Genomic DNA, 55,444 nt, shown 5'->3' with positions numbered 1-55,444 from the left:
GGCTGGTCAAGTGGATCCTGGTGATCCCGCATCTGTTGATACTGGCCCTGTTGTGGATCGCGTTCGCCGTACTGAGCATCGTGGCGTTCTTCGCGATCCTGTTCACCGGGCGCTACCCGCGAGGGATCTTCGACTTCAATGTCGGGGTACTGCGCTGGACGTGGCGGATGGACTTCTATGCGTACGGCGCCCTCGGCACCGACAAGTACCCGCCGTTCACGCTCGCCGAAGTCCCCGAGTATCCGGCGCACCTTGACGTGACCTACCCCGAACGCCTCTCGCGCGGCCTGGTGCTGGTCAAGTGGTGGCTGCTGGCGATTCCGCACTATCTCGTGGTCGGGTTCTTTATCGGCGGCGGCACGTGGTTCGTCGTCAACGCCGACGCGGACGCCTGGACCTGGGGAGCCGGACTGGTCGGACTGCTGGTACTGGTTGCTGCCGTGGCGCTGCTGTTCACCGGGCGCTACCCACGGTCGATCTTCGATCTGGTCCTCGGCATGAACCGGTGGGTGCTGCGCGTAGCGGCGTACGCGGCGCTGATGGTCGACGAGTACCCGCCGTTCCGACTCGACATGGGCGGCGACGACCCGGGCACGACCCGGTTGGGGCCGCCGCCGGCTCCTGCCACGCTCTCGCAAAGGTCCGGTTCCGCCACACCGCCGCCGCAGGGTCCGGCCACGCGCTGGTCGGCGGGGCGAGTGATCACGACGGTGCTCGGCACGGTGGTTGCACTCGCGTCCGCCTTCGGGCTGGTCGTCGGCGGCACGATGCTGTGGCTCGACCAGACCCAGCGCGACGGCGCGGGCTATCTGACATCGGACACCGTTTCGCTCCGGACCACCGGGTACGCGCTGGTCAGCGAGGACCTGACGATCGACACCGGCGCGGCGACCGAAGTTCCCCGGCGCCTGATCGGTGACGCCCGGGTGCGTGTGGAGTCGGCCGGCGACGGGCCGGTGTTCGTCGGCGTCGCACGCTCCAGCGATGTGCGCAACTACCTGTCCGGTGTGGACTACTCGACCGTGCGGTCCTTCGGCCCGGACGGCACCCACTACACCGACCACGCAGGTACCGCGCCATCGGTAGCACCCACCGATGCGACGATCTGGCGGACGCAGGCCTACGGCGACGGGGTCCAGACGATCACGTGGGCAGTCGAGAGCGGAGACTGGACCATCGTGGTGATGTCGCCCGACGGCACCGCCGGGATCGACGTCCAGCTGGACGGCGGCGCTACCGTACCGGCCCTCGACTGGCTGTCGATCGTCGTCCTGGTGAGCGCCGGAGCGTTCTTCGTCCTCGGCGTCCTCGCCGTCGCCCTGGCGGTTCCCCGGGCCCGCACGCTGACAAGGTAAGCGACCTGTGGACTCGGAGCCCGCTGCACAGTCAGCGGGCTCCGACGAGCCGGAGCCAGGCGTCGAGTCCCGCCGGGTCGGCTGAGCCGGACCGGAAACCGACGTAGCCATCCGGACGGACCGCCACGACCCCAGGCCCTGGACCGCCACGAGCCAGGCGATGGACGTGGATGCGCGGACCAGCCGCCTGCGAAGGCTCGGCGTCTGCGGACAGCAGGAGATGTATGCCGGGTGTGGCGGTGAGCTCGTGCAGCCGGGCCGTTCTGCCCTCGCAGACTACTGTTGCGTCCGGCAACCGATCACCCGGCTGGAGCTTCCGGTCGGCCGTCGGCGTCCCCGCGTGCGAGAGGACACTGCCGCGGTAGTTCACCCTCAGCTGGGACAACGTGCGGACCACTTCGGCCAGGAGCCACCGCTGCCGCAGCAGGAGCGGGACGGCTGGTGCTGCGAGTGGGGCGAGCGTCGCCCGCAGGGAAGGCGGGCAGTGGCTGGGTTGACGCCTCGGCGAAGAAGATCAGATGCGTCATCGCGAGCACTCGGCGGGCGACCGGCCGGCGTTCCCGGTCATATGAGTCGAGAAGGTCGGAGTACCGCTGCCCGTCGCCGGCAGCGTAGGCCAGCTTCCAGCCGAGGTTGATCGCGTCCTGGATGCCGGTGTTCATCCCCTGCGCTCCGGCCGGAGAGTGCGTGTGGGCCGCATCCCCGGCGAGGAACAGATGCCGGTGCCGGTACGACGCCGCGAGCCGGTGCTGCAACCGCACCTGAGCCGACCACCGCAACTCCTGTACGGCGACGCCCAGCCCGGACTCGTCGAGCACCAACTGAACAGAGACCCGCCTGCGCCCGAGGTGCAGTTCCGCGCGTGGCGAGATGTCGGCCCTGCCGAGCAGTTCGTCGGTCACGCCGAGAGGCCGCAGACACTCCAGCGTGCGCGGGTGCACGATCATCGCCCGCGACGGCCGGAACGCCTCCGTCCGTCTCTCCACCAAGCGCACTGTGGCGCCGTGGTCGTGAGCCTGAAGAGCCGTGGCCAGTCCGGTCGGCCCAGCACCGACCACCAGCAGATCCACCGGCTCGCTCAGGCCGCGTCGACCAACCGCCACCAGGACGTCTCACCGGCTGGTTCGACCGGATCCAGAACGCGAGCGTCGGCGAGCAGGGTTTCGCGCCGCAACCCCGGAATCACGTGGTAGCGAACACAGCCCTTCTGACTCACCAACTCGAGTACTCGCCACAATGCCCGGGCATACGCCTCTGCCGCCTCAGGCCTGTCCCACTCGTAGACGCCCCGATAGAAGCCGAAGTCGTCGTGCGCCAGCCACAACTTCGAGACGAAGCCCTCGAAGCCGACGAACAGCGGTGTGTTGAACCAGGACTCCCACCGAAACAGCGTGTGCCCTCGGCCGCGGACACCACGCAACCGGAAGGCAACCACGAGAACGCAGGGATCGGTGGCCGGCGGCCGGTCGACCACGGTCTCCCGGTAGACCCGGCCTCGTGTTCCGTCGGCAAACGACAACCGTAGGCCGACGTGCTCGTGCGGCTGACGGATCCGGCGCTTCCCCACCAGCCGCACGGTGGTGACAACGCACCGCGCGACTGCCCCGAACGCCGTGGCTCGGGGCAAGGGGCCTTTCTGGGTCATCAGGGCTCGCTCCCTCCCGTTCGCGGCCAGGCAATCCTGGGCTGGTTCATGGCGGTGACTCCTTCCAGCGCGAGCAGGTCAGAGTGACCGGGCGATGCGCTCGGCCATGTCGACTAGGCGGCTGGTGTAACCCCATTCGTTGTCGTACCAGCCGAAGACCTTGACCAGCCGGCCGTTGGCCTGGGTGAGCTGCGCGTCGAAGATGCAGGAGGACGGATCACCGACGATGTCACGCGAGACGATCGGATCCTCGGTGTAGCGCAGCAACCCCTTCAACGGTCCGTCGGCGGCTTCGGCGAACACCCGGTTCACCTGCTCGACGGTCGCGGGCTCGGTCAGCTCGACGCACAGATCGGTCAGCGACCCGTCCTCGACCGGCACCCGCACCGCGACACCGTCGATCTTGCCCGCCAGTTCCGGAATCACCAGCCCGACCGCGCGGGCGGCACCCGTACTCGTCGGGATCAGGTTGGCCGCGCCGGAGCGGCCCCGGCGCAGATCCTTGTGCGGGGAGTCCAGCAGCACCTGGTCGTTGGTGTAGCTGTGGATCGTGGTCATCAGGCCGCGTTCGATACCGAAGGCCCGATGGAGTACCGACACCATCGGTGCGACGCAGTTCGTCGTACAGGAGGCGTTCGAGACGATGTGGTGCTGGGCCGGGTCGTAGTCGTCGTCGTTGACGCCCAGCACGATGGTGGCGTCGACGTCCTTGCCCGGGACGGACAGCAGCACCTTGCGAGCACCGGCGGCGAGGTGGGCTCCGGCCGCCTCACGGGTGCGGAACTTGCCGGTCGACTCGATCACCAGGTCGACGCCGATATCGCCCCAGCCGAGGGCAGCGGGGTCACGTTCGGCCGTCGCCCGGAACGTCCGGCCGTCGACCGTGATCGTGTCCTCGGTATGACCGACGCTCTGCTTCAACGGTCCGTAGGTGGAGTCGTACTTCAGCAGATGCGCCAGTGTCGCCGGCGAGGCGATGTCGTTGATCGCGACCACCTCGATCGCGTCCGACTCCCGTTCCAGCACACAGCGCAGGAAGTCCCGTCCGATCCGCCCGAACCCGTTGATCCCGACCTTGACACTCATGACGTCCCCTCTCCGTGGATTTCACCACTTCCATTCCACGAGATCGCCGGGGCGGTCTACAGGGCCGAAAGTCCCTGGCCCCGACGCCACAGGCCCCCCGGTCGCCGGTCGTGCTCCCAGCCGCGAGCCCTCCACCCAGGGTGGGTGGAGGGCTGTGCTGGTGCGGGTCAGATGAACAGCTGCGGGCGCCTTCGGTCTTCTCGATGAAGTCGGCGGCGCTGATGATGCCTTCGACCTCGGCCACTTCGAGCCGGATGCCGGGACGGAGCAGCTTGTTCGCCGCCATCGTGCCTGCGGTGCCAGCGCCCAGGATCTCCGGGCGGCTCGCCGTCGTACCGGCGCGGGAGCATGCCGAGGTGCACCGCCGGTTGCCGCTGCAGTCGTGGATGGCGCCCACTCACGCGCAGCTGATCCGGCTTGGCCCGGCGAAGCTCACCGGTCGCCGGCTGCTGCTTCGGGAGCGGCGTCACCCGACCCGCTGACCTGGATCGAAGGCCGGGTCGATCCGGCGCGTGTCATGCCGATCGCGTGCTCGCCCGCTCGATGGTTCCCAGCACCGACCTGAGCTCCTGCCCGAGCTCCTCACCCCACTGCCGCGCCCGCGCCAGTTCCCGCTCGTCGATCGGGCCCGCGGTGTCGTCGACGAAGAAGGTTGCCGGCGGCACCATCGGCCGGAAGTCCCGCCGGCGCAGGATCTTCGCCGCGGACCGGGCAGCCGAACCCGGCAGCCGGCGGACCTTGGTGATGCGGGTGTCGAAGGTCGCGGACATCGTCTTGGTGGTGCAGTCCGGCAGAGCGCCGAGCCATTCCCGGATGCCGGTCTCCACCGGCATCACAACCTGGCCCTGCTTGCCGGCGTCCGCCCGCGTCGACGGCCGGCTCATGCTGAACGCGTGCGTCGGTCCACCGACGACGAGCAACCGTGCGTCCATGGGAATCCGGCCCGACGCCTGGTCGACGCGGACCAGATCGGTGTCGATGACAGTACTCAGTCCGTCACGAATCGCGGCCGCGACCCGTTCGGTGTTGCCGAACATCGATTCGTACACGATGAGGGCGCGTGGTGTCTTGGACATGGTCAGCTCCTTGCTTCGGTGGTGTCCGCCGTACGGTCCCGGAAGGCCTGTACGGCGGTGGGAAGTGTGAAGAACACGTGGTCGCGGCCGAGCCGGTCGAGGAAGCCCGCGGCCTCGAGGTCGTCGGAGAGGTCCTGCTTGACCCGGGCCATCGCCAGGACGATGCCGCGCTCGGCCAGCTCCTGGCGCAGCGCGTCGAGTGCGTCGATCGCGGTGATGTCGATCTCGACGTTCGCCTCGGCGTTGAGCAGCAGCCACAGCACCGGCCCCTCGGCGCTGTCGACAGCCGCCAGCGCACGGCGCCGGAAGTCCTCGGCATTCGCGAAGAACAGTGGCGAGTCGTAGCGGTAGACGACCAGGCCCGGAACCGTCCGCGCGTCCGGGTAGTCATCGACGTCATGCATTCCGGCGATCCCGGGAACGATGCCGAGGATCCCGTCGTGCGGCCGGGCGACCCGGCGCAGTAGGTCGAGGACGGACAACGCGACGGCGACCATCACGCCGTACAGGACGTCCAGTGCGATGACCCCGAGGACGGTGGCCAGTGCGATGGCCAGTTCGGTACGGCGGAAGGCCGCGAACCGGCGGAACTCGGCCACATCGATCAACCGCAAGGCCGCGAAGACGACCAGAGCACCCAGCGCCGCCGACGGGAACGTCGACAGCAACGGTCCGGCGAACAGCAGGGTTATGGCCACAACCGCCGCGGCGACCAGCGAATAGACCTGGCTCTTCGCGCCGGTCAGGTCCGCGATCGCGGTGCGGCTGCCACTGCTGCTGATCGGGAATCCGCGGAGCAGACCGGACGAAAGGTTCCCGACCCCCATGGCCAGTAGTTCACGATTCGGATCGATCCGCTCGTGCCGTCGCAGCCCGAACGCGCGGCCGGTGAGCACAGTGTCGGTGTAACCGACCAAGGCGACCCCGACAGCCGGCAGCAGCAACATCCGCAGATCCGCGGCGGAGGCGTGCGGAAGTTCCGGAATGGGGATCCCGGACGGGACTGTGCCGACCAGCTTGACGTCCAAGCCGGTCGCCCAGACCACGATCGATGCGAGCACCACCATGACGAGTGGTCCAGGCAGACGCGGGAGCCACCGTGCGGCAGTCAGCAGGAGAGCCAGCACCGCCACAGACAGGACAACCGTCGGCGTATGCCACGAGCCGATCTGCCGGGCGGCCGAGGCGACCTCCTCGAGCGAGGAGTCGCCGCTGACCCGTACGCCGGCCAGCCGCCCGAGCTGGCCGGTCATCATGATGACCGCGATACCGGCCATGTAACCGACCAATACCGGCTTGGACAGCAGATCCGCCAGGAAACCCAACCTGGCCAGCCACGCGATCAGGTAGACCCCAGCGACGAGGAGCGCCAGCACTGCCGCGAGCATCGCGTACCGGACCGGATCGCCAGCGGCGAGAGGGCCGATCGCCGCTGCCGTCATCAGCGCTGTCGTCGACTCAGGGCCGAGGGACAGCAACCTCGACGAACCGAGCATGAAGTACACCAGCAGCGGACCGAGCGCCGCCCACAGACCGGTGACCGGCGGAAGACCGGCCACCTGTGCGTAGGCCATCACCTGCGGAACCAGATAGGCGGCCACGGTGACGCCCGCGAGCACGTCGGCTCGCAGCCACCCGGCGTGGTAGTGGCGGAGCGCGGCGATCCCGGTCGTGGCCATCTCAGTACATCGGGGTCACGACATCGGGCCGGTGGAGCCGGAGGAGGCGCTCCCGCTCGGCCAGAGTCAAGTGGTGCGGAACGATCGCCACCGGACATGGCATCGCCGCGACGCAACGCCGCGCGACCGGGTCCGCGGCCGGCACGGAATCGTGGCTTCCGACGACGATCAGCCCGACGTCCGCACTCTCGTGCAGGATCGCCTCAGCCGCGGGGCGGCTGCTGAGGTACCTGGTCACCCGCACCTGTGGGAACTCACGGGTCCAGGCAGCCACCGCCTCGCTGATGGTGTGGTCGGCCCGGGTGATCCACGAGTGTTCGACGTCGTCGTCGTTCCAGGCGTGATCCGGCGGCAGGCCGGCCCGCACGACGATCAGGTCGCCCTCGCGGTCGGCTGCGGCCCGGAACGCGAATTCCACCGCCTCGTTGGACAGGGACGACCCGTCGATGCCGATCGCCACCTTGCGGTCCACCGCGGACGGGCGCCACGACAGGGGTACGACGAGGACCGGGCAGCCGACCCGGGCAGCCAGGTTCAGGTTCTTCTGAGCAGCCAGCGACCGCTGGGGACCGCGCTTCGGGGTCCGGCCGATGATCAGCACTCGCGCGTGGCGCGCGACTTCCGCGAGCACTCTCGCCCGCGAACCTTCCTTCGCCACAGCCTCCACCTGCAGGCCGTAGCCGTACCGATGCCTGACGTGGGCAACGGCCGCCCGCAGCCACGCGTCCGCCACCTCGCCAGGCGGCTTCGGCAGGTCGCTCGGCGGCATCGGGGAGAAGGTGCTGTGCGCCCGGTAGGACGCGGCCAGGACCAGATCGGCACCGGACCGAAGCGCCTCCACGCAGGCATAGTCGATCACCCGCTGCCCCTCGGTCAGAGCGTCGACCTCGACGAGGACCGGTCCGCTTCGCACCCAACTGTTCATCTCACGCCTCCATCCGACTGTGCTCACATCGAGCGTCGCTCGTACGGCTCCCCCGGCGGCAGAGGCGCGGTGCCCCGGCGTTCGGGCCGGACGGCAACAGTTGGAGGGACCTTGGTCCCGCCGGCAGTGATCTCTCCTCCGGGCACAGAGAGGTGCCGTGCGACCTGTCCGCCCACAGGCCGCGCGGCACGTTCCTGGTGTTGCATGCCTCAGCGTGTTCCACCGTCGCCGGTGTGGTCCCGCCGAGCGTGGACGACAGCCATCGGGCAGGTCGCGTGGTGAAGGATGCCCCGGGCAACGGAACCCAGGAGCACGGCGCTCAGCCGGTGGTGCCGGCGGCCGCCCACGACCAGCAACTGGGCATCAGAGTCCTCGGCCGCCGTGACGACGGAGTCGACCGGGTGACCCCGCCGTACGTCGACGTCGATCGTCAGTCCGGGATACTTGCTCCGCAACCGGTCCGCGAGCGCGTCGACCCGATGCCGTGCCTTGGCCGGCAACTCCTCGCTGACACCTGCCATGTTCACCGCATCCCAGCTGTACATGGCGGGCAGGTCCCAGGCATGCACCAGACGGATCGGCAGGTTCCGCTCAGCGGCCGCGGTCACGGCGAAGTCGAGCGCACCCTGGTCGTCGCCGGCGTCCTCCACCGCGACGAACACCGGGCCGGTGTGATCCGACGGCTGCCAATGATCAGGCACGACGACCACCGGAACCGTCGCCGCGGACGCGACCGCCTCCGAGGTCGAGCCGATCAGCAGCCTCTTGAAGGCGCCGAGCCCGCGTCGGCCGACGACCAGCATCCGGCCCTCCGCCGACGCTTCGGTCAGCGTCGCGGCCGGTGGTCCCGCGATCAGTCCCACCTCGTGATCGAGCGATCCCGGACTGCTGTCGAGGTGCTTCTGCACGTCCTTGACGAGTTCCATCACGGCATCGTCGACGACCGTCGGCTGCCAGTACGAACTGCCGCGCAGCTTGTCGTCGATCACGTGCAACGCCTGCAGCGGCTCGTGCCGCAACTGGGACTCCTGCAGCGCCCACTCCAACGCACCGTTGTCACGCCAGGATCCATCGACACCGACGTGAATGATCGGTTTGGTGGTCATCGTGGTCACCGCAGCCAGGGGTAGCGCTGGACCAGGTCGAACTTGCCCCACCAACGGCCGAAGCCCCAGAAGTTGCCAGCAGCAACCAGAGCCAGGACCACCAGGGTGATCGCACCGAGGATGTGGTCGTCCAGCACCGGGTTGTTCTCCGGCGGCAGCGCAGCACTCCACATCAACATGTACAGCAACGCACCCGCGCCGGCCGCAATCCGCATCCCGATCCCCAACGTCAGCGCCAGACCGATCCCGGCCAGACCGACCATGAACAGCGGGGTGACCCACCAGTCACCGACCAGGCCCTGGTAGAAGTCCGCGAACGGACCATTGGTGCCCTTGCCCAGGAACCCAGCTGTCGGGTCGCCACCATCGATCCAGCCCTTACCCTCAGGTGTCGCATAGCCGAACCCGAACACCTTGTCCACGAAGGCCCACAGGAACGTCAGGCCGAACGCGATCCGCAACCCAGCCAGCGCTCGGCCGGCCGCCACAGTGATCACCGGGCGCCGATCACCATCAGGCTCCATCACAGGAGTCACGAGATTCCGCCGGTCCGGGGTGGTGGTCATGGTCTTGTCCTTTCCTAGATCTTTGCCTTGAGCATCAGCCGCCACGCGCATGCGTCGGCAGAGGCCGTGGTCACCCACCCGCAGTGCCGAACGTCCCTGCGGTTCGGGACCGATGCCCGCAGCCCCCATCCATGCCGCACGAAGCCCCGGTCGGCACTCGACGCCCTCGCCAGACAGGCTGTTTCGTCCCGGCCGGGGTCGTGGTCAGCGGCTGTCCTGCTCCACGCCTTCGGTGCTGAAGAGAGCCACCTTGAGCGCACCCGTCTCGCCCGCGCGAGCGAAGACGTCGTACGCGTCCTGCATCTCGTCCAGACCGAAGCGGTGCGTGATGAGCCCCGGCATTTCGAGGCGGCCGGCCGCCAGCATGGCGAGCAACCGCGGCGTCGTCATCGTGTCGACCAGACCGGTCGTGATGGTGACGTTCTTGATCCACAGATCCTCGAGGTGCAGCGTCGCCGGCGCTCCGTGCACGCCGACATTGGCAACCGTCCCGCCCGGACGCACCACCTGGGTGCACAGCTCGAAGGTCGCCGGGATGCCGACGGCCTCGATCGCAACGTGGGCTCCCAGGCCGTCGGTGAGCTCCCGGACCGCCCCGGCGACATCCTCCTCCGGGCTCAGCGCCAGGTCGGCGCCCCGCTCGAGCGCGGCCTTCCGGCGGCTGTCGGCCAGGTCGACGACGATGATCCGTGCCGGGCTGAACAGCTTGCAGGTGGTGATCGCGGCCAGTCCGATCGGTCCGGCGCCCACGATGACCACCGTGTCACCCGGCGACACTCCGCCGTTGAGTACGCCGACCTCGTAGGACGTCGGCAGGATGTCCGCCAGCAGCAGCGCGGCCTCGTCGGTCACGGTGTCCGGCAGCTTGTGCACCGAACGATCCGCGAACGGCACCCGGACCTGCTCGGCCTGTGTCCCGTCGATCAGGTGGCCGAGGATCCAGCCACCGCCGCCGAGGCATTGACCATAGTGGCCTTCGCGGCAGTACGTGCAGCGCCCGCAGGCCGTGATGCACGAGATGAGTACCCGATCGCCCGGGGTCAGACTCCGGACGCCGCTGCCGACCTCCAGGATCGTTCCGACCGCCTCGTGCCCGAGGATCCGGCCGGGCTGGACCGTCGGCACATCGCCTTTCAGGATGTGCAGATCGGTACCGCAGATGGTGACCGCGTCGACGCGGATGATCGCGTCCTCGGGTTCCTCGATCACCGGGTCCGGCACCTCTTGCCAACTGCGGTGCTCCGGACCGTGGTAGACCAACGCCTTCATGTCAATCCTCCTTCTCGATGGGTGTTCAGCGCAGATGCCGCGCGTACCAGTCGGGTGCCGGGCCGGCCGGGGCGATGTGCAGTTTCGCGTCGACCGCGACGGCACCGGACGGGGCGGCGGTCAGTGGGTTGATGTCGAGTTCCGCGATCTCCGGCAGGGTCTCCGACAGCCAGGCGACCCGATGCAGCACGTCGAGAACAGCGGCCTCGTCGGCGGGTTCGGCGCCCCGATAGCCGGCCAGCAGCGGCGCGCAACGCAGTGATCGCACCATCTCGCTGGCGTCCAGATCGGTGAGCGGCAGGCCCCGCCAGCGCCGGTCGGCCATCAGGTCAGTGAGCACCCCGCCGCTTCCGGCCATCACGATCGGACCGAACAACGCGTCCCGGACCATGCCGACGACCATCTCGGTCGAGGCCGGCGCCATCGCCTGCACGACGACGTGCCGATCACCGGTCGCCGCGGCGATCGCGTCGTACCCGGCTTCGACCGCCGGCTCGTCGGTCAGGCCCAGGTGCACTCCCCCGACGTCGGTCTTGTGGACGATTCCCTCGGCGGCCGTCTTGAGGACGACGGGATAGCCGACCAGCCCGGCCGCGGTCAGCGCCTGCTCCCGATCGCTCGCCCGGATCGAATGGACCACAGGGATTCCGGCACACTGCAGCATCTGTTCGGCCTGCTCCGGATCAAGCCAGCCACCGTCCGGCCGACGCTGCAGGAAACGCCGGACGACCGTCCGTGCACCCTCCGCGTCGACATGGTCCAGCTGTGGTACGACGCCCTGCGGCCGCGACCGCCACGCGGCGTACCGCACTGCGTGCGCGAGCGCACGAACGGCGCTCTCCGGGAACGGGAAGACCGGCAGGTACGAGCCGTTGGCCAGCGGAATCCGCGGCTCCGCTTCTGGCGCACCGAGGCAGGTGACCAGGATCGGCACCTCCGAGCCTGCGGCGGCGCCCGCGATCGCGGCGTACGTCTCGGAGACACTTCCGGCCCGGGTCGCGGCGTAGCAGACCAGCACAGAATCGGCTTCGCCGCTGTCGAGTACGACGCGAAGCGCACGCTTCAAGGTCTCCGGAGACGCCGCGGCACCGAGGTCGACCGGGTTCCCCGCACCGACCGCACCGGTCGACTCGGTCAGCTCCTGCTGGGTCGCCGCGCTGAGCTCAGGTACTTCGAGACCGAGCCGCCCGGCCGCGTCTGCCGCGAGCACTCCGGCGCCACCGGCGTTGCCGATCACGGCAAGCCGATTACCCTTCGGCAGCGGCCGCCCGGCCAATACCCGCGCCGTCTCGACGAGCTCCTCGACCGTGTCCATCCGCAGTACGCCGGACTGTTCGAAGAGCGCGTCCACAGCGGTGTCCGGCGTTGCGGCAGCCGCCGTGTGCGAGGCGCCTGCTCGACGTCCGCCCGACGACCGGCCGCCTTTGACCACCAGGACCGGCTTCGTCTGGCCGACCAGGCGGGCGAGCCGCCCGAACTTGACCGGGTTACCGAATGACTCCAGATACAGTGCGATCACGTCGGTGCGCGGGTCGTTCCACCAGTGCAGCAGCAGGTCGTTGCCGCTGACATCGACCTTGTTGCCGAGGGAAACGAATTCCGAGATGCCCAGGCCGATCCGGCTCGCGTGGTCCAGGACCGCGATGCCGACGGCGCCGGACTGCGCGGCGATCGCGAGCGAACCGGGCACCGGCGTCACGTCCGCGAAGGTGGCGTTGAGGGCGATCTCCGGCGCGGTGTTCACGATGCCGAGGCAGTTCGGCCCGATCAGCCGGATACTGTGCCGGCGGGCGATCGCGAGGATCTCCCGCTGCAGCCCGTCCGCCCCGAGCTCGGAGAAGCCGGAGGTGAGGATGACAGCGCCGGCGACACCTTTGCGGCCGCACTCAGCGAGCACGGTCGCCACGTGCCCGGCCGGGACCGCGATGACCGCGAGGTCCACAGGTCCCGGTACCGCCAGGATCGACGGGTACGCCGCTACGTCGCCGATCCGGTCGGCGCGCGGATTCACGGCGTACAACTCGCCGCGATAGCCGCCTGCGGTGAGTGCCCGAAGCACCTCGTGCCCGATCCCGCCAGGGGTCCGGCCGGCGCCGATCACGGCGACTACGGCGGGCGAGAACATCGGTCGCAATGAGCGGTCCTCGGCCTGCCGTTCGCGTTCGGCCATCCGGTCCAAGGTCCGGGGCGAGTACGACGTGTCCAGCAGCAACTCGACCACACCGCTGTCGAAGCGATGAGTCTGCTCGAACCCCGAGTCGGTGAACACGCGCAGCATGGCCGCGTTCTCCGCGAGCGTGTCAGCTCGGAGGCGGTGAACGCCGGCCTCGCGGGCGACAGCAGCCAACTGTTCCAGCAGCAACGTTCCGATGCCCCGACCGTGCACCGCGTCGTCCTGCAGGAACGCCATCTCGGCCTCGCCGGGGCGGAGATGCTCGTAGCTCGCGACACCGACCACACGCCCGGCGCTCTCCGCGACCAGCGCCCGGTGCCCGGGACTGCCGTCGGCGAGGTGGTGCGCGTGCTCGTCGGCGCCGCGGCGATCGAGGGCGAAGAACCGCAGGTACACCGAGCGGTCCGAGAGCCTCTCGTTCATCGCCTTCAGGGCGGCTTCGTCGGCAGCGGTGATCGGCCGGATCCGGACCACCGATCCGTCAGCGGCAAGCGCGTCCCACCCGGCGTCGTGAAGTGCGGGGCCTGGTGCGACGGGGGCTTGGCCCGGTCCGGATGCGCCACCGGCAGGGTCCGTCGTCGATATCGTCATCTCACTCCTTCAGTCGTCAACTCCGGTCCGCGCCGGCTCTGGTTCCGTTCGACCGCGATCGCCCAGACCGCAAGCCGCCGGATCTCGGCCGTGTCGACGACGTAGCCGGCGCAGTCGCCCATGGACGGAGCGAACGCCGTTGCCGGCGCTGCCGCCGGGGGCGACTGCCGCTCGATGCCGATCGACACCACCAGGTCCAGCTGGCTCACACCGCGGTCTTCTCGATCGCTGATCTCCTGATCGGTGAACGGCGCCGCGAAGCATCGTTTACAGGCCGCCAGCACGTCGTACGTCGTCGTCAGGTCGCGGAACACCTCGTGATGCGCACCGCCGAGGCCGCGCACCGTGACCCCGGTTCCGTCTCCGCCCAGGCGCGCATAACCCGCCGCGATCGCCTCGGCCAGTGGGATCGGCCACTCCGCCTCCGCAATGGCTGTCCGGATGGCGGCGCCGACGGCGACCAGGTCCCGGCCCGCGCGCCAGCGGCGTAGCTCGCCGGCGATGTACGGCCGCAGTCGTGCCGACCGGACGAACTCGCGATACCCGGCCGTGGTCACAGCGAATCCGGTGGGCACCGGGTCGCCCAGCGCACGCATCGCGATCGACTCAGCAGTCCGGCTCAGCCTCGGCGCGACCGGCACGGGCTGGTTCAGCCAGGTGGCACTTGACCGCTTCATGGCCACCTCCTTCAAGTCGGCTCTTGTCTCTTCATTCGATCGCTCCGTGCCACCGAGCTCCCAGGGCCGAAAGTCCCAGGGGTTCCCGACTCCGGACCGTCCCGAAGGCCGTTGGTCCCCCGCGGCGATGTTCCACACCCACTACCGGCCGGGGTATGCGGTCCAGGTGCCAGGCCGGGGCTGACTGAAGACCGCGACCGACCGGGACCTTCGCCTCTGGGTGGAAAGTCCCCGCCGAGCGATCGTGAAGTTGAACGACGCAACGATGACTCCCACGAGTTTCGAGCTCTTTGCACAACGAGGTGATGACAATGTTGATCCGGGACCTGATGACGGCACCGGCGGTCACGGTGACCGCCGAGACCTCGATCGGTACGGCGCTCCGACTCCTGGACGACCGCAAGATCACCGCGATGCCGGTCGTCGACAAGAGCGGCGTACTCGCCGGAATCGTCAGCGAGGCGGACCTGGTGCAGGACGCCGCCCTGCTGAACGACCGTGTTCCCGTCGCCGCTGTCCGGACGACCGCGGAGACGCCGCCGCGCCGGGTGGTCGACGTCATGAGCTACCTGGTGGCGACTGTCGACGCCGATGACGACCTGGAGGTCGCGATCGACCTGATGTGGTCCACGATGGTGAAGAGCCTGCCCGTGCTGGACAAGGGGCGCGTTGTCGGCATGATCAGCCGCAGCGACGTCGTCCACCTGCTGGCCGGCCGCGACGACCGGATCCGCGCTGAGGTCCGTGAGTTGATCGCCACCGAGTGCCCGAACTGGCAGGTCGAGGTCCACGATGGGGTCGTCACGGTCTCCGGGCCGGCCGGCCCCCACGAACGCAAGCTCGCCGACGTGCTGGCCGGCACCGTCAGAGGTGTCGTCGCGGTCCGCATCCACTGACCTGACCATCGGGACCGCGGTCTGCAGGCGCTGGCCGAAGGCATTCGCTTGCAGAGCCCGGGACTGGTGGTGGACACGGTCCTGCACTCCGGGAGCCCCGCCCAGGCCTGCTCGACGAGGCCGAGCAAGCGCGGATGCTCGTCCTGGGATCGCGTGGTCTAGGCGGCTGGTCCGGCTTGATCCTCGGCTCGGTCACCGTACAAGTCAGCGCGCACGCGCACTGCCCCGTCGTCGTCATCCCACCTGACCTTCGCCCGCATCCACACACGATGCCCACCGTTGTCGTCGGCGTCGACGGCTGTTCGACGAGGGCGAGGCCAGCGAGGCCAGCGAGGCCTGCCGACTGCTGGTCGCCGAGTCGGTGGCCGGCGCGGTCGCCGATCACCCCGACGTTCCCTGGGAGACCCGGCTGATCAGCGGTCAAGCCACTCGAGCCATCCTGCAGGCGGCCGAGTCGGCCGATCTGGTCGTCGTCGGGTCCCGCGGACACGGCGGTTTCACCGGCCTACTCCTCGGCTCCGTCAGCCAGGCCGTCCTGCACCACACCTGCACCACACCCCGTGCCCCATCGCCATCGTCCGCTGACCCGATCGCGGCTGCGCGATCGCAAACCCGAGCAGGAACAGGGTTTGCAGCATGAAGGCGCCGCCCATCGCGTCATCGACGAGTGATTCGGCCGGTGCGACGGTAGTCCGTCGCACCGGCCGGGTTTGCAGGGTTCGGCTGGATCAGACCGGATGACCGGCGTGATGCCGCCAGCCGGCGTGGTCGATCAGCACGATGGCCAGAACGACCAGGATCGACCCCATGAAGAACGCCAGCAGCAACTCTGCCGCCGCGGTCTCCGCGAAGCCCAGCGCGACGATGCCCAGCACCGCGGACAGCAGCGCCGACCCGATCTGGACCTTGCCGAGACGATCCCGCTGGTTGCCACCGAGCAGTACGACGAATGCCGCGCCACCCAGCAACAGTCCGACTCCGGCCATACCACGGGCGTCCTGCACGAACGGCATCTCGCCGTCGATCAGGAAACCGATGTAGGGCACGGCAATCGCGACGACCAGCAGAGTCGCTCCAAGATCTCTCACCGTCAGCCTCATCAACCTCACCTCCCTTCCCTACACCTCCACCGTTCGCTGCTCGCGACGCAGCGGCCAGGGTCAGAGGTCTCGAGGTCGACCGCCGAGGGTCCTCACGAGCCAACCGGCCCGCTCCGGCTACTGGAACGGGCGGCGCTTCGCACGCTCGACGGCGTACACGGCGGCTTCGGTGCGGCGTTCCATGTCGAGTTTGCGGAGCAGACCGGAGACGTAGTTCTTCACGGTCTTCTCGGCCAGGAACATGCTCTGGGCGATCTGGCGGTTGGTCTTGCCCGCCGCGATCTCGTCGAGGATCTTGCGTTCCTGCTCGGTGAGCGACTTGTACCGCGGGTCGTCGTCCTCGTCAGCGGGGTGCCGGAGCCGTTCCAGCACCGCCGTCGTCATCGCGGGATCGAGCAGCGACTCCCCCGACGCCAGTCGGCGTACGGCGCCGATCAGGTCGGTGCCGCTCACCTGTTTCAGCAGATACCCGGACGCGCCGGCCATGATCGCGGTGAACAACGCCTCGTCGTCGGAGAAGGACGTCAGCATCAAGCAGGCCGGCGGAGATTCCATCGCGGAGCGGATCTCCCGGCACACGGTGATCCCGTCACCGTCCGGCAGCCGGACATCAAGCACCGCCACATCGGGACGTAAGGCAGGCACGCGGGCGACCGCCTGTGCCGCCGTGCCGGCCTCGCCGATGACCTCGATGTCGGGCTCGCTCTCGAGCAACTGCCGCAGGCCGAGGCGAACGACCTCGTGGTCGTCCAGCAAGAACACCTTGATCGTCATGTGGATCGCTCCCGGTCGTACGCCGGCACCGGGCCCGGCGCAATCGTCGACGCGACCCGACCGGCCGCGCAGCTCCATCCTCCTCGACCCGGTCAGCCCCGGGCAGGGACCAAACACACCACCCGCCCGGGACCTTCGTCCCATTCACCGAACGGAGCGGCTCCTCAGGCAGCCGGCCACCACTGACAGAGGACTTGGGGACCGCGGACCGGTGGACCTTCGGCCCTGATCATCCGGGCATTTGAGTCGTAACGTCGAGTTTGCCCACCGGCCCGCGACGGCCGCGACATCGCCAGCGCCCATGAAAGGTGAGGAAACCATGTCATCACATACCGGCCCGGTCGTCGTCGGCTACGACGGTTCACCGCCAGGTCAGGCCGCCCTTCAATGGGCAGCCAACGAAGCTGAGCGGCTCCATGCGCCGCTGCGGATCGTCGAGGCCTTCGAAGTCGTCGTGTACACACGGCCGTCCCCCGGCAAGGTCGTGCCACTGGCGGGCCTGCGCAGCGCACGGGAGCGTGGCCTCAGCGCCCTGGCGGACGGCATCCGTCAACAGCACCCCGCCCTGCAGGTCGAGACGCTACTCGTCGAGGGCGGTGCCGCCGAAGCGCTGATCGAGGAGACCGAGCACGCCCGGCTCCTGGTCCTCGGATCTCGCGGCCTCGGCGGCTGGACGGGGTTGATCGTCGGATCAGTCGCCGTACAGGTGACCACGCACGCGCTGTGCCCGGTTGTCGTGATCCCACCTCACCTGCGTCCACGAGCGCATGAGGTGCCGACGGTCGTGGTCGGTGTGGACGGCTCGAAGGCATCGGGCAAGGCGATCGACTTCGCCTTCGACCAAGCCGAAGCGCTGCACGCGAAGGTGCTCGCGGTCCACGCCTGGTCGAGCCCGTTCCGCACCTACGAGGACGACGGTCGATCGATGCTGCAGTTCGACGAGGACCAGGTGAGGGAGTCGGCCCGGGTGCTGGTGGCCGAAGCAGTCGCCGGGGCCGCCGCCGATCACCCGGACGTCGAGTGGGACACCCGCCTGGACGGCGGACCGCCGGCTCGCGCCATCTTGCGCGCCGCCGAATCCGCTGAACTGGTCGTCGTCGGTTTCCGCGGGCGCGGTGGATTCACCGGCCTCCTGCTCGGCTCGGTCAGCCAGACCGTGCTCCACCACGCCCACTGCCCGACGGCGATCGTGCGCTGACGACCCGAGGAGTGTTCGGATGACGGCCGCGCTGGCGACGGCCGCTAGCGCGCACCGTCGACCTCTTCGGCGCTGGATCCGAGTGGCGTGCCAGGGGCGATGGCGGCTGTGCTGGAACCGCCCATGCCCGCCTGCCGGATCAGGCCGGAGACCAGCTCTTCGGCCTGAACGATCGTCTGTTCGAGGGTCTGTAGCCCGGCGTCCAGCCGGCCCGCCTCCAGGGCCCATCGCGCCGCGGCCATGCCCTGCACCAGCGAGTCGTTGATCTCGATCGCCTCGCGATACAGCAGCGCCGCCGCCTCCAGACGCCGCCTCTCCGTCTCGGCACGGCGAAGTTGGTCCGACGCATCACCGAGCACCAACCCGAGCAGCAGGACGGGCAGGACGCGAGACGCCCATCCCGCGGGGTTGAGGGACACATCCTCGACCGTGACCCACACCAGCGTGAGGCCCACAGCGACCAGACCCGCGGCCAAGCCGGCGCGCAGGCCGAAGGTGACAGCGACCAAGGCGACCGGGAAGACGTACAGCAAGGAGTAGGCGTCCACCGCACCACCAGCGAGCAGGCGCAGTGACAGCACCGAGGCGTAGAGCACAACAGCGACCCCGAGCGCGATGATGGGGCGCTGCCGGAACCACGGCTCTCGCGCTGAATTGACCAACTGGCTGATGGACACCGTCATACAACCAGCCTGCGCCGAACCAACCACCGATCACAGGGGCCAAAGGTCCTGCCGTCACCAGCGAGAGTCACCGCCGGCCACGGCCGCCGGCCGGCGGAATCAGTTGCTGTCGGCCAGCTAGTGTCCGATTCGCACTTGCGCTCAGCGCGCGGCCGTCAATGAAGTGCAACCGTGAGCAGTAAGACAGACGGTTCCAAGGCTTCGACATCGTGACGCTGCGGCGGTACCGCAACCAGATCACCTGGTCCGAGCTCGGCCTCAGCATCACCCGCACGGACCCGGACGCGACCCCGCATGCAGAGCAGCGAGGCATCCCCGGGACTCTGGTGTTCACCCATCACCCGGCCGGCGGCAAGCGCCATCACCGTCTGGCGGAGACGGGCACCGGGCCGGCTGTAGACCGTGACCGAACTGCGCCCACTCTCGGCGGACTCCGCCTTGACAAGCCGCTCAGCCGCCAAATCGTCGATCGACGCGACATCCATCTGTCGATGATCGCACGGCAAGAACCTCAACAGCTTCAATTGCCGCACGCAGAGTACCGAAGCGCAACGGCTGGTCGACGACGGTGCTCCTGATCGCCGCCGGCCCAGCCACAGCGGTTCCGCTCCTGTTCTTCGCCGGTGAGCTGGCCGGATCGTCCCCACCGGATGATGCCTCACGTGAAGATCTGGCGCCTTACTTGATCAACCAGGTTGGTCGTGATCGTGCACGCGAGCCGCGTCACGGTCCGTGATGGAAGGTGATCCGACATGACGAGCGACGCCAATGTCAGTGTGCGAGGCACCGGCGGAGCGATCTTCGCCGCGACCCTGATGATCCTCGGTGGCGCGCTCGGCGCCCTGCAGGGCATCGCCCTGATCGCGAAGGGTACCTACTACGTCCAGCCCGCCAACTACTGGATCAACACCGGCGCGTCCACCTGGGGCTGGTGGCACCTCATCGTCGGGCTGATCGTCCTTGCCGCCGGATTCGGCGTGCTCTCCGGCGCGGCCTGGGCCCGCTGGCTCGGCATCGTCATCGTCAGCTTCCAGGCCATTACCAACTTCCTGTTCATCCCTGCCCAGCCCTGGTGGGCTATCACCCTGATCCTCATCGACGTGTGGATCATCCACGCGCTGTTCGTTCACCGGCGCGTAGAGGTCTGACCAACCAGTCGGGCCTCGCCGGGCGGCTACGCACCCCGGTCCGTCGGTCCCGAGACATGTCGCATCTGAACGGACGTACCGCCGATCAGTGTGCTCAGGTTGTGCAACGCCCGCCGCCCGCCCCAGGAGGACGATGCCGTGGGAGACGAGGGCTCGCCGCAGTGTCCCGTCGACAGAGAAGTACTCCCTGAAGAGGAACGTGGCACCTTCGGCTGCGCTCTGTACACCCACGAACCCGATGTAGTCCCTGATCGGCCACCGGTTTCCTTCGGTGGTGTAGGCGTAGCAGCGCGGTGGGTCCCAGTACACGATCTCTTCCCGCAGGGTGACACCTCCGCGCAGAGCCAGGATGCGGGTGGTTCCGATCGTGCTCTCACCGGGAGGCAGGGGTCTCGGATGCGATACCTGGACCGTCTTGAGCAGCGGGAGCCAGTCGGTCAACGCCGAGTGGTTCGCGATTCGGGCGAAGACGGCATCAGGCGGGCCGGTGAACCGGATGACGCCTTCGGTCTGGAGCGGTGCGGCGGTATAGCGTGCGGGATCGAATCCGCCGGTCATCTGTCCACTCCGAGCTGTCGATGTCGGTGCCTCGATCGATCGGTTCCCGCTCAGCCACCCATGCCGGCTTGCGCCTCCGCGAGGGCGGCCTTCAGTTGCTTGGCACCGCCCCCGTCGACCTGGGCCACCGACTTCTTCACCGCGTTGACGAGCGTCGCATCGACCGTGCCTGATTTTCCGCGGTCGTAGATGGCGACGATGCCGGCCGAGCCGGGCGGCAGCGCGGCGCCCATCTTCTCCCCGAGGCCGCTCTTGACGCGGTGTTCGGCGAACTTGCCGACCGCGGCGCCGGCAGCGCCCGTGACAATCATCGATGCCAGCAGCGGCGGGGAGAACAGCCCGACGACCAGCCCGACCCCGGCGCCGATCTTGGCACCTTTACGGCCCAGGTGGTCGCCGGTCTCCTTGACACTCGCCTTGCCGTCGGTGTCCACGCTGACCAGTGCCACGCCCTCCACCTCGAGCTGCTTGTTCTCGACGAGTTCGACGAGCGCGTCGAAGTCTTGCTGGGCCAGGTCGGGAATCAGATACGCAGCGATGACGACGTCGAAGTCCGTGTCACTCATTGCCTTCTCCTTCGCAGGACTCGATGCTCGGCCTATGCGTTGATCGCGTGTGCGGCGAGCGCCTTGTGGACGTGCTCGTGCAGCTCGCGCTCCTGCTCCTCACTGGCCTGTGGGTTGACGTCGAAGACGACCCGCTTGACAGTGCCGGCGAACACGAACGGTGACTTGTCCGCATAGCTGCGATCGACCGGCATGCCGTTGTCGCGGCCGATGTCCAGGCCGGCGTAGGCAGAGAAGCGGGCCGGGACGGTGTGCTCGATGCGGCCCCCTCCGACCGGCTCGTCGTTGACGAAAAGGGTGACCTCGCCACCCGTGGCGGGCTTGGGCGCGTCGGCGGCGAACTCCATCCGGACGTTGACGCTTCCGGTGGGGAGCCGCGTCTCAGACTCCTGCCTGAACTCCTGCACGCCCACGAACGAGTAGGTGTGCTTCAGCTTGCCGTCCTGCACGAACAGTGAGAAGCCGCCCAGGTGGTCGGCCTCGGCCACGATCACGCCGTCGGCGCCACCCGTCGGGATCTCGAGCTCGGCGCTGATGGTGTAGGAGTGGTTGTAGATCGGCGGGATCATCCCCGGGGCGATGTTCTGCACGTCGCCGTAGTACGTGAAACGCGTCTGGGTGGGCAGCGGTGGGGTCATCCCGAAGAAGGTGGTGAGGCCGCCGAGCAGCGGCAGTACGTGATACTTCTCGGCCTCCTGCCAGAACAGCTCCTGCAACTCCTTCACCTTGCCCGGGTGCTGGTCGGCCACGTTCCTGGCCTGAGTGAAGTCGTCCGGCAGGTAGTAGAGCTCGACCGGGTCGTTCTCCGGATCCCAGACGCCCGGTGCGAACTGCTTGAGTGTTTCGGGATCGAGCTTCCACGGGATGCGTGGCATCATCCACGACAGCCACCAGCCGTCCTGGTACATCGCCCGATTGCCGAGGACCTCGAAGTACTGCTGCGTGTGTTGCTCGGCGGCGCCCGGATCATCGACCGAGTAGAGGAAGCTCGTCCCATGCATCGGCTGCTGGTCGACGCCATCGATCCGCGTCGGCTGCGGCACGGTCGCCGCCTCGAGGATCGTCGGCCCGACGTCGTTGATGTGCGTGAACTGCGAGCGAAGCCCGCCCCCGTCCTTGATGCGCTGGGGCCAGTGGACGACCATCGGGTCACGGGTGCCGCCGAGGTGCGACGCGACCTGCTTGCCCCACTGGAACGGGGTGTTACTTGCCCAGGCCCAGGCGGCGGAGTAGTGCGGGGCCATCAGCTCGGAACCCCAAGCCTCCAGCCCGCCCCACTTGAGCACCAGCTGGACCTGCTGCTCGTCGGTCAGCGGGACCCCGTTCATCGTCGTCAGCTCGTTGAACGTGCCCGACAGGGTTCCTTCCATGCTTGCGCCGTTGTCGCCCCAGATGTAGATGATGAGCGTGTTGTCGAGGTCACCCATCTCCTCGACCGCATCGATCACCCGGCCGATGTTCCAGTCGGCGTTCTCGGAGTAGCCCGCGTACACCTCCATCTGCCGCGCGTAGAGGCGCTTGTGGTTCTCGTCGAGCGAGTCCCAGGCAGGCATGGCGTCGGGCCGCGGCGTCAACTCGGCATCGGCGGGGATCACGCCGAGCCGCTTCTGCCGCTTGCAGGTCTCCTCGCGCAACCGGTCCCAGCCCTGGTCGAACGCACCCTTGTACTTGTCGGACCACTCGCGCGTCACGTGATGCGGTGCGTGGCTGGCCGATGTCGAGTAGTACGCGAACCATCGCTTGTCCGAGCCGTGCGCCCGCACGCCGTGCAGCCATTCGATCGCCTGGTCAGCCATCGCATCCGGCAGGTAGAAGTCGTCCTGCTCGGGCGTGCCGATCGCCTTGTTGTTCTCGATGATCACCGGGTCGAACTGGCCGGACTCGCCGCCGAGGAAGCCCCAGAAGTAGTCGAACCCGACCGCGTTCGGCCACCGGTCGAACGGGCCGGCCGCGCCTTGCATGTGATCAGGTGTCAGATGCCACTTGCCGAAACACGCCGTCGCATAGCCGTTGCCTTGCAGGGTCTTCGCGAACGGCTCGCAATCCTTCGGGAGCATCGCCGAATAGCCGGGGAACGGCCCGGCGAACTCCCCGACCATGCCGAAGCCCACGGCATGGTGGTTGCGCCCGGTCATCAGGGCCGCCCGCGTCGGTGAGCACAGCGCCGTCGTATGGAACCGGTTGTACCGCAGTCCCCCCGCGGCCAGCCGATCGAGCACCGGCGTGCTGATCGGCCCGCCGAACGTACTCGGATTGCCGAAACCCGCATCATCGGTCATCACGAGCAGCACGTTCGGCGCACCCTCCGGCGCGGGGATCGGCGCAACGAAGTTCCAGTCGGGCTCCGAGCCCCCGAGAGTCCGGTTCACCACTCCCTGGAACGGCGGACGCCGGATCGGCAGCACCGTACGGTCAATCTGCTCACTCATGTCAACCTCCCACGATCCGGCATCCACACGGCCACGTGCGTTCGTCGAACTTGATCGTCCCGAGCCGCCCCTCGACACCCGGTCAGGAGTCGAGATCGGCCTCCACGTCCTCAGCCGAACCCCCGCCGCACGCCATCGTTCGTCGCACGAACTCCGCGGCACAGACAACGAACCCGACTCGCCCCGGTACGGCGACGCTACGCGCGACCGGGCTGGGCCGGATCATCCGCCCGGGGTGAGGCCGAGAGCTCCACCGCGCCACCGATGATCTGAGCGCCGTCGAGGGCGAGCGTCCGCGCCGCCCTTCGGAAAGGCCTTGTCGTAGCAGATCATCAGCCCCGCGGCGTATCGAACGCCTCGAACCAAATCACCGGCCGCGTAGTGCTCGTCTTCCCGCAGCGCCTGGTGCACCTTGCGGTGATGCCCGAGCACGCCATCGCCGGTGACGCAGACCGCGCTGTTGTTCCCATCGCGGTCGACGTTCGAGCCGACCGCCGCCATCCGCACCGTCTCTGAGGTGCCTGCCGGCTCCCCGGTCTTCGATCCGTCCTGGATGACATCCAGTGAAGAGAACCGACCGATTGCCGCACCATTGCCACCGGACCAAACCCAGGTTTCCGAACAGCCGCCGCACGTTTCGCGTGGATGACCACGCGATCCAGGCCTACGGTGGCAGGAGTCGGTGGATCAGTTGGAGAAGGCGTGACTGCCGTGGCTGCCAGACGTCTCGGTCGTTGAGAGACCAGGCGTAGGTCAAGGCTCCGTCCTCGATGCAGTCGAGTAGACCTGGTTCTGCGAGTTCGTGTGCTGACCACTCGTAGATCTGTTGCAGCCGCGGGACGATCACCCCATAGTCCAGCAGACGACCGAATCCCAGCTCAGCACGCAGATAGAACCGGACGTCGTCGCGCAGCGGGTACTCGTCCGGCAGCACCCGGGACAACTGGAAGAAGATCCCGGTCATCCCGAGCCTTGGATCACCCAGCAACGGCGCCAACGGACGAAGCCATCCCAACGCCATCCGCGGCGCCGCGACCAGCGCATGGGCGTAGAGAACCCGGCACAGGACGACGTTCATGAAGAAGCGCTCCGCGGCGGTCTCGGCCTCAGCCAGCTCACGGTGCTCCAGGTACGCGGCGACGATGCTTCCGTTGTGCGCACGCCACCACGCCCGAGCGGTCGGGTACTGCGCGAAGGACAGCCAGAAGCCGACCGTCTGCGACGAGGCCACGCCGGACAGATCTCCGCTCAGTGCCACGGCCTCACAGCCGTCCCGCAGTACCCGGTCATTCACCGCCCGCCACCACGGACTCCCTGGCCGGTCGCTGAACGGCGGCTGCAACACACCGCGCCGCAACTCCCACCGCATCGCCGACGTCGCCGCCCGTCGATACGGCAGATGCCGAGGTGCCCTGCCGAATGGCCCGTAGTAGCACCGCTGCATCAGCGCGAGCCGCCCCGACGGATCATCGCGAACCGCGGCAACCTGCTGCTCAGCCCAAGCACCGGCCGTCGTCCCAGGACCCATCCGCCCAGAATCCCACGCATCCCGGGCGTGCCAGAACGTGCCGCCCGACCGCGGTATTCAGTCAGACGACACGTAACAGCCTGCGCCTCTTACTCCTACTTGCCGCGCATCCGGGCAATGAGAGACCCGATCCACCCGGTGCCCGTCCGGGGGCGTGACTCTCGAGTGGGCAGCGGCGTCGACAGAGCGTCGACTGCCGACGGTGGCCGTGTCGCCGACTTCTCGTCGGGCTCGTTGTGCACGTGATTTCGGGCAGACATGACATCTCCTGAAGGAGGGCCGGTTAGGCCGGCACCTCCACGTGGCATGTCGTCAATTCCGGAACTGTTGTCAGTGTACGCCCCTTTGCGTCACGAGAACGGGAAAGCAGGCGCGTCAGGTCATTAAACGACTCTAATCCTCAGAATGCTCTGAATAACCGGCTCCGTTGTTACCGTGCGTTCCATGTCAGACGATGCCGGTCGCCAACGATCCATCGTTGCTGCCTTCGCGCGGGACGAGTTGGGGTCTGCGATCGGACGGCGGTTGTTTCCGATCTGCGCCGCGATCATGGCGCTTCACGTCGCGGCGGTCGCGGTCCGCAGCCTCGTCCGCCCGGGCCCCGGTGCCCTGGCCGATGCGCTGTCTTTGCTGAACGCCGCTCAGGAGCGCTCGCTGGCAAGTTGGTGGACGTCGGCACTGTTGGCAGCATGCTGCCTGCTGACGATCGCCGCCGCCCGACTGGCCGGCCATGGCTCCGGTCGGGCCGCGCGACCCTGGCTTGTGCTGGCCGTCGTTTTCGCGTTGCTCTCTCTCGACGAGGTCGTCTCGCTGCACGAACGCGGCGCCGAGTGGACCTCCGCGGCTTTTGCGACCGGCTCGTTGCTTGGGCGCCTGGGATGGACGATCCCGGCCGCCGCGGCCCTGGCGGTATCGCTCCTTGTCCTGATTCCCGCATTCCGGTCCATCGCGACCCGGCCCCGCATCGTTATCGTCGCCGGCCTCGCCACGTCCATCGCCGGTGCGCTGGGAATGGAGGTCGTCAACGTCCTGCTCACCGACGCCGGCGCCCGCTACTTGTGGCGGCACCTGGCGATGGCCATTGAAGAGACGGCAGAAATGATCGGCGTGGCAATTGTCCTGCTCGGCGTGCTCACCGCGGTACGAGTGCGGTGGGCCGAGCGCGAACTGACCGTGACCTACGCCGCCGACCGCTGACGCCGCAGTCCCTAGTTTCCGTCGGGCGAGGCTGCGTCGAGAGGGTTGGCGGCCATCCTGGCGCTGAGGCCGGATTGGACTGCTCGTGCGGCGGAACTGCCGGTCTTCCGCTCGGCTTGCGCCTGGAAGCAGGCCAGGAACTCGTCAGCCAGCCCGAGCCGAGGGTGCTGGCGGAGTACTTCGGCGCGGAACTCAGGACTGAGGTCATCGAGGTTCCGCCCCACGATGTCCGACGCCGCGGCCCGCGACAGCAGGTGACCTTCGGCATCCTCGGCTACGTCCAGGTCGAGCCACATGTGCCTGACGATGACCTCGGCGAGGCGTTCGCGGCGCGCACTCGGCCAGCCGGCACCGGCGGCGAACACCCGGGCAACATGACCGCTGGCCTCCTCGAAGGGAACGGTGTGACTGTCGAACTCCGGAACCAGGCTGAGGTCATGAAACATCGCAGCCAGGAACACCAGCTCGGCGTCGTACCGGATGTCCTGCTGCCTGCCCAACGCCGCCGCCCAGATGTAGACGCGGTGCGAGTGGCTCAGCAAGGCCGGCGACAAGTACTCGGAGGCCACCTCCAGGGCCGCCGACGAGGCGGCCGTGTCAGGAATCACGAGGTCGTCCAGAACGATCATGGTTCGACAGTACGGCGCGGACGGCCCGCGCCGCTGGTCCACTCCAACCCCACGATCGTGGGCCAATCACCGCACAATCGGCCCATCAACTCCGCCTCCAATTGGCCCACCGACCCCGGGCCACGATTGCGTAGGGTCGAGGTCGTACCTGCACAACGACCACTGCAAGGACCTTCATGCGTGCCATCACTGTCCAGGACCGCGAGGCAGGCGTCGGCGGGGTGTCCCTGACCGAGCTGCCCTACCCCCACGCCGCCGAGAACGACGTCGTCGTGCAAGTCCACGCCGCCGGGTTCACCCGCGGCGAGCTGGACTGGCCCGGGACGTGGACCGATCGCGCCGGCCGCGACCGCACCCCCAGCGTTCCCGGCCACGAACTGTCGGGCGTTGTCGCCGGGCTCGGCTACGGCACCACCGGTCTCACGGTCGGCCAGCGGGTCTTCGGACTGACCGACTGGGCCCGCAACGGCTCGCTCGCGGAGTACGCCGCCGTGGAGGCCCGCAACCTGGCCCCACTCCCCACCGACGTCGACCACGTCACCGCGGCCGCGCTACCGATCTCCGGACTCACGGCTTGGCAGGCCTTCTTCGACCACGCCCATCTGAAGGCGGGCCAAACCGTCCTCATCCACGGAATCGGGGGTGCCGTCGGCTCCGTCGCCGTACAACTGGCCCGCGAGGCGGGAGCCCACATCATCGGCACCGGCCGAGCCTCCGACCGGGACCTGGCCGGCTCCCTGGGTGTCCACAAGTTCCTGGACCTGGACGGCGAGAAACTGGAGGACGCCGGCGAGGTCGACGTGGTGCTCGACGTGATCGGCGGCGAGATCCGCGACCGCTCCACTGCGCTGGTACGCCCCGGCGGCACCCTCGTCACCATCGCCGATCCACCTACCATCCACCCCCGCGCCGGCCGCGCCATCTTCTTCGTCGTCGAGCCCAACCGCGAACAACTGACCCAACTAGCCGTCCGCCTCCACGACGGCCGGCTCACCCCGCTCGTCACCACAGTCCGCCCTTTGACCGACGCCCCCGCCGCCTTCAGCCCCGAAGGCAGCACCCGCGGCAGAACCATCATCAAGGTGACCACGGACTGACGACCTAGGGATCCTCCGGGCAACGCGTTCTCGTCGGGGTCGAGCCGACCGCCGCTCGGACATTCATCACCGCGGCTCAGGAGAACCCGCCGCCCAACATGTCGCGGACGCGGTTCCATCGCTTGTCGTACGTCGCGCCGAACCGGTTCCGGGCTCGTTCCCGCTTCCGCTCGCCGTACCGGCGCAGTGCCCAGGTAGAGCCGGGCTTGGCCAGCCTGACCGCCCCGACGAGCGCCACCACAGGCACGACGATGCCGATCAGCCCAGTGGCCAGCTTGCCCTTGAGGAAGCACAGGATCGCCATCACGAGGTGGAACCCGATCCCGCCGAAGTAGGTCCACTGCGCAAGCGCACCGCCGGCCCGCTCGGGCTCGGCCCCGATCGGGCTGGTCTGTGTCAGGAGCACCACGCCCAACGCCCCGCCCAGCATGATCGCGTCGATGGACTTGCGTCCCTCCGGCCCCCAGTAGACATCGTCCAGATGGAGCCACAGCGCGAACTCGTCCAGCGTCAGGGCTGCACCTGCCCCGAACATCACCGCGAGCACCTCGGCCCAGGGAGTCCCCGGGGCGTAGCGGAACTGCAGGAGCCCGGCCAGCATCACCATCAGGATCCCCCAGACCTGATGGTGGATGTGGATGCCACCGATGAACAGGTCGGACAGGCCGCCCTCGTCCTCCCGCCGGATGGAAGTCTGCGCCTGCCGTTGCTTGGCGCGGATGCGTCGAGTGACCGCCCGCGTGACAGTGAAGGTCACGAAGAAGGCCAGCAGCATCCAGGCGGCCTGCGCCCGGCCGGTGTCGACGAGGTCCCGGTACCAACCCATCACCCACACCGCTCAGACATCGAGGGAGTCCGTCGAGATCAGCACGACGCCGAGCACCGCGGCGATCATCAGCACCACGCACGCCACGGCCTCCGCCGGGTTGAACGCCCGCAGGCCCTGCTCGCGCCGGGCCACGAGATACAACAGGGTCCCCGGCGCGTAGACGATGGCGGCCAGCACGAGGTACTTCGGGCCTGCGGCGTACAGCATGAAGATCGAGTAGACGACCGCGACGGCCGCGACCGCCCGCTGCCTGCGCCGCTCCGGCTCGTCGGCCGGTGTGTAGGTCTGCCTGGTGATCGTCAGCTTGAGCGCGTACGCCGCCGCCAGCAGATAGGGAACCAACGACAGTGCAGTGTCGAGCTTGAGCATGAAGTCCAGCGCGTCGTCGACGACCAGAACGAGGAGCAGGAACAGCTGGACGGCGGCGGTTGTGCTGAGCAGGGCGGCTATCGGGGTCGCATGCACGTTCTCACGGGTCAGGAACCTCGGCATCACGTCACCACGCGCCGGCATGTAGAGAACCTCGGCGTTGATCAGGGTCCACGCGAGATACGCGCCCTGGACCGAGATGATCACGCCGATGCTGACGAACGTCGAGCCCCACGGTCCGACGACGGACTCCAGCACGCTGCCCATCGACGGCTGCTCGGCGTTCGCCAGGTCGGCTTGTGGCAGCACGCCGTACGAGACCAAGGTCACCGACGCGAACACCGCCAGCACGCTCACGAACCCGAGGATCGTCGCCCGCCCGACGTCCTCGCGCCGCCGCGCGAAGCGGGAGTACACGCTCGCCCCCTCGATCCCGAGGAACACGAAGGTGGTGACCAGCATCGTCTCCTTGACCTGGTCGAACACCGAGCGGACCGAGCGCTCGTCGCCACCCCAGAAGTTGTCCGCGAACGTCCCCGCCTCGAAGGACACCGCCACGATCACGATGAAGGTCAGGATCGGTACCAGCTTCGCGATGGTGACGATGCGGTTGACGACGGCCGCCTGACGCACGCCACGCGCGATCAGGACGTGGAACAACCAGACGACCGCCGACGCCAGGACGACAGCCAGGAGCGTGTTGCCCTGCCCGAGCCGCGGGAAGAAGGTGCCGAGGGTGGTCATGGTGAAGACCATGAAGAAGACGTTGCCCGCCACATTGCTGGCCCAGTAACCGAACGCCGAGTTGAACCCCGCATAGTTCCCGAACCCGGCCTTGGCGTAGATGTACACACCGCTGTCCAGGTCCGGTCGGCGGACGGCCAGTGACTGGAAGACCAGGCCCAGCATGAGCATGCCGGTGCCGGCGACGACCCACGCGATGACGGCGCCGAGGACGCCGGTGGCCTCGCCGAACTCCTTGGGCAGGGTGAAGACTCCGCCACCGACCATCGAGCCGACGACCATGCCGGTCAGGGTGAGGCCCGAGACCTTCTGGACCGTGCTTGGCCGGCGCGCGATCACAACACCTCACTCCCTAGCCGCTGGGCCGGACCAACGGGAACAGGATGGTGTCGCGGATCGAGAGCCCGGTCAGGTTCATGACCAGCCGGTCGATGCCCATCCCCATCCCGCCGGTCGGCGGCATGCCGTACTCCAGCGCCTCGAGAAAGTCCTCGTCGACCTGCATGGCTTCCGGATCACCCGCGGCCGCCAGCTGGGACTGGGCGACCAGCCGCGCGCGTTGGTCGACGGGGTCGATCAGCTCGGAGTACGCCGTACCCTGCTCGGCGGCGAAGATGACCAGGTCCCACTTCTCCGCGAGCCGCGGGTCCGACCTGTGCGGCCGGGTCAGCGGCGCGTTCTCCTTCGGGAAATCGGTGTAGAAGACCGGCGTTGTCGTGGTGCGCTCGCACAGTTCTTCGTAGATCTCCTCGAGCAGGACGCCCCAGGAGGCGTCGGCGTCGGGCTCCAGCCCGATCTTCGCCGCATGTCCGCGCAGTGTCTCGATCGGTGTGTCCGCCGTGACTTCCTCGCCGAGTGCCTCCGACACGGCGGCGCAGATGCTCTTGACCGGCCAGGTCCCGGACAGGTCGTACTCGACCGTCTTCCCGTCCGCGTCGGTGCGGCGCGCGAGTGGCGAGCCGTACACCGCGGTCGCGGCCTCCTGGATGATGTCCTGGGTCAGGAGCCGCATCGTGTCGTAGTCGCCGTACGTCTCGTAGACCTCCAGCGACGTGAACTCCGGATTGTGCTTGAAGTCCACGCCTTCGTTGCGGAACTGTCTGCCGAGTTCGAACACCTTCTCCATGCCTCCGACCAGCAGCCGCTTCAGGTGCAGCTCGGTCGCGATCCGCAGATACAGATCGAGGTCGTAGGCGTTGATGTGGGTCTCGAACGGACGCGCGTTCGCGCCGCCGTGGACCAGTTGCAGGACGGGCGTCTCGACCTCGACGAATCCCCGTGCGTGCAGGGAGTCGCGCACACTCCGGACGACGGTCGCCCGCGTGTACGCGACGTCGCGAGCGGCGGGACGAACGATCAGGTCGACGTACCGCGCCCGGATCCGCGCCTCCGGATCGACCAGTCCCTTGACCTTGTCCGGCAACGGACGGATCGCCTTGCTCGTCAACTGCAGCGACTCGACCCGGACCGACAGCTCTCCCCGCCGGGTGGTGATCACCTCGCCCGTGACGCCCACCTGGTCCCCCAGGTCGATCTCATGACGCCAGAAGTCGTACTTCTCCTGGCCGACATCGGCCCGGTCGACCATGAGTTGCAGGTCACCGCTACCGTCGCGCAGCTTCGCGAAGCCGAGTCGGCCGTGGTCGCGTTTGAGGATGACCCGCCCGGCCACCGCTACCCGGCGCCCCGTCGAGGTTCCCGCCGGCAGGGTGCCGGCGTCGGCCTTGACCTGGGCAGTCGTGTGCGTGCGCGGGTACGTCACCGGGTAGGGATCGATGCCCTGGGCCCGGATCCGGTCGAGCTTGGCCCGGCGTACCCGCACCTGCTCGGGCAGCCCTTGGACCGACAACGCCTCGGCCAGCGGATCCGGCGGCGCGGGGATCAGTGCGGTGACTGCGGCAGCGTGGCCGGCACCGGCGGTGTCCAGAGCGGTCTGCCCGGACTTGCGGTGGAGCATCGCGAGGCTGGGACGGGTGAGGAACCCCTCCGCACTGCCCGCGGCCGTCCCCACCCGGGGCAGGTCCGAGGTGTACTCGAAGCACATGAACCGGGGCTGCCAGACCGGCAGGTACTTCGCATTCGAGCGGTACAGCGACTCGAGCTGCCAGTTGCGGCTCGCCACCAGCAGCGCCTGCCGCCACAACCGCGCGACCGGGCCGGCGCCGAGCTCTGCTCCCCGCTCGAACGCCTCGCGGAACATCGCGAAGTTCAGCGAGAGCCGGCCGACGCCGACACCGGCGGCCCTCTCGGCGAGTGCCGCGACCATCAGTTCCACGACGCCGTTGTCGGCGGCCGGGTCGCGACGCATGAGGTCGAGCGAGAGCCCGGTTCTGCCCCACGGCACGAAGCTGAGGAACCCACGCAGCTGCCCGTCGCCGTCGTACGCCCGGACCAGGACGCACTGACCGTCGAGTGGATCCTCCAGGCGGCCGAGCGCCATCGAGAATCCACGCTCGTCGCCACCGTCACCGCGCCACGATCCGGCCGCCACGCCGAGGGCCGCGAACTCGTCGGCGCTCAGGCTCGCGTGGCGGATGACGTCCGTGGTGTAGCCGCGACGCTGAAGCCGGGCAACCGACTGCCTGACCGCCTTCATCCCGGGTCCGTTCAGCGAGAACGTCCGCAGGTCGAGGATCGCCTCGTCGCCGATCTCGTACGCCGTCAGTCCGGCCTCCGCGAACGCGGCCGCGCCCAGCTCGCCCGCACCCATCACCGCCAGCGACAGGCCGTTCGCTCGCGCGTCCTCGCGCCACCGCTCGATCGCCGCCGGCCAGTGCTCGACGTCGCCGACCGGATTCCCGCTGGCCAGACTGACCGATCCGATCGCGCGGTACGACACACCGGCTCGTGCCCTGCCCGGATCGTCGGAGTCCCAGATGATCGACTTGTCCCGGCGCGTCGCGAAGTAGCCGAGGGAGTCGGTGTCGCCGAAGTCGCGCAACAGGGTGCGGATCCTCGCCTCGTCGGCGACGTCCAGGGTCCGGGTCTGCTTGGGCGCCCGGAACAACAACTGCGCCGACACCAGTACGACGGATGCGCCCGCGAGACCGATCAGCCCGCGCACCCACAGCGGTGCCGTCACCGCCTCGTCGGGTGCCAACTCGCCGAGGTCGGTGAGCATCTCGTCCAGGACGTACTGTGCCGCGGCCGCGTAGTCGCCGGCGTCCCCGAACCTGCGCACCAGCCAGGCACCGCCCAGCAGGACCGCGGCGCCGCCGACGAGGAACGAGACGATCGCTTGCCACAGGCTGCCCGGCACACGTCTGGCCGCGAACTGGTGCCGGGCCCGCCACGCGATGACGAGTACTCCGGCGATCAGCACGAGGCCGGCGAGCTGGAGCAACGGCCCGCCGTCGATCAGGGAAGCGATCCTGGCGAGCTCCGGCACGATCAACCACCACAGGACCAGGAGCCACCACGCGGCGCGCAACCGACGCCTCAGTGCCACCCCCATGGCCACCAGGAGTGCGGCGTAGACGAGGCTCGGCACGATGGGAATCGTGAGCATGGAAACGATATCCTGCTCGCGCGCGAAGTAATTCCGCCACGGCGGCACTACCGCGACAATTGTCACCAGTGCGGCGGCCGCGAACATGGCGGCCGCGAAATGGTCCGGCCAGCGATCGTCGAGCGGTTTGAGAACACCAGCCGAGCGAATCCGGTCACGTGATTCCACCGGAAACGCGGCAGTTTTATCCACCGTTGTGTTCATCCGGTCCACCCCTGGACAAGACAGCAATGCGCCGGCGCGCATATCCTCCCCAAGCTCACGACAGTACCGGAGACCGTTGGGGACGTACACGCCCTGAACAACTGCCTACCGTACGTACCGACACGTTCAGTGACGGTACGGCGCCTTTCAACGGGCGTAGCCTCAGCACATGGTCGCCGGTCTGCTTGGAGCCTTCGCAGCAGCCGTCTGCTACGGCGTCGCCTCGATACTGCAGGCCGTCGCCGCCCGCCGTATTCATTCCGCCGAGGGCCTCGACCCGCGGTTGCTCATCCGATTGTTTCGCTCGTGGCCGTACCTGCTGGGAATCGGACTCGACGGCTTTGCATTCCTGCTGTCCATTGCGGCCCTGAGGTCACTACCACTGTTCGTCGTGCAATCGATCGTGGCGAGCTTCCTGGCGATCACCGCGGTTCTGGGTGCGATCTTCCTGCACATGCCGCTGCGCCGGTCCGACTGGATCGCCCTGCTGGTCGTCATCGCCGGACTGGTCCTGGTCGGTCTGTCCGCGGCCGAGGACCGCACGGTCTCGGTCAGCGACGCGGAAAGCTGGGGCGTGCTGGCGGCGGCCGTCGCGCTCGGCGTGCTGGCGGTGCCCGTGGGGCGCATCAACGGGGCCCCGGGCGCCGCCGCCCTCGGCGCGATTGCCGGTCTTGCCTTCGGCACGGTCGCGGTGGCCGCCCGGGTGCTGCCCGGATCGGTCCGCCTCGACACTCTGTTCAGCGAGCTCGGCACCTTGCTGACCGATCCGTCAACCTATGCGCTCATCCTCGCCGGCGGGGTCGCCCTCCTGACCTACTCGACAGCCCTGCAACGCGGCAGCGTGACGCAGGCGACGGCGCCGCTGGTGATCGGCGAGACGGTCGCACCCGCGCTGGTCGGCGTACTCATGCTGGGCGACCGTCCCAGGCCCGGCTGGGGATGGGTCGCGGCCCTGGGTTTCTTTCTCGCGGTCGCCGGCGCCCTGAGCCTGTCGCGGCACGGCGACCTCGCCCAGACCGAGCTCCAACACACGCCGTGAGAATGTCGGGCACCCGCACTTTGTCGGGGCGCCCCGGTAATGTCCTGGCCCGTGGACGTTGGGGAGCGGATTCAGGAACTTGCCGATCAGATCGTCGTACTGCGGGACGCCTACTACCGGGGTTCGCCGACGGTGGCCGACGCGGAGTACGACGGGATCGAGGACGAGCTGCGGGCGCTGATCGAGGCCAACCCGGAGCTGGCGCCCGACCCGAACCCATTGGACCAGGTGGGTGCGCCCGCGGTGCTGCACGCTCCCGTCCGGCACTCGCGGCCGATGCTGTCACTCGAGAAGGCGACCCGCCCCGAGCAGGTCGAGGCCTTCTTCAGCCGCTTTCCCGGCCAGTCGGTGGTCGTCATGCCGAAGCTGGACGGCCTGTCGCTGGCGCTGGTTTACGAGAACGGGCGACTGGCCCAAGCGATCACCCGCGGCGACGGGACCACCGGCGACGACGTCACCCCGCTAGTGCGGGCGCTCACCGACGGGGTCCCGGACCGGCTCGACGTGCAAGACCGCACCGAGGTTCGCGGTGAGGCGGTCATGTTGCGCTCCACCTTCGCCGCCTACAACGCCCTGCACCCCGACAAGCTCCTGATCAACCCGAGGAACGCCGCCGCCGGCACCCTCCGCGCCAAGGACCCGGCCACTGTCGCCGAGCGACGCCTGCAGTTCTTCGCCTTCGACCTGCTCAGCGACGCCAGCACCGCCGACGCCGACCTCGAGCGCGCACTGCAGACGATGGGATTCACCGTCGCCGAGATGCGGCACTGCGACGACGCCGGTGCGGCGCAGGCGGTGATCACCACGATCGAGCAGCAACGCAACGAGTTGGACTACGACCTGGACGGCGCCGTACTGCGGTTGGCCGATCGCGGCGCCTTCGCCGCGGCCGGCACCCGTTCCAGCTCGCCTCGCGGCGCGCTGGCGTACAAGTTCGCCGCCGAGGAGAAGACCACCGTACTGGCCGACGTGGTCTGGGACGTCGGCAAGACCGGCAAGATCGCGCCGGTCGCCTGGCTGGAGCCCGTCTTCGTCGGCGGTACGACGGTCACCCGCGCGACGCTGGCCAACCAGGAAGTGATCCGCGCCCGCGACATCAAGATCGGCGACACGGTCCTGGTACGCCGTGCCGGAGACGTGATCCCGTTCGTCGCCGGCGTACTCGACGCGTCCAAGCGCACGGGAGCGGAGCAAGACATCGTGCCGCCGACCGTGTGCCCGTCGTGCGAGCAGCCCCTGACCGAGCAGGGCAACAGCCGCGAACTGTTCTGCACCAACCTCTCCTGCCCCGCCCAGACCGTACGGCGGCTGATCCACTGGGCGTCCCGGGCGGCCGCCGACATCGACGCGATCGGCGGGGTCTGGATCGAACGGCTGGCCGAAGCCGGGATCCTCGAACACCCGTCGGACTTCTACCAGCTGACCAAGGAGAAACTGCTGGAGTTCGACCGCATCGGCGAGGTCTCGGCCGCCCGCATGATCGACTCGATCGACGCGAGCCGCCAGGTCGGCCTCCGCCGGGCGTTGATCGGCCTCGCGATCCCCGCGGCATCCGAAGGCACCGCGGCCAGGCTGTGCCGAGCGGGGTTCGCCTCCCTGGAAGAGGTCGCCGACGCGGGTGTCGACGGACTCGTCGCGGTAGACGACATCGGCCCGAAGGTTGCCGCCTCACTGATCGAGCACCTCACCCGCTTGCGCCCCGAGCTCGAGCGGCTCCGCGCGGCCGGCGTCTCGCTCGACGTACGCGAGGAAGACCTCCCACCGGTCGTCGCAGCCGGTGCACCCCTGGCCGGCAAGACCGTCGTCGTGACCGGCTCCATCAGCGACCCACGCTCTGGCGAGAAGGTCGCCCGCCCGGCCTTCCAGCGACTCTGCGAACGGGCCGGCGCGACCATCGCCTCGTCGGTCTCGGCAAGCACCGACCTCCTCATCACCGGCGCCGACGTCGGCGCCGCCAAACTCACCAAGGCCGAGAAGCTCGGCGTCACCGTCGTCGACCAGTCCGAGATCTGGCAACAACTCCAGGCCGCCGACCTGCTCTCCCGCTGAACCCACGGTCGCTGTCCAGTTCCTGACGCCACACTGGCGCCCGAGCACCGGACAGGCCAGGGTTGATGGCCATGACTAACAGCGACGTCGGCATCACCGACAAGCACGGCGAGGCGACCGGCTTCCAGGAGCATGCGCCGTACGACGAATCGATCGACCTGCGCACCGATTTCGTCATGGTCTACGGCCTCGACGACACCACGCCGCAGCGCATCGCCCGCTGGCGCGAGGCCGGCTATCGCATCCACCTGATGACCGGCATCTCCTGGGGCAACTATCAGGACTATCTGGATGGACGGTGGGACGGCTCCGATCACTGGGCCGACGCGCAGACCGCGGGCGACGGATCGCCGATCCTGCACGGTCACAGCACCGACATCCCGTACATGGTCCCGACGTTCAGCTTCACCGAATACCTGGTGCAGAAACTCCGCCCGATCATCGAGCTCGGTGTCGAAGGCATCCACCTCGAAGAGCCGGAATTCTGGGCCCGGGCCGGCTACTCGGAATCGTTCAAGCGGGAATGGCTGGCCTTCTTCGGTGAGCCGTGGCAGCCCCCGCACAGCACCGCCGAAGCGCATTTCCGGGCCGGGCAACTCAAGCAGCACCTGCTCTCCCGGAGCCTCGACCGGGTCACCTCCGTGCTGCGCGACGAAGCCCTCCAGCAGGGCCGCCAGGTGCGCTTCTACGTCCCGACGCACAGCCTCCTGAACTACACCCAGTGGCAGATCATCAGCCCCGAATCACGCCTGCGGACGCTGCCCTCGATCGACGGCGCCATCGCGCAGGTGTGGACCGGAACCTCCCGGACGCCCAACGTGTACGCCGGAAAGGTTGCCGAGCGCACCTTCGAGACGGCCTACCTGGAGTACGGCATCGCCCAGGACCTCACCCGCGGCACCGACCGTCGCCTGTGGTTCCTGCACGACCCGATCGAGGACCACCCGGATCGCACCTGGGAGGACTACCTGGCCAACTACCAGCGCACCCTCGTCGCGTCGCTGCTGCACCCGGGCGTATCCCGGTACGAGGTGGCGCCATGGCCCAACCGAATCTTCAACCGCCCCTACCTGCGCGAGGGATCCACCGAACGGCAGCCCATTCCGCCGGAGACAGCCACCAGCTACCTGATCGCCATGAACAGCCTGCGCGACCTGGACCAGCCCGAGGTGCGCTGGGCGAACCAAGGACCGCGGATCGGGATCGTGCTCTCGGACACCGCCATGTTCCAGCGCTGGGTCCCAGGTGGTGAGAGTGGACATTACGACGGTCTGCAAGACGCCCTGGCACTCGAAGGCCGCGAGCAGTTGCACTTCTCCGACTTCTACGGTCTGGCGCTGCCACCGCTGTGCGACGGGCAGCGGGTCTGTCCGGTCCAGCTGGAGAATGTGATCGACACTCCTGATGCACTGGACGATGTCGACGTACTCGTCCTGAGCTATGAATTCCAGAAGCCGCTGGCGCCCGGCATCCATTACGCGCTGGCCGGATGGGTCAGCCGCGGCGGCAGCCTGCTGTACGTTGGCGACGGCGCCGATCCGTACCACGAGATCCGCTCCTGGTGGACGGGCCGCTACGACACCTGCGCCGACCACCTCGCCGAGGCGCTCGGCGCCGACCGCAACTACGACGGCGTCCAGCCGATCGGTCAAGGCCGGGTCCGGTTCGTTCCGTCCCGGCCGGCCGACTTCACCGAATCACCGGAACGCGCCGCCGAGCTGGTCGCGGCGATCCGCGAGTTGGCCGAAGCGGGCGGCCACAGCTGGAAGTCCACCAACTGGCTGTCGGTGCAGCGCGGTCCGTACCTCGTCGGCGCCGTACTGGAGGAGGTCGGCGGCTCGTACGTCGTCGAGGGCACGTACCTCGATCTCCTCGACCCGCAACTGGGCATCGTCCGGCACCGGGAGCTGGGCCCGGGCCAACTGACCTGGCTCCGCGACCTCGCCTACGACGAGGAACCGCTCCTGGCCTCGGCCGGTCGAGTCGTGGACTGGACCCACGACGAATCCACCATCGCCTTCACCTGCGAGGCACCCCGCGGAGTCCAGGTCACCACCGCCCTCCGCGTCCCGACCAAGCCAACGGCCGCCCGCGCCGACGGCACCGACATCGCCGATCTCCGGTACGACGCCGAGGCCGGCGTGCTGTGGCTCCGGCATCCCGGCGTCCCCACCGGAACTCATATCGAGCTCAAGTTCTGACCCGCGACCAGGCGGCGTACCAGAAATCTTCGGAGAAGTTCCGGGAGCGCTGTCGGATCGGGACGGCGGTGTTCGTGGAAGGGGTGAGCGGCCGCCCACGAGAGGGCGGCCACCAACCCGAACGGAACTGTGGCCATGACACTGCCCGACGTGGAACAAGGGACGAAGAGACTCTTTCAGGCCAGGCAGTTGCTGACTGTGCTGTCGGCGCAGTCCGCGTCCACGTATGCCAACCAGGTGATCGCTCTGGTTGTCCCGTGGCTTGTCCTGACCCGTACAGGCAACGCCGCAAGCGCCGGCACCATCGCCTTCGTGATGGGAATTGCCGCGCTGGCCGGGACCTTGGCCGGAGGTCTGGTGACCGACAGGATCGGTGGTCGCCGGGTCTCCATCCTCGCCGACAGCCTGAGCCTGATCACGGCGCTGACGTTGGCGGTGACGTTGTGGCTCGATTCCTTCTCGCTCTGGCTCGTCGCTGTGACCCAGGTGCTCGGTGTCTTCTTCGACGGACCGGGTCATATCGCCAAAGTCAGCACTGTTCCCGCGGCGGCCGAAGAAGAAGGTGTGCCGATGACCCGTGCCATGGGCCTGACGCAGACGCTCCAGGGAGTGGCGACATTCGTCGGGCCGATCACTGCCGGTCTGCTGATCGCGGCATTCGGCGAAGCGAACACGCTGCTGGCCACGACTGTGCTCTTCCTCATCAGCATCGTGCTTGCGTCCCGTCTGCGGAAACGGGTCATGACTCACGAGCAGCCGATGTCACCCCGTCAGGTCTACCGCGACCTGCGCGAAGCGGTGGACTTCCTCGTCAAAGAACCGTTCCTCGGCAAGATGCAGCTGGTCGGGCCGCTCATGGGCGCTGTCATCGTGCCGATCTCGGCACTGATCTTCCCGGCGTGGTTCATCTTCGCGCAGCAGGACTCCCGTGCCCTCGGCATCTTCTTGGCCGCGGGTGCGATCGGCGGCATGGTCGGAGGCGTCACGTTCGCCGCGTTGGCGCAGAAGCTCCCGCAACGGACCTGGCTCGTCGGCGCGATGGGCCTGTACGCCTCGGCTCTGCTGACCCTGTACTTCGTGCAACCCGGCTCAATCCTCGCGGTCGGCGTCAGCTTCCTGGCCGGATCGATGCTGAGCGTGATGTTCGCGGTTCCGTACACCGCCTTCTACAGCCGTACACCGCAAAACCTCCTGGGCCGCGTAGGCAGCCTCGGAGCCGCCTACGGCTCTCTGATCGGCGCGCTGGCCTCACTCGGCTTCGGCTGGCTCATGCACACCGTCTCCGCCCCCCACGCGCTACTGGCCTGCGCCCTGATCATGGGCGCCATCGCGATCGCCTTGGCCTCCATGCCCTTCATGCGACTTCTGGACACGCCAGCCGAACCGACGGCAACGCCCACTCCAGTAGCAAGCCTGTCCTAAGCGGCTCGATCGCTATCAACGTGTTGGAGCTCAGCCAGTCTTCTCGCGGAGCCAGTCTGGGATGTACTGGTCCTCGCGCGGGAACTCGGCCAGGTCCGCGACGTAGATCCCAACGTCGACCGGGATCGACCACGCCGGCTCGGACTCGTAGTCGAAGTCCGTTGAGAAGCGGCCCTCGGGGGTGATCGTGACGCGGGCGGTCAGCCAGGCGCCCTTGCCTGGCTGGTACATCTGGAGCCGCAGCGTTTCGAAGTGACTCTCCAGCCCTTCGGGCAGCGGATCGACCTGCGCCGACTCACCGGACGGCAGAACCACCTCGGCATCGAGCTCCGCGTACGGCGCAGTCGCGCGGTACGTCGCTCCGACCTCACGCCATCCATCGGGCAACTCGGCGGTCAGGGCACGCGCGATCAGGTCGATCGTGCCCATTTCGTTCGGCATCTCGGTCATTCACGGTCCCGGGTCGACTGCGGCTTGGTCTCCTTGAAGATACGCCGCGGCGATCGCCTGCCGTCGTGACGGTCGACCACGGCACGGGCTGACGGCCGACGTGTGATCCCATCGTCGTACCGCACGTCGATGCTGGCGTGGACCTGGATGCCGGCCGCCCGGAGGGCTTGCCAGCTCTCCTCCATCCGCCGCCAGTTGTCGCTGCCCTTCACCGCTTGATTCTGCGACCGCGACTGCGCGGTGAGGTTGATCGCCTCACCAGGGCCGTCGAACGACGTCGCGAACAGATGACCACCATCGTCGTTCCGCTGACGATCGGGCTCGCCCGCCTCACGTTGGGCGCCAAGATTGCGGCGCTCGTCGTTCTCCTTCGACGGCAGCCACCCCAGCCACCCCTCCGCATGAGTCACGCGACCGGCCTTGTCGGTGGCATACAAGTACCGATCGTCGACCACGTAGACCGACGACGGCTCCGGCGCCATCAGGTCGTCGTTCCAGCGAACCGCCCGACCCGACTTCTCCTTGTGCACCGTCAGGTCGGCGTACCGCTCCGGCACCTGCACGACATCGTCGGGGCCATAGCCCACTGCACGCACGTCCGCTGGATCACCAGGCAGCTCAACCCTGCTGGGACGGTCGTTGCTGCGGTCGGCCACGCCCGCCAGCCTAAGTGCTCTCCGGCTCAGCGCAGCGGCCGGAGACGCTGATCTGGTGGTCGAGCGTTCCGAGTTGCTACGTTGCGTTCGTGACCATGTGGGCCGCGAGGCAGGTGTGAAAGCGGTCGTCTACGACCGATACGGTTCTCCCGCTGTACTGCGGGTCGAGGACGTCCCGATGCCCTCCCCCGGCGCAGGTCAGGTGCGAGTCAGGATCGTCGCCACCTCCATCAACCTCAGCGACTGGGAGTGCCTGCGCGGCTCACCGGCGTACGCGCGGATCGGTGGCTTGCGTTCCCCGTCGCGCCGTACGCTCGGATCGGATATCGCCGGCGTGGTCGACGAAGTGGGCGAGGGAGTGACCCGGTTCCGGCCGGGCGACGAGGTGTACGGCGACAATCTCTTGCTGAAGGGCGGTTTCGCGGAGTACACGATCGCTCCGGAATCCGTGCTCGCGCACAAGCCGCCTCAGCTCGGCTTCGCGGAGGCATCGACCATCCCGCAGGCGGGAGCGATCGCGGTGCAGGGCACGCAGTGGGGCGCGGCGGACCGCCGGATCCTGATCAACGGTGCCGGCGGAGGGTCGGGGTCCTTCGCGATCCAGCTCGCCAAACGGCTCGGTGCTCAGGTCACCGGTGTCGACAACAGCTCCAAACTCGACTTCATGAGGTCTGTCGGCGCGGACGACGTGATCGACTACCAGCGAGACGACTTCACCAAGACCGCTCGTCCGTACGACCTGATCCTGGATCTGGTCGCACACCGGTCGGTGTTCGCCTACCGGCGTGCGTTGGCGCGCGGTGGGAGGTACCGGTGCGTGGGTGGGTCGGTGCCGACACTGCTGCGCGTGCTCACGGCCGGCTGGCTGGTCGGCCGCGCCACCGGACGCAGCATCGGGATCCTGGCCGTCAAGGAGGGACCGACGCACTTCGAGCCGCTTGCCGACCTCTGCGCGACCGGGGAGGTCAGGACGCACATCGACCGCACCTTCAGGCTCGACGAGGTGCCCGCCGCGCTCGCGCACGTCGGCGAGGGGCGGGCCCTCGGCAAAGTGGTCGTCAGCCTCGCCTGAAACCGACCTGCGGTCCAGCCGCCAGGCGGATGACTGGGCGTGCCGGAGCTAAGCCGGTGCGTGCTCCTTGAGGATTGTCATGAAGGCGCGCATCCACGCCGGGTGGTCCGGCCAGGCCCGTCCGGACACCACGTTTCCGTCGACGACCGCGTCGCCGTCAACCCACTCCGCTCCCCCGGCCTTGATGTCAAGCGCCAGGGCCGGGTAGGCCGAGGTCTTGCGCCCGTTCAGAACACCAGCCGCCGCGGGGATGAGCGGTCCGTGACAGAGCTGGGCCACGGGCTTCGCTTCGCCGTAGAAGTGCTGCACGATCCGCTGGCAGTCCGCATCGTTGCGGATGTACTCCGGTGCCCGCCCACCAGGAATCACCAAGGCCACGTACTCGGACGGATCCACATCGGCGAACGCGATGTCGGCCTGCCACGTGTGCCCGGGCTTCTCGGTGTACGTGTCGAACCCGTCCACGAAGTCGTGCACCACGAACTGCAACTTCTTCACCGCCGGCGCGGCGATGTGTACGTCGTACCCTTCCTCGAGCAGCCGCTGATAGGGGTAGAACACCTCCAGATCCTCCGCGGCGTCACCAGTGAGAATCAGCACCTTCGCCATCACGCCATCTCCTTCGCAGCAGCCTCCGCCTCCACCGCCAGCCTCCTCCGCCACCCACCACGGGTCAAGGGTGACCCCACGCCGAGAGCAATGCGGACCGGGCTCATCCTGCGGCGGTGGCAGCCCGGCGCGGGTGGCGAGCGGACGCGTTCCATTCGGTGAGCAACTGCTCGGCGAAAAGGTTGTCCACGGCAAGCGAGCAGCGCGCCCCGAACAGTACGTCGCCGAGAGCGTCGGGGTGCTGTTGCACGTAGCCGCCGCAGAGGTCGTGCGCCGCGATCTGCTCGTGCACCGCGTCCGCTTCGACATGCTCCGTGAAGTAGCGGGCCTGTTCTTCCGACGCGCCCAGCCTGGCGGCTCCAGCGGCGTACTGACGATTGGGAAGAGTGGATGTCATCTCGAGTGCTGCCAGGTGACCGACGAGCGCGCCGGTCCAGCGGCGGTGGACAGCGAACAGCGACATCACGTTCGACACCGCCAGCGTGACCGCGGGCACCGCCGGGACGTAGTAGCCGTAGCTGTCGTCGAGCCCGAGCCAGCGCATCGTCGTTCGGAACAGTTCGGAATGCATCCGTTCCGGGCGGCCGCCGCCGTACTCGTCGGCCTCGATCTCGACCAACGCCGCCTTGGCAGCGCCCTCCAGGCGCGGGATGCCGAAGCTGTGCGGGTCGGCCTCCTTGAGCTGGTAGACAGACCGGTGCAGAACGAACTCGCGGAACTGCTCCGTCGTGGCACGCCGACGCAGGTACGGCGCCAGTCGTGGACCGTCATCGGCGTCGATCACTGCTCGCAACTGCGCCGCGACCGGTTCATCGGTCGGGCGGATCCGGCAGTTGGCCTGCAGCCACGCGATCCAGGGCCGCTCCAACTGGGTGCGGAAGGCGATGATGCCCGGATCCCATTGGCGATCGGGGTCTACGTGATCGAAGCCGCGATACTGCAGCTCGTAGGCGACCCAGAGGGCCAGCTGTAGATCGTCGTCGGAAAACGGCCGACCGGACGGCCCGACCTCGATCGTTCGGTCTCCGTCGTCGCTTCCCGTGAGCCGGTCGTTCAGCCAGGCGCTGAGCGGCCCACGTGGCGGTGGTAACTGCATCCATATCTCCTAGTGGCATCGGGCAACGAGCCGGTACCCGCGGGAGAATCCGTCGTGAATCCGGCTAGGGGTGGGTACTGCGTGTTCATGACCTCGAAGGACGACAGCGCGACCCAGATCCGCGCCTACCCGGATGGTCCGATCCTCATCCGGGGCGACTTCGTGCTCCTGGACGAGGACGGCGATCCGGTTGCGGCTCCGCGCCGTACCATCGCGCTGTGTCGCTGCGGCCGCACCGGCATCCCGCCCTTCTGCGACGGCACCCACACCCTGCCACGCCGTACCCCGGCCGCCTGAACCCCAGAAGACGCCTGGAATGGTCAGCCGTTTCATGCGGTGAACACCTCCGCGAGCCACGGGACCACTCGCTCAGGGCCAAGCCCTCGGAGGTGTTCCACCGGTGGGTTCTCGACCATCGCTCGTACGTCGTCCAGGTCGCCGGGCGAGTAGGGCTCGGCGGCGTCGACGAGGTCATGCAGACAGCGTCGGGTGGATCTGGCCACGCCGGTACGGAGGTCGAGGAGCTCTCCCCCGACGCCGTCGCGGAGCGCGGCCCACCGGTTCTCCGCGATCCGCCACGTCGGCGCCGCCGGTTCGAGCTCGCCGAGGTGGTGCAGGTCGGCAAGCCTGGCAGCGAGCGCGTGCACCAGTCGGGCGACCGCACTGGTCTGATCCACGGTCGCTTGTACGTCGAGAACTCGCAGCTCGAGCGTGCCGTAGCGGACATGCGGCCGGAGTTCCCACCACCACTCCGAAGCGTCGGTCACTGCACCCCCGCGGACCGCCCAGGTCAGGTCCTCGGCGTACTGCTCCCAGGAGGTGATGATCGGGGGCACACCCTGGCGGGGCAGCTCGGAGGCGATCACCGGACGAACAGAGCACAAGCCGGTGTCCCGCCCGGCAGCGAAGGGGGCGGCACCGGCCAGCGCAGCCAGTTCCGGGAGGAGGTTCCGCAGCGCGTGGTAGACGCCCAGCGTGCAGTCGGCGTCGCCGAAGGCCAGGTGCACCTGCAACGAGGAGACCAGCTGCCGGCCGATCACCTCGCGGTAACGCGCGCCGAGCCCGGCGGCCCGCTCCGTAGGCGCCAGCGTGGTGGGACCGTCGAGGAGGGGATGAACAGGCGCGGCGATCGCGGCCAGGTCGGGACCGCAGGCGGCGGCGACCAGCGCTCGGCACGAGCGCAGTTCCTCGACGGCGTCCGCCACCTTGTCGTGAACGGAGGTCGCGATCTCGAGCTGGCAGGCCGGCAGCTCCGGCTTCACCCGCGGGTCGCCGACGGCAGCCACCACGGCGGCGGCATCCGTGGGCAGCCAACTCCCCCGGTGCACCAGCAGGAGCTCCTCCTCGAACCCCACGGTCCCGGCGACGGTGCTGGAGAACAGCGACCGGAGCAGCTCCGCGTCGATGGGCGCGCCGGCCCACCGACCGGACGGCGGAGCACCAGGAGAAGCCTGGAGATCGATCCCGGACGCAGACTCGACGTCGCCCACACAAGCCTCCCGCACATGCCGGGCGCAGCGCGCACCGGTGTTCCTGAGGCTCCCGTCTGAACCCGCGAGCCCCCGGTACCCCCGACACGCAAGTCAATCCTCGCGGCGCGGCGACCGAAGCGGTGGCCGGGGACGGGTCGCCTGAGCTGCATTGGTTCTATCGCCAAGGGGTACTGGCGTTACAGATCGAGGAGGACACCATGGACGAACTGCGCCCAGCCGAAGCGATGCATCAAGCCAAGCACCCCAAGACCGTCCTTGCCGGTCCGTACGGTCACCCGTTCCATCCGGTCCTGGTGACGATTCCGATCGGCGCCTGGGTGGCCAGTGTCGTGTTCGACATCATCGCGCTGGCGAGCTCCGCCCGGGAGCAAGTGTTTGCCGAAGGCGCCTACTGGCTGATCGGCATCGGCATCGTCGGCGCTGTCCTCGCCGCAGCGTTCGGACTGATGGATCTGCTCGCCATCCCTCGCGGCACCAAGGCTTTCCGGACAGGTCTGACGCATATGACCCTCAACCTCACCGTGGTCGTCCTGTTCGTCATCGGCTTCGCCCTCCGCTCCGGGCAGGGCAACGACGAAGCGAGCGTCACCGGATTCGTCCTGAGCCTCATCGCAGTGGCCTTGCTCAGCGCCTCCGGCTCGCTCGGAGGCAAACTCGCCTACCACTACGGCGTCCGCGTCGCGAGCGAGGAAACCCAGCAGGAAGGCTTCCGCTGATCGGCTAGCCCCTCAGCCAGTCGGCTGCCCCGGGTGCTCGGCCGTCGAATTCAGCACGACCTTCAGCATCCTGCGCTCACGGTTTCTTCTCTGACTTTTTGGTGTGGGGCTTGTTGCCTTTCCCTCTGTCGGCGGACTTGCCGTCCGCGTCATTGGCAGACTTCTTCGTCTTCGGGCTTACCGTCGCCACGCCGGGTTTGGAGTTGACGCCGAGCGGCTGCTTCGTTGAGGGGCGCTCGCTTGGTGTGGTCGTGGTCGGACGGGCGGTCTGCGGCTTGACAGACGTACCAGGCACCACAGCCGGCGTCGTGGCTGCACCACCGCCCGGGCGCAGATCTTCCGTGAGCTCTACGCCACGAGTGTCCAGCAGAAGGCCGACGCTTGCCGATGCCGTGAGCGCGATCGCCGCGGCAACGCCGGCGAGCACCGGTCTGGAGGTCGTTCGGCGCGCTGTGAGGCTGATCGTCTCGGCCGCCGGGTCCACAATGGTGGGCGGTACTGCGGCGTCGGCGATCTCCGCAGCGGTTGGCCGGCGTACCGGGTCCTTGTCGAGCATCCAGAAGATCAGCGGCTCGAGGTCGGCCAGCTCGGGCCGGAGCTTGCTCGGCGGTACCGGTTCGTTCTGCACGTGCTGGTACATGATCGCCGCCGGCGAATCGGCCATGAACGGCGGCCGACCGGCGACGAGTTGATAGAGAACGCAGCCGAGCGCGTAGATATCGGACGGCGGCTCCGCCGGCTTGCCCAGCACGCGCTCGGGCGACAGATAGTGACTCGTGCCGACGATCTGCCCGGTCGACGTCAGTGTCGTCGTCGCGTCGTCCAGCAACCTGACGATGCCGAAGTCAGCGACCTTCACCGTGCCGTCGTCGGTCAGCAGCAGATTGCTCGCCTTGATGTCGCGATGCACGATGCCTTGCCGGTGGACGGCAGCCAACCCTGCCGCGGCCTGTCTCACCACGTCCTCGGCCCGCTCGGCCGTGAACAAGCCGTTCCGCCTCAGCTCGTCGGCGACGGAACAACCCGTCACCAACTCCATCGCGAGGTAGTAGCCGTCGCCGTACTCACCGAAATCGTAGGCGGCGACCACGTGCGGGCTACGAATCCTCGCCGTCGCCCGCGCCTCCCGGCGGAATCGCTCGGGCGCCGCGAGTGTCCGCGGGACAGGCAGCATCACCTTGACCGCGACCTCTCGCCCCAGCACCTCGTCCGTCGCGCGATGAACCGCCCCCATCCCACCGCGTCCGAGCACCGCGCCAAGCCGATAACGGCCGGCGACCAGTCCCTCGTCTGCTTCCCTCACCGCAGTTCGGTACCCGCACCACAGCAACCCCATGTACGCCGACCAACGTGATCCCAGCGTGTCAGTCGTGATCCTTGGTACCTCGGATCACCAGCACCTGCCCGGCTGCCTGACGCCCCTGGATGCATCAGGATGCTGGTCCGGCGCCTCCAAGCCCGAGCCTGCGGATCCTCGTGTGCACAGGAATCGGGCCGCAGTCCGACTGACCTGCCAGGCGTCGAACCCGTGCATGTCTCTGGGTACTGAAAGGCTGTCGATCACACAGCGCTTCGCGCCGGGCCGCACCGGCCAGGCCGAGTGCAGCCAAGCTCGAAAGCCGGGTCTCGTCCTGGCATCCGGGTTCGGCGCCCGGCGCGAAGCATTTCTCCCCCACTCCCGACCGACGCCGATCGCGACCAGGGCAGGGAGATGCAGCGTCGTGGCGCGAACCAGGCGGCTCAGACGACCAGGTCGGCGAAGACCACGACGTTGGCCTCGTACTTGTCTGATCTGTCGTCCAGCCCGCCACAGGTGATCAGACGCAACCCGGGATGGTCGAGATCGCCGTACACCGCGGCGCTCGGAAAGGTGGACTTGGGATATTGCCTGACCCGGATCACCCGGAAGACGGCGGCCGATCGGTCCTGCCGGGTCACCATGATCGTGTCCCCCGGCTTCAGCCACGCCAGCCGGGCGAAGACGCCCGCCCGTCCGGACCAGCGGACGTGGCCGGCGATGACCGCCGGACCCTTCTCGCCCGGGGTGGGACCGCCGGTGAACCAGCCGGCCGGGAAGCCGTTCGGGGGCACTTGCAGAGTGCCGTTGCGTTTGAGACCGAGGCGCATCAGGCCTGAGTCCACCCCGATCGCCGGGATCGTGACCCGGATCGGGGTCGACTTCCGCATCGGCGCCGACGGCCTGCGTCCCTTGCCAGGGGGTGGCGAGCGGGACGGTTCGGCGGACGGCTCAGCGCGGAGTGTGGGGCTGGACGTGCGCGGCCGACTCTTGGGTGCTGTGAGCGGTCTGGGCGTGATCACGGTGGTGGTTGGCGCAGCGGTTCCGCTCGGTACGGCGTCAGCCGAGATGGGGCCGGGCTGAGTCGGCCCCGTGCCTGACTCAGTGGTACACCCGGTCACGGCCAACGCTGTCGCGATGAGCAGAACCGCTGCGCCGGTCTTCACGGTGCGCCGGCTCCAATCCAGCCGAACCACGAGACGGTCGGCGCCTCGATCAGGCACATCGACTCACCTGAAGCGTCCCCGGTATCCACGGGACCTTCCGGGGTGTCAGTGACCTGCGGAGGCGCAGGCGTCGTCGGCCGCACCGTCGGCGGTGTCGTCGGCGCTGTGGTCGGCGGCGTGGTCGGCGGCGTGGTCGGCGGCGTGGTCGGCGGCGTGGTCGGCGGCGTGGTCGGCGGTGTCGTCGGCGGCGTGGTCGGCGGCGTGGTCGGCGGTGTCGTCGGCGGCGTGGTCGGCGGTGTCGTCGGCGGCGTGGTCGGCGGCGTGGTCGGCGGGGTCGTCGGAGTGCAGGAGGGCTTGGTGAGGGTGTTGGTGTCGAGCGTCACGGACCCGTTGCGGGCCAGCATCCGGCCGACGGCGGTAGCGCCCGTGTCCATGGTGATGGAGGTCAACGCCAGGATGGTCCCGCGGAACTGGGTCGCCGTACCGATCGTCGCCGAGCTGCCCACCTGCCAGAACACGTTGCACGCCTGGGCCCCGTTGGTCAGCACCACGCTGCTGCTGGTCGCCGTGGTGAGCGAGGAGCCCACCTGGAACACGAAGACGGCCCCCGCGTCGCCCTCGGCATCCAGGGTCAGAGCTCCGGTCAACCCCATCGACGAGGCCGAGTTGTAGACCCCTTGGGTCAGCGTCTTGCCGCCCAGATCGTCGGTGATCGGCGACGGCGGCGACTCCCCCGCGGCGACGTTGTAGGCGGTGACCAGATCGTCCTTCGCCCCTTGGGTCACGCTGTCGCCGGCGTGGTTGGTTCCGGTGATCGTCATCGTTCCGGTGCCGCTGATCGCCGGATTCGGAAAACTGCCGATGTCGCCGGTCAGCACGGTGGGCCCGGTGTTGGTGATTCCCGCACCGGCCAGGACCACGAAGCTTTCGGCAGTGCCCAACGGCACCGGCACGGCCGCCGCCGAGGCACTTCCCCCGGTCGACACCAGGCCGGCCGACGAGACAGCGAACGCGGCCGCCACCGCCAGAGCGGTCCAACGTATTCGCACGGCGACCGCTACCGGCCTGGACGGCTTCATGAGTGATTCATCTTCATCCCTGGATCGAGCCGCCTGATCCAAGGATCACCACGACTGGCTGCGCTGTTCGCGCTTTCGCACAGGAGGCTCCGCGGTGACACGTACGACGGACCCGTCAGCAGGGCTCGACAAGGGCCCGGCAAGGATTGACGTCAGCAGATCATCATCGGCAGAGGACGGGTCTGGGCCTACTACCGGCAGACAACGTGTTTCGCACCCCGTTCAATCGACGGCGACTCGAGACCCCGCCGATCACATTTCGTAACTGATCCTGACGCTAAGTTAGGTATCACCGTCTGTCAATGGCCAGATAGGTGCAGTAATCAACAATCCAAACCGGTTGCCGCGGTCAACTACCTGAGAGCGGACTAAGGTGGGCCAATGGACCACGACACCGCGCAGGACTGGCTCGACCGGTACGTCGAGGCGTGGATGTCCTACGATCCGGGCGACATTTCAAGCTTGTTCAGCGAGAACGTCGCCTACCGCTACCACCCCTATGACGAGCCGATCGTCGGCCGGGACGCCGTCGTCGCATCCTGGCTGGGAGAGAGCGGTTCAGCCGACGCCTCCACCCGCGACGCACCCGGCACCTACGACGCCGATTACTCTCCGGTCGCGGTCGACGCCGACACCGTGGTGGCCGCTGGAACATCCCGCTATCGCGATGCGCCTGACGGGCCTATCGTCCGCACGTTCAACAACTGCTTCATCATCCGCTTCGACAGCGAAGGACGCTGTCGCGAGTTCACCGAGTACTACGTCCGCCGCCCATAGACCGCACGCGCATCGAGCGCTCGGCAGGCCGAGGTGCGCCACCAGCGGCGCGATGCCAGTGCGGCCAGCCCGGCGCCAGCGGTGTTGAGCAGTACGTCGTCCACAGAGGACACCCGGTCCAGGCGCAGGACGTACTGCGCGACCTCGACCAGCACCGAGCAGCCCGCCGCGAACGCGAGGATCCGCGGTAGCGAAGCCAGCGCTGCAAACCGCATGGGGGCGAAAAACCCCAGCGCTGCGAACACCAGCAGGTTGCCGACGATCTGGCCCGTCGACATCGTCAGCAGATCCCGCAGCGGTACCAGGTTCACCCGACCAGGGACGGCGCCGGCCCGGCTGCCCGGCAACATGGTCATCCATACCCACGGCACCGTCCCGTAGATGATGCCGACCTCGGCAAGCGAAGTACGCCACGCCCACGCCGCCGTGGTTCCGGTGAGACGCCGTCGGCGAGCCAAAACCCACACCGCCAGCGCGGCCAACGGCAGTACGACCACCGTCATGAGGGCCACGCCGGTGAACGTACCGACCCAGCCGTGCCACCCGCTGATGATGCTGGTCACTGCTGCGTCCTTGGATCGTGCGTAGGGTCGGCGTACCTGGGCGGGCAACCATGGTCGACGGCTCCTGGGCGCCTTTCGAAATGCCAGGGTTCGTTGCGGTAGATCTGGCACAGTCCGTACTCTCCGCCGTGCCTTGACAGCCACGCCACGGCGTCGGAGTGCCCAATGTCAATTGCGTGCCCCGACACGTGAGGAGACAGGTCAGGGGTAGCTACCCATCGGGCGGCTTCCTTTTCTGAGCCGTATTTCGAGACCTCCTCACGGAGCAGTTGTGCCTGGTACTCCGGGGAGCGCCAGCCACTGCTGACGAAAAGCTCGACCCCGTCATCTGCGGCGTCCGTTGCGGCGCGCCGCAGGGCACCGAGCAGCTCGGGGTCGAGGTTGGCCACAGCGGGAATTTCGCTGTCGAAGACCGTTACGCCGTCAGGGACGACGCCATGTACCTCGCCAAGGGCACCGTGGCGATTGTCGCTGGGCGATGCGACTGGGGAGGGTGCCAGCAATTGGTGAATCACCACGCCGATAAGCACCGCGGTGGCGACCACAAGGGCAGCCCGAATGGGCAATCTGGTACGGCGGCCGCATTCACGCCGGCCGTCACCTCTGTCGTCGTACTCTGCTGTCTGTGCCTGTTCGCTGGCGGACATGGCTCCAGTCAAGGCAGCACGGTGTTGCCGGCACGTATCTGGTTCTCGATATGCCGACGATATGCGCCGCCTCGTAGCATCGACGGTGTGCGTGTGTTGATCGTCGAGGACGAACCCGAGATGGCAGACGCCATCCGCGATGGCCTGCGCCTGGAAGCGATCGCGGCCGATATCGCCGGTGACGGCGACACCGCTCTGGAGTTGCTGAGCATCAACGCCTACGACATCGCCGTACTCGACCGCGATGTCCCCGGCCCGTCCGGTGACGAGATCGCCAAACACATCGTTGCCTCCGGCAGCGGTATGCCGATCCTGATGCTCACCGCCGCAGACCGCCTCGACGACAAGGCCTCCGGGTTCGAGCTCGGCGCCGACGACTACCTCACGAAGCCGTTCGTACTCCGAGAACTCGTGCTCAGACTCAGAGCACTCGACCGCAGACGCGCCCACAACAGACCACCCGTGCGAGAGATCGCCGGCCTGCGGCTGGATCCGTTCCGCCGCGAGGTCTATCGCGACGACCGTTACGTCGCGCTCACCCGGAAACAGTTCGCCGTACTCGAGGTCCTCGTCGCTGCCGAAGGCGGTCTCGTCAGCGCCGAAGAACTCCTGGAACGGGCCTGGGACGAGAACGCCGACCCGTTCACCAACGCCGTACGCATCACCGTCTCGGCGCTGCGCAAACGCCTCGGAGAACCGGAGATCATCGCCACCGTGGCCGGCGTCGGCTACCGCATCGACACAGCACCCGGCGCCGGACGTGCGGGAGGGGACCATGGATAGAGCCCCTGGTTTGAGCGTTCGCCTCAAACTCACCCTCAGCTACGCCGGCTTCCTCACGGTCGCCGGTGCCCTGCTGCTTGCCGCCGTGTGGCTGTTCCTCCTGCGTTACGTCCCCGAGCGTGCGCTCCTCGTCCCCAGTGGCACCCCCACTCACTACGACGTCTTTCCCGTCCGGTCCAACCTCCTGCGCGTTTTCGCTCCGAGGGCAGCCACAGTGTTCGCATTGCTGCTGGTGTTCGGCCTCGTGGGAGGGTGGATCCTGGCCGGCCGAATGCTCGCCCCGCTGACGCGCATCACGGACGCCGCCCGCCTGGCCTCGACCGGATCGCTCTCCCACCGGATCCGGCTACCGGGCCGTGCGGATGAGTTCCGCGAACTGGCCGACGTCTTCGACGGCATGCTCGCCCGGCTCGAAGCACACGTCACCGAACAGCGCAGATTCGCAGCCAACGCCTCTCACGAACTACGCACTCCGCTGGCGATCACGCAGACCCTGCTCGACGTTGCCCGCAACGATCTGAACCGTGACACGGGCGACCTCGTCGACCGCCTCCACGCCGTCAACACCCGAGCGATCGACCTCACCGAAGCGTTGCTCCTGCTCAGCCGCGCCGACCAACGGTCCTTCACCCGTGACCACGTCGACCTGTCCCTCATCGCGGAAGAGGCCACGGAAACGCTTCTCCCCTACGCAGAAGAGCGCGGCCTAACCATCGAGACCTCCGGCGACCTCTCCCCCACCATCGGCTCACACACGCTCCTGCTGCAACTGACCACGAACCTCGTACACAACGCGATCGTCCACAATCTGCCGGACCAGGGCACCGTGTGGGTCACAACCAGCGTTAGCCCCGGGACCGTGGTGCTCACCGTCGAGAACACCGGCGAGAAACTCCCCCTTCAGTTCGTTTCCACACTTGTCGAGCCGTTTCGGCGTGGCGCCGAACGCCTACGCACCGACCACGCAGGTGTCGGCCTCGGCCTGGCAATCGTCAGAAGCATCACCCAAGCACACGACGGAACCCTCACCCTCACCCCCCGCCCCACCGGCGGCCTCCACGTCACAGTCCAACTACCCGCCGCACCCCTACCCACCGCCAGATAACGAGGACGCCGTTCTCGAACGTCGCGCCGCCTGCGACCAGCCCGGCTGAGGGTCGGTCCTGCTAACGTGGCCGCCGTGTCGAATGACCGGCCCGACCTGCGGGCATCACACGAGGATCGCGACCGCGTCGTGGAAACGCTGCGGGTCGCCGGCGGTGACGGCAGACTCAGTGCCGAGGAACTCGACCTCCGGCTGGAGAGCGCGCTGTCGGCCCGGACACTCGGCGAGTTGGCCGAGCTCACCGCCGACCTGCCGATCGCGCCCGCAGCCAAAAGCAAAGACGTACTTGTGGTCGAGCAACACGGCGGCAAGTACGTACGGGAGGGGCGCTGGTCGGTGCCTGCGCGCATCGAGCTTCGCACGCAACTGTGCCGAGTCACCTTCGACTTCACCCACGCACTGATCACCTCCGACGTGCTGCGCATCGACGTGGACATGGTGCACGGCAAGCTGTTCTTCGTCGGCTCGCCGGACATCGTGATCGACACCGACGGACTCACCCTGACCTACTCCAAGTTCAAGCTCCGCCCCAAGAACTCCGCCGCCGATCCCCGTCTCCGCATCGAGCTCGCCGGAAAACTCCTGCACGCGAAGGTCATCGAGCGCCGGCGGTGACGATCGTCGTACCTGAACTCGAGTCAGTGAGGATAGAGCCATGTTCACCCTGGAGCAGGTCGACGAGATCCATGACCGCCTCGGCAGTGCGTCCACGCTGGCGGCGTACCTCGAGGCTCTTCGCGGGATCGGGGTCACGACGAGCGATTCGTACCTGACCGACGGGCACACGACCTACTACGGCGACGACGGGCACCAGCTCTCGACTGCCGCCGCGCACGAAGTGTTCCCGATCGCCGCGACCAGCGACACGACGGCCCTGACCGAGGCCCTGAGACTTCACGAGGAGCAGGTGACCTCGTACGTCGAGATGTCCCGGGCACTCGCCGCAGCGGGAGTCGAGAAGTGGACCTTCGACACCCACGCGCTGACGATCACCTACTACGACCGCGCCGGTACGGCGCTGTTGTCGGAGCAAATCAGCTGAGCCGTACCGGAACGCCGGCCACCTGGTTCGCGCCGGCGACAGCCACGCAGCTGTCCAGAGCAGGCCATTGCTTAAGACAACTATTCGGCCTTGTCCGGCCTCACTCAGGCCTTCGTCTTGCGCGCCCTCGGCTTGCGAGGGGCGGGACGCGAGCCGTTGCCCTCGGTCTCGAGCTCGGCCGCGAACGGAATGAACGGCATGGTCAGCGGCAGGGCCGCCAGCCGCATCAGGAGCAGGACGTTGTCGTCACCAGCGGTCTTGTTGAGACGAAGGCGGCCGCAGTTGGTGCACCGGTGGATGAGGACCCAACGGCCCTCGCCGCGGACCGTGACCGCGATCGGTTCCATGCCGCCGACGCAGTCGGCCTTGCGGTCACCCGGGACGTTGCGGTCGAGATGGCGCGACCACAGACAGCTCGGGCAATGATTGCGATGGGTGGTTCCGGGGGCGTCGAGAGAAACTTCTACGCCGCAGTGCTCACAGCTGAACGAACGTGCGAATGCCAAACCGAAGAACCTTTCAGAGCAAAGCTACGGGCCAGGACAGACATCGCTTCCCTCCTTCCGGTCCGCGCCGG

General features: G+C 68.1%; 56 protein-coding genes and 1 pseudogene (1 of these 57 only partly in view). 21 read left to right on the top strand and 36 right to left on the bottom strand.

All coding sequences use genetic code 11. The features are described from left to right. Positions 1-1,355, top strand: the 3' portion of a protein-coding gene (locus ACGFIF_RS07150; protein WP_393152338.1) for a DUF4389 domain-containing protein. It extends 64 nt beyond the left edge of the window; the window shows 1,355 of its 1,419 coding nt (coding positions 65-1,419); its start codon lies beyond the left edge, outside the window; the stop codon is at positions 1,353-1,355. A 31-nt stretch (positions 1,356-1,386) separates the two neighbouring features. On the opposite strand, the gene ACGFIF_RS07145 is transcribed toward ACGFIF_RS07150, so the two are convergent. From ACGFIF_RS07145 to gap, 4 genes are all read right to left on the bottom strand, one after another. Beyond that, positions 1,387-1,725: a hypothetical protein gene (locus ACGFIF_RS07145; protein ID WP_393153671.1), complete on the bottom strand. Its 339-nt coding sequence runs from the start codon at positions 1,723-1,725 to the stop codon at positions 1,387-1,389. Continuing rightward, on the bottom strand, positions 1,655-2,425 hold the full coding sequence (locus tag ACGFIF_RS07140) for an FAD-dependent oxidoreductase (protein ID WP_393153669.1): 771 nt from the start codon (positions 2,423-2,425) through the stop codon (positions 1,655-1,657). Before ACGFIF_RS07140 ends, ACGFIF_RS07145 begins: the two co-directional genes overlap by 71 nt. Before the next feature lie 8 nt (positions 2,426-2,433). Continuing rightward, positions 2,434-3,000, bottom strand: coding sequence for a hypothetical protein (locus ACGFIF_RS07135; RefSeq protein WP_393152336.1), 567 nt, complete (start codon positions 2,998-3,000; stop codon positions 2,434-2,436). A gap of 78 nt (positions 3,001-3,078) precedes the next feature. Then, positions 3,079-4,086 carry a type I glyceraldehyde-3-phosphate dehydrogenase gene (gap, locus tag ACGFIF_RS07130; RefSeq protein WP_393152334.1) on the bottom strand — a complete coding sequence of 336 codons (1,008 nt, stop codon included), beginning with the start codon at positions 4,084-4,086 and terminating at the stop codon, positions 3,079-3,081. Between the two features lie 296 nt (positions 4,087-4,382). Between gap and ACGFIF_RS07125 the strand changes: the two genes are divergently transcribed. Next, a complete protein-coding gene (locus tag ACGFIF_RS07125; protein WP_393152332.1) occupies positions 4,383-4,568 on the top strand; it encodes a hypothetical protein in 186 nt (61 codons plus the stop codon). 33 nt (positions 4,569-4,601) lie between these two features. Here ACGFIF_RS07125 and ACGFIF_RS07120 read toward each other — a convergent pair whose 3' ends face one another. The 8 genes from ACGFIF_RS07120 to ACGFIF_RS07085 form a co-directional block, all read right to left on the bottom strand. Continuing rightward, positions 4,602-5,162: a flavodoxin family protein gene (locus ACGFIF_RS07120; RefSeq protein ID WP_393152330.1), complete on the bottom strand. Its 561-nt coding sequence runs from the start codon at positions 5,160-5,162 to the stop codon at positions 4,602-4,604. Between the two features lie 2 nt (positions 5,163-5,164). After that, positions 5,165-6,841, bottom strand: coding sequence for a SulP family inorganic anion transporter (locus ACGFIF_RS07115; protein WP_393152328.1), 1,677 nt, complete (start codon positions 6,839-6,841; stop codon positions 5,165-5,167). A 1-nt stretch (position 6,842) separates the two neighbouring features. Next, positions 6,843-7,766 (bottom strand): universal stress protein, encoded by a 924-nt coding sequence (locus ACGFIF_RS07110; protein WP_393152326.1) that lies wholly within the window; start codon positions 7,764-7,766, stop codon positions 6,843-6,845. Positions 7,767-7,975: 209 nt separating this feature from the next. After that, entirely contained in the window at positions 7,976-8,872 is an 897-nt protein-coding gene (locus ACGFIF_RS07105) for a universal stress protein (RefSeq protein ID WP_393152324.1), read from the bottom strand. 5 nt (positions 8,873-8,877) lie between these two features. After that, on the bottom strand, positions 8,878-9,438 hold the full coding sequence (locus ACGFIF_RS07100; RefSeq protein ID WP_393152322.1) for a hypothetical protein: 561 nt from the start codon (positions 9,436-9,438) through the stop codon (positions 8,878-8,880). 204 nt (positions 9,439-9,642) lie between these two features. Continuing rightward, complete coding sequence (locus tag ACGFIF_RS07095) at positions 9,643-10,707, bottom strand: zinc-dependent alcohol dehydrogenase family protein (protein ID WP_393152320.1); 1,065 nt, start codon at positions 10,705-10,707, stop codon at positions 9,643-9,645. Between the two features lie 25 nt (positions 10,708-10,732). Continuing rightward, positions 10,733-13,471 carry a GNAT family N-acetyltransferase gene (locus ACGFIF_RS07090; RefSeq protein ID WP_393152318.1) on the bottom strand — a complete coding sequence of 913 codons (2,739 nt, stop codon included), beginning with the start codon at positions 13,469-13,471 and terminating at the stop codon, positions 10,733-10,735. Then, positions 13,468-14,148, bottom strand: a complete 681-nt coding sequence (locus ACGFIF_RS07085) for a PEP/pyruvate-binding domain-containing protein (RefSeq protein ID WP_393152316.1) — start codon at positions 14,146-14,148, stop codon at positions 13,468-13,470. The genes ACGFIF_RS07090 and ACGFIF_RS07085 overlap by 4 nt, the downstream gene beginning before the upstream one ends. Before the next feature lie 311 nt (positions 14,149-14,459). Between ACGFIF_RS07085 and ACGFIF_RS07080 the strand changes: the two genes are divergently transcribed. The 3 genes from ACGFIF_RS07080 to ACGFIF_RS07070 all read left to right on the top strand — a co-directional run bounded on the left by ACGFIF_RS07080 (position 14,460) and on the right by ACGFIF_RS07070 (position 15,684). Continuing rightward, the gene (locus ACGFIF_RS07080) at positions 14,460-15,044 is read left to right on the top strand and encodes an HPP family protein (RefSeq protein WP_393152314.1); all 585 of its coding nucleotides are present in this window, start codon (positions 14,460-14,462) and stop codon (positions 15,042-15,044) included. A 107-nt stretch (positions 15,045-15,151) separates the two neighbouring features. Continuing rightward, complete coding sequence (locus ACGFIF_RS07075) at positions 15,152-15,457, top strand: universal stress protein (RefSeq protein WP_393153667.1); 306 nt, start codon at positions 15,152-15,154, stop codon at positions 15,455-15,457. Beyond that, entirely contained in the window at positions 15,343-15,684 is a 342-nt protein-coding gene (locus ACGFIF_RS07070; protein WP_393153665.1) for a universal stress protein, read from the top strand. Before ACGFIF_RS07075 ends, ACGFIF_RS07070 begins: the two co-directional genes overlap by 115 nt. Positions 15,685-15,772: 88 nt before the next feature. Here the strand turns inward: ACGFIF_RS07070 and ACGFIF_RS07065 are convergent, their stop codons facing one another. Together ACGFIF_RS07065 and ACGFIF_RS07060 are read right to left on the bottom strand one after the other, a co-directional pair. After that, entirely contained in the window at positions 15,773-16,144 is a 372-nt protein-coding gene (locus tag ACGFIF_RS07065) for a hypothetical protein (RefSeq protein ID WP_393152312.1), read from the bottom strand. A gap of 117 nt (positions 16,145-16,261) precedes the next feature. Beyond that, positions 16,262-16,918: a response regulator gene (locus ACGFIF_RS07060; RefSeq protein ID WP_393152310.1), complete on the bottom strand. Its 657-nt coding sequence runs from the start codon at positions 16,916-16,918 to the stop codon at positions 16,262-16,264. 319 nt (positions 16,919-17,237) lie between these two features. On the opposite strand from ACGFIF_RS07060, the gene ACGFIF_RS07055 reads away from it, so the two are divergent. Continuing rightward, positions 17,238-18,116, top strand: coding sequence for a universal stress protein (locus ACGFIF_RS07055; RefSeq protein ID WP_393152308.1), 879 nt, complete (start codon positions 17,238-17,240; stop codon positions 18,114-18,116). A 44-nt stretch (positions 18,117-18,160) separates the two neighbouring features. Here ACGFIF_RS07055 and ACGFIF_RS07050 read toward each other — a convergent pair whose 3' ends face one another. After that, positions 18,161-18,799: a hypothetical protein gene (locus ACGFIF_RS07050; protein ID WP_393152306.1), complete on the bottom strand. Its 639-nt coding sequence runs from the start codon at positions 18,797-18,799 to the stop codon at positions 18,161-18,163. Positions 18,800-18,954: 155 nt separating this feature from the next. Continuing rightward, positions 18,955-19,284: a cupin domain-containing protein gene (locus ACGFIF_RS07045; protein WP_393152304.1), complete on the bottom strand. Its 330-nt coding sequence runs from the start codon at positions 19,282-19,284 to the stop codon at positions 18,955-18,957. Positions 19,285-19,551: 267 nt separating this feature from the next. Here ACGFIF_RS07045 and ACGFIF_RS07040 point away from each other — a divergent pair, with 267 nt between their 5' ends. Beyond that, entirely contained in the window at positions 19,552-19,947 is a 396-nt protein-coding gene (locus ACGFIF_RS07040) for a hypothetical protein (RefSeq protein WP_393153695.1), read from the top strand. A 183-nt stretch (positions 19,948-20,130) separates the two neighbouring features. Here the strand turns inward: ACGFIF_RS07040 and ACGFIF_RS07035 are convergent. From ACGFIF_RS07035 to ACGFIF_RS07015, 5 genes and pseudogenes are all read right to left on the bottom strand, one after another. Further along, a pseudogene (locus ACGFIF_RS07035) lies at positions 20,131-20,505 on the bottom strand (SRPBCC family protein); the annotation flags it as partial. A 50-nt stretch (positions 20,506-20,555) separates the two neighbouring features. After that, a complete protein-coding gene (locus ACGFIF_RS07030) occupies positions 20,556-21,071 on the bottom strand; it encodes a DUF1269 domain-containing protein (RefSeq protein ID WP_393152302.1) in 516 nt (171 codons plus the stop codon). A gap of 32 nt (positions 21,072-21,103) precedes the next feature. Further along, positions 21,104-23,500 carry an arylsulfatase gene (locus ACGFIF_RS07025; RefSeq protein ID WP_393152300.1) on the bottom strand — a complete coding sequence of 799 codons (2,397 nt, stop codon included), beginning with the start codon at positions 23,498-23,500 and terminating at the stop codon, positions 21,104-21,106. Between the two features lie 222 nt (positions 23,501-23,722). After that, the gene (locus tag ACGFIF_RS07020; RefSeq protein ID WP_393152298.1) at positions 23,723-24,001 is read right to left on the bottom strand and encodes a hypothetical protein; all 279 of its coding nucleotides are present in this window, start codon (positions 23,999-24,001) and stop codon (positions 23,723-23,725) included. Positions 24,002-24,164: 163 nt separating this feature from the next. After that, positions 24,165-25,028 (bottom strand): hypothetical protein, encoded by an 864-nt coding sequence (locus ACGFIF_RS07015; RefSeq protein WP_393152296.1) that lies wholly within the window; start codon positions 25,026-25,028, stop codon positions 24,165-24,167. Between the two features lie 444 nt (positions 25,029-25,472). Between ACGFIF_RS07015 and ACGFIF_RS07010 the strand changes: the two genes are divergently transcribed. Then, entirely contained in the window at positions 25,473-26,225 is a 753-nt protein-coding gene (locus tag ACGFIF_RS07010) for a hypothetical protein (protein ID WP_393152294.1), read from the top strand. An 11-nt stretch (positions 26,226-26,236) separates the two neighbouring features. Here the strand turns inward: ACGFIF_RS07010 and ACGFIF_RS07005 are convergent, their stop codons facing one another. Next, positions 26,237-26,854: a hypothetical protein gene (locus tag ACGFIF_RS07005; protein ID WP_393152292.1), complete on the bottom strand. Its 618-nt coding sequence runs from the start codon at positions 26,852-26,854 to the stop codon at positions 26,237-26,239. Between the two features lie 176 nt (positions 26,855-27,030). Here ACGFIF_RS07005 and ACGFIF_RS07000 point away from each other — a divergent pair, with 176 nt between their 5' ends. Beyond that, on the top strand, positions 27,031-27,951 hold the full coding sequence (locus ACGFIF_RS07000) for an NADP-dependent oxidoreductase (protein WP_393152290.1): 921 nt from the start codon (positions 27,031-27,033) through the stop codon (positions 27,949-27,951). A gap of 76 nt (positions 27,952-28,027) precedes the next feature. Here ACGFIF_RS07000 and ACGFIF_RS06995 read toward each other — a convergent pair whose 3' ends face one another. From ACGFIF_RS06995 to lysX, 3 genes are read right to left on the bottom strand one after another with little or no spacing between them, the layout of a single operon-like run. Continuing rightward, on the bottom strand, positions 28,028-28,777 hold the full coding sequence (locus ACGFIF_RS06995; RefSeq protein ID WP_393152288.1) for a hypothetical protein: 750 nt from the start codon (positions 28,775-28,777) through the stop codon (positions 28,028-28,030). Between the two features lie 12 nt (positions 28,778-28,789). Next, complete coding sequence (locus ACGFIF_RS06990) at positions 28,790-30,232, bottom strand: basic amino acid/polyamine antiporter (protein ID WP_393152286.1); 1,443 nt, start codon at positions 30,230-30,232, stop codon at positions 28,790-28,792. 13 nt (positions 30,233-30,245) lie between these two features. Next, positions 30,246-33,605, bottom strand: a complete 3,360-nt coding sequence (gene lysX / locus ACGFIF_RS06985) for a bifunctional lysylphosphatidylglycerol synthetase/lysine--tRNA ligase LysX (RefSeq protein WP_393152284.1) — start codon at positions 33,603-33,605, stop codon at positions 30,246-30,248. A 169-nt stretch (positions 33,606-33,774) separates the two neighbouring features. Here lysX and ACGFIF_RS06980 point away from each other — a divergent pair, with 169 nt between their 5' ends. The 4 genes from ACGFIF_RS06980 (at position 33,775) to ACGFIF_RS06965 (ending at position 40,316) form a co-directional block, all read left to right on the top strand. Then, the gene (locus ACGFIF_RS06980) at positions 33,775-34,644 is read left to right on the top strand and encodes a hypothetical protein (RefSeq protein WP_393152282.1); all 870 of its coding nucleotides are present in this window, start codon (positions 33,775-33,777) and stop codon (positions 34,642-34,644) included. Positions 34,645-34,695: 51 nt separating this feature from the next. Then, positions 34,696-36,693: an NAD-dependent DNA ligase LigA gene (gene ligA, locus ACGFIF_RS06975; protein WP_393152280.1), complete on the top strand. Its 1,998-nt coding sequence runs from the start codon at positions 34,696-34,698 to the stop codon at positions 36,691-36,693. 71 nt (positions 36,694-36,764) lie between these two features. After that, positions 36,765-38,894 carry a hypothetical protein gene (locus ACGFIF_RS06970; protein WP_393152278.1) on the top strand — a complete coding sequence of 710 codons (2,130 nt, stop codon included), beginning with the start codon at positions 36,765-36,767 and terminating at the stop codon, positions 38,892-38,894. Positions 38,895-39,029: 135 nt separating this feature from the next. Further along, positions 39,030-40,316: an MFS transporter gene (locus tag ACGFIF_RS06965; RefSeq protein WP_393152276.1), complete on the top strand. Its 1,287-nt coding sequence runs from the start codon at positions 39,030-39,032 to the stop codon at positions 40,314-40,316. Between the two features lie 30 nt (positions 40,317-40,346). Here the strand turns inward: ACGFIF_RS06965 and ACGFIF_RS06960 are convergent, their stop codons facing one another. Beyond that, entirely contained in the window at positions 40,347-40,766 is a 420-nt protein-coding gene (locus tag ACGFIF_RS06960; RefSeq protein WP_393152274.1) for a hypothetical protein, read from the bottom strand. Then, positions 40,763-41,422: a DNA/RNA non-specific endonuclease gene (locus tag ACGFIF_RS06955; protein ID WP_393152272.1), complete on the bottom strand. Its 660-nt coding sequence runs from the start codon at positions 41,420-41,422 to the stop codon at positions 40,763-40,765. The genes ACGFIF_RS06960 and ACGFIF_RS06955 overlap by 4 nt, the downstream gene beginning before the upstream one ends. Before the next feature lie 202 nt (positions 41,423-41,624). On the opposite strand from ACGFIF_RS06955, the gene ACGFIF_RS06950 reads away from it, so the two are divergent. Continuing rightward, positions 41,625-42,494 (top strand): NAD(P)-dependent alcohol dehydrogenase, encoded by an 870-nt coding sequence (locus tag ACGFIF_RS06950; protein ID WP_393152270.1) that lies wholly within the window; start codon positions 41,625-41,627, stop codon positions 42,492-42,494. Positions 42,495-42,542: 48 nt separating this feature from the next. On the opposite strand, the gene ACGFIF_RS06945 is transcribed toward ACGFIF_RS06950, so the two are convergent. Beyond that, positions 42,543-43,103 (bottom strand): DJ-1/PfpI family protein, encoded by a 561-nt coding sequence (locus tag ACGFIF_RS06945; RefSeq protein ID WP_393152268.1) that lies wholly within the window; start codon positions 43,101-43,103, stop codon positions 42,543-42,545. 103 nt (positions 43,104-43,206) lie between these two features. Continuing rightward, positions 43,207-44,199: an iron-containing redox enzyme family protein gene (locus tag ACGFIF_RS06940; RefSeq protein ID WP_393152266.1), complete on the bottom strand. Its 993-nt coding sequence runs from the start codon at positions 44,197-44,199 to the stop codon at positions 43,207-43,209. A gap of 87 nt (positions 44,200-44,286) precedes the next feature. Here ACGFIF_RS06940 and ACGFIF_RS06935 point away from each other — a divergent pair, with 87 nt between their 5' ends. After that, entirely contained in the window at positions 44,287-44,496 is a 210-nt protein-coding gene (locus ACGFIF_RS06935; protein WP_393152264.1) for a CDGSH iron-sulfur domain-containing protein, read from the top strand. Positions 44,497-44,528: 32 nt separating this feature from the next. Here ACGFIF_RS06935 and ACGFIF_RS06930 read toward each other — a convergent pair whose 3' ends face one another. Then, a complete protein-coding gene (locus ACGFIF_RS06930) occupies positions 44,529-45,689 on the bottom strand; it encodes a YbdK family carboxylate-amine ligase (protein WP_393152262.1) in 1,161 nt (386 codons plus the stop codon). A 200-nt stretch (positions 45,690-45,889) separates the two neighbouring features. On the opposite strand from ACGFIF_RS06930, the gene ACGFIF_RS06925 reads away from it, so the two are divergent. Beyond that, positions 45,890-46,408 carry a DUF2231 domain-containing protein gene (locus ACGFIF_RS06925; RefSeq protein WP_393152260.1) on the top strand — a complete coding sequence of 173 codons (519 nt, stop codon included), beginning with the start codon at positions 45,890-45,892 and terminating at the stop codon, positions 46,406-46,408. A 76-nt stretch (positions 46,409-46,484) separates the two neighbouring features. Here the strand turns inward: ACGFIF_RS06925 and ACGFIF_RS06920 are convergent, their stop codons facing one another. The 3 genes from ACGFIF_RS06920 to ACGFIF_RS06910 all read right to left on the bottom strand — a co-directional run bounded on the left by ACGFIF_RS06920 (position 46,485) and on the right by ACGFIF_RS06910 (position 49,950). Beyond that, complete coding sequence (locus ACGFIF_RS06920; protein ID WP_393152258.1) at positions 46,485-47,711, bottom strand: serine/threonine-protein kinase; 1,227 nt, start codon at positions 47,709-47,711, stop codon at positions 46,485-46,487. Positions 47,712-48,148: 437 nt separating this feature from the next. Beyond that, entirely contained in the window at positions 48,149-48,595 is a 447-nt protein-coding gene (locus ACGFIF_RS06915) for a class F sortase (protein ID WP_393152256.1), read from the bottom strand. 272 nt (positions 48,596-48,867) lie between these two features. Further along, on the bottom strand, positions 48,868-49,950 hold the full coding sequence (locus tag ACGFIF_RS06910; protein ID WP_393152254.1) for an ice-binding family protein: 1,083 nt from the start codon (positions 49,948-49,950) through the stop codon (positions 48,868-48,870). 381 nt (positions 49,951-50,331) lie between these two features. On the opposite strand from ACGFIF_RS06910, the gene ACGFIF_RS06905 reads away from it, so the two are divergent. After that, a complete protein-coding gene (locus ACGFIF_RS06905) occupies positions 50,332-50,727 on the top strand; it encodes a nuclear transport factor 2 family protein (protein ID WP_393152252.1) in 396 nt (131 codons plus the stop codon). On the opposite strand, the gene ACGFIF_RS06900 is transcribed toward ACGFIF_RS06905, so the two are convergent. Beyond that, on the bottom strand, positions 50,709-51,290 hold the full coding sequence (locus tag ACGFIF_RS06900; RefSeq protein WP_393152250.1) for a VanZ family protein: 582 nt from the start codon (positions 51,288-51,290) through the stop codon (positions 50,709-50,711). The genes ACGFIF_RS06905 and ACGFIF_RS06900 overlap by 19 nt on opposite strands. Beyond that, the gene (locus tag ACGFIF_RS06895; RefSeq protein ID WP_393152248.1) at positions 51,287-51,937 is read right to left on the bottom strand and encodes a M15 family metallopeptidase; all 651 of its coding nucleotides are present in this window, start codon (positions 51,935-51,937) and stop codon (positions 51,287-51,289) included. The genes ACGFIF_RS06900 and ACGFIF_RS06895 overlap by 4 nt, the downstream gene beginning before the upstream one ends. A gap of 87 nt (positions 51,938-52,024) precedes the next feature. Here ACGFIF_RS06895 and ACGFIF_RS06890 point away from each other — a divergent pair, with 87 nt between their 5' ends. The 4 genes from ACGFIF_RS06890 to ACGFIF_RS06875 all read left to right on the top strand — a co-directional run bounded on the left by ACGFIF_RS06890 (position 52,025) and on the right by ACGFIF_RS06875 (position 54,867). Beyond that, positions 52,025-52,720 carry a response regulator transcription factor gene (locus ACGFIF_RS06890; RefSeq protein ID WP_393152246.1) on the top strand — a complete coding sequence of 232 codons (696 nt, stop codon included), beginning with the start codon at positions 52,025-52,027 and terminating at the stop codon, positions 52,718-52,720. Beyond that, positions 52,713-53,825, top strand: a complete 1,113-nt coding sequence (locus tag ACGFIF_RS06885; RefSeq protein WP_393152244.1) for a sensor histidine kinase — start codon at positions 52,713-52,715, stop codon at positions 53,823-53,825. The genes ACGFIF_RS06890 and ACGFIF_RS06885 overlap by 8 nt, the downstream gene beginning before the upstream one ends. Positions 53,826-53,900: 75 nt before the next feature. After that, entirely contained in the window at positions 53,901-54,440 is a 540-nt protein-coding gene (locus ACGFIF_RS06880; protein WP_393152242.1) for a DUF1707 domain-containing protein, read from the top strand. A gap of 40 nt (positions 54,441-54,480) precedes the next feature. After that, positions 54,481-54,867 (top strand): DUF1398 domain-containing protein, encoded by a 387-nt coding sequence (locus ACGFIF_RS06875; protein WP_393152240.1) that lies wholly within the window; start codon positions 54,481-54,483, stop codon positions 54,865-54,867. Between the two features lie 104 nt (positions 54,868-54,971). Here ACGFIF_RS06875 and ACGFIF_RS06870 read toward each other — a convergent pair whose 3' ends face one another. Continuing rightward, complete coding sequence (locus ACGFIF_RS06870) at positions 54,972-55,373, bottom strand: RNHCP domain-containing protein (protein ID WP_393152238.1); 402 nt, start codon at positions 55,371-55,373, stop codon at positions 54,972-54,974. Between the last annotated feature and the right edge of the window lie 71 nt (positions 55,374-55,444).

Origin of the sequence: Kribbella sp. NPDC049174, assembly GCF_043197365.1 — a bacterium.
Lineage (GTDB): Bacteria > Actinomycetota > Actinomycetes > Propionibacteriales > Kribbellaceae > Kribbella.
This window is presented reverse-complemented; position numbering and strand designations above follow the sequence as displayed.

Excerpts from the sequence above, each read along its gene's own strand:
- ACGFIF_RS07135 (WP_393152336.1), bottom strand. The coding sequence starts at position 3,000 with ATGACCCAGAAAGGCCCCTTGCCCCGAGCCACGGCGTTCGGGGCAGTC.
- ACGFIF_RS06980 (WP_393152282.1), top strand. The coding sequence starts at position 33,775 with ATGGTCGCCGGTCTGCTTGGAGCCTTCGCAGCAGCCGTCTGCTACGGC.
- ACGFIF_RS06965 (WP_393152276.1), top strand. The coding sequence starts at position 39,030 with ATGACACTGCCCGACGTGGAACAAGGGACGAAGAGACTCTTTCAGGCC.
- ACGFIF_RS06940 (WP_393152266.1), bottom strand. The coding sequence starts at position 44,199 with ATGCAGTTACCACCGCCACGTGGGCCGCTCAGCGCCTGGCTGAACGAC.
- ACGFIF_RS07100 (WP_393152322.1), bottom strand. The coding sequence starts at position 9,438 with ATGACCACCACCCCGGACCGGCGGAATCTCGTGACTCCTGTGATGGAG.
- ACGFIF_RS07065 (WP_393152312.1), bottom strand. The coding sequence starts at position 16,144 with ATGAGGCTGACGGTGAGAGATCTTGGAGCGACTCTGCTGGTCGTCGCG.
- ACGFIF_RS06910 (WP_393152254.1), bottom strand. The coding sequence starts at position 49,950 with ATGAAGCCGTCCAGGCCGGTAGCGGTCGCCGTGCGAATACGTTGGACC.
- ACGFIF_RS06885 (WP_393152244.1), top strand. The coding sequence starts at position 52,713 with ATGGATAGAGCCCCTGGTTTGAGCGTTCGCCTCAAACTCACCCTCAGC.
- ACGFIF_RS07090 (WP_393152318.1), bottom strand. The coding sequence starts at position 13,471 with ATGACGATATCGACGACGGACCCTGCCGGTGGCGCATCCGGACCGGGC.
- ACGFIF_RS06935 (WP_393152264.1), top strand. The coding sequence starts at position 44,287 with ATGACCTCGAAGGACGACAGCGCGACCCAGATCCGCGCCTACCCGGAT.
- ACGFIF_RS07045 (WP_393152304.1), bottom strand. The coding sequence starts at position 19,284 with ATGGATGTCGCGTCGATCGACGATTTGGCGGCTGAGCGGCTTGTCAAG.
- ACGFIF_RS07095 (WP_393152320.1), bottom strand. The coding sequence starts at position 10,707 with ATGAAGGCGTTGGTCTACCACGGTCCGGAGCACCGCAGTTGGCAAGAG.
- ACGFIF_RS07010 (WP_393152294.1), top strand. The coding sequence starts at position 25,473 with ATGTCAGACGATGCCGGTCGCCAACGATCCATCGTTGCTGCCTTCGCG.
- ACGFIF_RS07105 (WP_393152324.1), bottom strand. The coding sequence starts at position 8,872 with ATGACCACCAAACCGATCATTCACGTCGGTGTCGATGGATCCTGGCGT.
- ACGFIF_RS06895 (WP_393152248.1), bottom strand. The coding sequence starts at position 51,937 with ATGTCCGCCAGCGAACAGGCACAGACAGCAGAGTACGACGACAGAGGT.
- ACGFIF_RS07015 (WP_393152296.1), bottom strand. The coding sequence starts at position 25,028 with ATGGGTCCTGGGACGACGGCCGGTGCTTGGGCTGAGCAGCAGGTTGCC.
- lysX (WP_393152284.1), bottom strand. The coding sequence starts at position 33,605 with ATGAACACAACGGTGGATAAAACTGCCGCGTTTCCGGTGGAATCACGT.
- ACGFIF_RS07030 (WP_393152302.1), bottom strand. The coding sequence starts at position 21,071 with ATGAGTGACACGGACTTCGACGTCGTCATCGCTGCGTATCTGATTCCC.
- ACGFIF_RS07005 (WP_393152292.1), bottom strand. The coding sequence starts at position 26,854 with ATGATCGTTCTGGACGACCTCGTGATTCCTGACACGGCCGCCTCGTCG.
- ACGFIF_RS06970 (WP_393152278.1), top strand. The coding sequence starts at position 36,765 with ATGACTAACAGCGACGTCGGCATCACCGACAAGCACGGCGAGGCGACC.
- ACGFIF_RS07085 (WP_393152316.1), bottom strand. The coding sequence starts at position 14,148 with ATGAAGCGGTCAAGTGCCACCTGGCTGAACCAGCCCGTGCCGGTCGCG.
- ACGFIF_RS06905 (WP_393152252.1), top strand. The coding sequence starts at position 50,332 with ATGGACCACGACACCGCGCAGGACTGGCTCGACCGGTACGTCGAGGCG.
- gap (WP_393152334.1), bottom strand. The coding sequence starts at position 4,086 with ATGAGTGTCAAGGTCGGGATCAACGGGTTCGGGCGGATCGGACGGGAC.
- ACGFIF_RS07060 (WP_393152310.1), bottom strand. The coding sequence starts at position 16,918 with ATGACGATCAAGGTGTTCTTGCTGGACGACCACGAGGTCGTTCGCCTC.
- ACGFIF_RS07110 (WP_393152326.1), bottom strand. The coding sequence starts at position 7,766 with ATGAACAGTTGGGTGCGAAGCGGACCGGTCCTCGTCGAGGTCGACGCT.
- ACGFIF_RS06995 (WP_393152288.1), bottom strand. The coding sequence starts at position 28,777 with ATGGGTTGGTACCGGGACCTCGTCGACACCGGCCGGGCGCAGGCCGCC.
- ACGFIF_RS06875 (WP_393152240.1), top strand. The coding sequence starts at position 54,481 with ATGTTCACCCTGGAGCAGGTCGACGAGATCCATGACCGCCTCGGCAGT.
- ACGFIF_RS07080 (WP_393152314.1), top strand. The coding sequence starts at position 14,460 with ATGTTGATCCGGGACCTGATGACGGCACCGGCGGTCACGGTGACCGCC.
- ACGFIF_RS07120 (WP_393152330.1), bottom strand. The coding sequence starts at position 5,162 with ATGTCCAAGACACCACGCGCCCTCATCGTGTACGAATCGATGTTCGGC.
- ACGFIF_RS06925 (WP_393152260.1), top strand. The coding sequence starts at position 45,890 with ATGGACGAACTGCGCCCAGCCGAAGCGATGCATCAAGCCAAGCACCCC.
- ACGFIF_RS07025 (WP_393152300.1), bottom strand. The coding sequence starts at position 23,500 with ATGAGTGAGCAGATTGACCGTACGGTGCTGCCGATCCGGCGTCCGCCG.
- ACGFIF_RS07050 (WP_393152306.1), bottom strand. The coding sequence starts at position 18,799 with ATGACGGTGTCCATCAGCCAGTTGGTCAATTCAGCGCGAGAGCCGTGG.
- ACGFIF_RS07040 (WP_393153695.1), top strand. The coding sequence starts at position 19,552 with ATGACGAGCGACGCCAATGTCAGTGTGCGAGGCACCGGCGGAGCGATC.
- ACGFIF_RS07020 (WP_393152298.1), bottom strand. The coding sequence starts at position 24,001 with ATGGCGGCGGTCGGCTCGAACGTCGACCGCGATGGGAACAACAGCGCG.
- ACGFIF_RS06945 (WP_393152268.1), bottom strand. The coding sequence starts at position 43,103 with ATGGCGAAGGTGCTGATTCTCACTGGTGACGCCGCGGAGGATCTGGAG.
- ACGFIF_RS06915 (WP_393152256.1), bottom strand. The coding sequence starts at position 48,595 with ATGCGGAAGTCGACCCCGATCCGGGTCACGATCCCGGCGATCGGGGTG.
- ACGFIF_RS07115 (WP_393152328.1), bottom strand. The coding sequence starts at position 6,841 with ATGGCCACGACCGGGATCGCCGCGCTCCGCCACTACCACGCCGGGTGG.
- ACGFIF_RS07000 (WP_393152290.1), top strand. The coding sequence starts at position 27,031 with ATGCGTGCCATCACTGTCCAGGACCGCGAGGCAGGCGTCGGCGGGGTG.
- ACGFIF_RS07055 (WP_393152308.1), top strand. The coding sequence starts at position 17,238 with ATGTCATCACATACCGGCCCGGTCGTCGTCGGCTACGACGGTTCACCG.
- ACGFIF_RS06960 (WP_393152274.1), bottom strand. The coding sequence starts at position 40,766 with ATGACCGAGATGCCGAACGAAATGGGCACGATCGACCTGATCGCGCGT.